Origin of the sequence: Pseudomonas sp. G11 (assembly GCF_029457515.1) — a bacterium.
Classification (GTDB): Bacteria; Pseudomonadota; Gammaproteobacteria; order Pseudomonadales; family Pseudomonadaceae; genus Aquipseudomonas; species Aquipseudomonas gorinensis.
Genome location: NZ_CP120377.1, coordinates 7,383,187 through 7,438,910 on the forward strand (window position 1 = coordinate 7,383,187; position 55,724 = coordinate 7,438,910).

The window sequence follows — 55,724 nt, forward strand, 5'->3', positions numbered from 1 at the left end:
TGTTCCCGCAGCAACTGGCGTACATGGCTGGAGGCCGCGCGATTAGTAGCACCGAGGCGCCCACTCAAATCACGGCTATCGATATCCTGGATCGCACTGACCAGGCAATCGCTGACTCGCGTCACATCGTCCTGCGTCGGCTGTTCAATCTGGCTGACCGACAAGGTTTCCCACAGCAGGCCGAGGCTGGCAAAACTGTCGATGTCATAGGCCATGGGCGGCACGCTGGCAGCCAGGGCGTCAAGCTCTTCGACACTGCGCAGGGTCACCCGCGCCGCCGATGCCTTACCCATGGCGTGCACCATCACGCCGGGGTCGCGCAGGGCAATCAGGCGGTTGGCCTGGTAACCGTGGGCGAGGAAGGCACCGGACATGGCCTTGCCCACCAGCAGCGCAATCACCGGGTGCCCGGCCAGGCGGGCACGGGCGTAACTGTCGGCGGCGGCGGCCAGGGCCTGGTGGATGCCGAGGGCTTCTTCGCGACGGCCATAGGCTTGGCTCGGGACATCGACGATGGCGATGATGGGACGCTTGTCGCCACGGGCGATGGCTTCATCCACGGCCTTGGCCAACCCCCAGCCTTCCAGCAGGCCGACTTCGCCGTTGCGTGCACGGGGGAAACGGTTTTGCGCGTCGGGGACCACGGCGATAAAGCGCACCGCGTGTTCCCCCAATACGCCGTCGGCAACTTTCAACGAGCCGGGCAAATCGGCCACAGGGGTGGCACCGGCGCTCAATGCGTTAAACCACTGCAAGCCTCTCATGAGCGTTCTCCCTGATACAGAGCGCGAACCGTCGCCGGGTCGATTTGCGGTGCAGCGTCCAATTCGGCCAGGCGCGCGAGGTAATAATCGGCCTGGCGGCTGCGCTGCTGCGCAGGCAAACCTTGCTGCAACAGCACGCTGACCGTCTCTTGAAGTTGCGCCACATCATCTGCCACATAACGGTCGACCAACCCGCTGTTGAAGCGTTGCTCGCCACCGGTGAGGCTCCAGATGAAAGGCCGGTCGCGGGAGTCGTACTCTTCAAGACCGGCTTCCTGCTCGATCACTTGCGGGCCATTCAGGCCAAGACGGGCTTCGCGGGTGACGACCAGGTAACTGCACAACCCGGCCGCGATGGACATGCCACCGAAGCAACCGACACTGCCCGCCACCACACCGATCACCGGTTGGTACTGGCGCAGATCGACAATGGCCGCATGAATGTCGGCAATCGCTGCCAAGCCCAGGTTGGCCTCCTGCAAGCGCACGCCACCGGTTTCCAGCAGCAGCACGGCACGGGTCGGAACCCCGTTGCGGTTGTCTTCGGCGGCCAGTTCGAGGGCGCCAGCGATTTTCGCGCCGCCCACTTCCCCCAGGCTGCCCCCCTGGAAATTGCCTTCGATCGCGGCGATCACCACGGGCACACCTTCAATGCTGCCCTTGGCGATCACCACGCCGTCATCGGCCTGGGGCACCACGCCCTGGCGACTGAGCCAGGGCGACATGACGCGCTGGAATGGGTCGATCAATTCTCGGTAAGTGCCGCTGTCCAGCAAGGCCTTGGCCCGCTGCCGCGCCCCCAGTTCAACGAAGCTGTGTTTGCTGAGCAAGTCAGTCATGGCCGATCTCCTCGAAACCCTGTTCCAGGCGCAAACGCACCACGCCGGGAGTCGCGCCGAAATCGTGGATATCAATCTTCAGGGCCGGCGGGGTTTGTTCCTGGAAGATCCGCTCGAACAGGTGTTGCCAGCGTTGTTCGGCGCCATTCACCGAGGTTTGCACCTGAATGGTCAGGGTGCCAGCCGTGCCCGGTTCCAGCAGCACTTCCAGGTCGCCCGAGCCGACACACCCCACCAGCGCACGGCCTTTGGGTGGCTGCCCGGCGGGGAATTCAAAGGATAAGGTTTCCATCACAACGCTCCATCGAGGCGGTCGATAAACAGGCAGGCGGCCAACAGGTCGGCGGCACCGCCGGGGGAGGCATTCAGGGCCAGCAATTGTTGGTCGAGTTCATGCAGTTGGCGGCGGCCGGCGAGGGTTGCGCTGCCGCCCGCCTCCAGCACGGCTTGGGCCCCGCGTTGCATGGCGTGTTGGCCTTCCAGGCCGGCACGGTAGAGCACGCAGGTGTCGGCCAGCTCGGTCATGATCGCGAGCAAGGCATCCAGGCGTGCGTTCTGTTCACCGGCATTTTGCCGGCGGCTTTTGTGCAGTTGCGGCAGGCCGCGTTGCAGCACCGAGGGGAAGCCCAGTTGCGCTTCTTCACGGGCGCCGCGTGCGCCGTAGCGCTGGGCGACGTGTGCGCCATGGCTCATTGGCTGGGGCGCGTAGCGGTCATTGAGCAGGGCCAGTTTGGCGGCTTTCAAGGTCACGGCGCTGGCATGGGCGGACTGCGGTTCCAGTGCCGCTGCGGCGGTCAGCAGGCCGAGGGCCCAGATCGCACCGCGGTGGGTGTTCACGCCGTTGGTGGTGGCGAGCATCGCCTGCTCACCTTCGCGGCCCAATCGGCCGAGGGCTTCGCGCAGGGGTAAGCCGACTTCACCGATGTCGAGCGCGGCATCAGCCATCTCCTTGAACATCGGCCACAGCGACAGCGCCGAGGCGTGCATCAGCCCCAGGTGCAAATCGCTATGGGCGCCGTTACCACGACGGTCAACCAGGGCAGGTTTGGGCGACAGGTCGGCTTCATCGATCAGCGCATCCACGGCCATATCCGCCAGGCGTTCGGCGAGGCTCAGTTCATGCAGTTTGAGGGCGCGCATTTACCAGCTCCTGAATTTGGCGGGCGGGTTGTACAAGCCACCGGACCACTCCACCAGGTCGGCGACGCTCTTGGCGGCCAACAGCTCACGGGTGGCGTCAGTGCGGCGAATCCCCAAGTCCTCGGGCAAGGCGATCAGCCCCTCGCGGCGCATGCGCGCGGTGTCCTTGGGGTTGTGGCGCATGCCGATGGCGGTCACCCCGGCGACGGCGGCGATCATCGCCTGGCGCTCTTCGAGGGAGCGCGCCTTGTACAGGTAGGCAATGCCTTCTTCGGTGAGCAAGTGAGTCACGTCGTCGCCATAGATCATGATCGGCGCCAGGGGCATGCCGCTTTTACGCGCCACTTCCACGGCGTCGAGCGTGTTGACGAAGGTGGGTTTGCCGCCTTCCTGGAAGGTTTCAACCATCTGCACCACGAGCTTTTTGCCGCGTTCCAGCAGGGCTTCGGGCGCATCATCGTGACGCATATCCAACCACGCCGGCGTGCCATGGCGGCGACCGCGCGGGTCGTGCCCCATGTTCGGCGCACCACCGAAACCGGCGAGGCGGCCACGGGTCACCGTTGAAGAGTGGCCATCGCCATCAACTTGCAGGGTGGCACCGATAAACAGGTCCACCGCGTATTGGCCAGCCAGTTGGCAGAACATACGGTTGGAACGCATCGAGCCGTCACGACCGGTGAAAAACACATCCGGGCGGGCGGCAATGTAGTTCTCCATGCCCAGCTCGGTGCCGAAACAATGCACGCTTTGCACCCAACCGCTTTCGATGGCCGGAATCAGCGTGGGGTGCGGGTTAAGGGTCCAGTTGCGGCAGATCTTGCCCTTCAGGCCGAGGGATTCGCCGTAGGTGGGCAAGATCAATTCAATGGCGGCGGTGTTGAAGCCAATGCCGTGGTTGAGCGACTGCACATTGTGTTTTTCGTAGATGCCACGGATCGCCATCATCGCCATCAGCACATGCACCGGCTTGATATGGCGCGGATCGCGGGTGAACAGCGGCTCGATGTAGAACGGCTTGTCGGCCACCACCACAAAGTCCACCCAACTGGCGGGGATGTCGACACGGGGCAAATCGGTGACGTCATCCACCAACTGGTTGACCTGCACGATCACGATGCCATCGCTGAACGCAGCGGGTTCGATCAGCGCGGGGGTGTCTTCGGTGCTGGCGCCAGTGTAGATATTGCCGGCGCGGTCGGCCATGAAACCCGCCGAGAGCACCACGTTGGGGATCAGGTCCACCACCAGCCGGGCATAGAGTTCGATGTAGGTGTGGATCGCGCCGATTTCCAGCAGGCCATCTTCGAGCAGTTGGCTGATGCGCAGGGATTGGGTGCCGGCGAAGGAAAAGTCCAGCTTGCGTGCGATGCCCTTTTCAAACAGGTCCAGGTGCTCGGACCGCCCGACGCTGGGCATGATCATGTGCAAATCGTGGAGCTTGGCCGGGTCGGCCTTGGCCAGCGAGCGCGAGAGGAAGTCGGCCTGCTTTTGGTTGTTGCCTTCCAGCACCACGCGGTCGCCGGGGAGGATCAGCGCTTCGAGGGCTTCGACGATTTTATCGCTGGGCAACACGGCCCCGTCTGCGTAGTGCTTGACCCGCTCGAGCCGCCGCTGCTTCTCGTCGCGCCGCCGCGTCCAGCGCGAGTCGGGGTTGATTATTGTTGTCATGGTCGCTCCACGGGTTTGCTGTCGTGGGCTGTACCTTAGGAGTGATTCAGGGGGGTATCAATCAAGCTCAGTGGCAGATCGTTACGGTTGGAGTAATGGAGCATCTGCAAACGCAGACCCGAGCCCAGTGAAGATCAAAAATGTGGGAGGGGCGGTACGACGATTCGACTTGCCCCCGATGAGGGTGGGTCAGCTAAGTGATGTACCAACTGTCAAATAAGCCATCGGGGGCAAGTCGAATCGTCGCACCGCCCCTCCCACATTTGCTCATTGGTGTCTGTTAGATAGCGGTCCCAAAAAGGGAATGATCAGTCCCTGTTTGGGACCTTTTCCAGCGAAGGGCTGACCTGCTCCAGCGCCCGATCCACCAACAACTGCCCAAACTCGGCCATTTGCTGGATCCCGAGCATGATGGCGCGCTGGGAAGTGTCCAGGTCGAAGGCCAGGTTGCAGGTGAGTGCGTTGAGGGAGGACAGGGTTTCGCTGGCGTTGACCAGCAGGGTTTCGGTGTTTTGGTGGGGGTTTACGGTGAAGAGAGGCGGATTAGGGGTAGGTTTGATCATGATGAAACTCCTAAACAGTCAGTAAGGAGCGCCACTGTTCGCTTGCACGCGAATGAGGGTGGCGACCGTGCGCAGGTGTGCAAGACCGGGCCTGTTTAGGACACCCAGCAGGTCCGAAGACCTCCTGCGCGCAGCCGCCATAAAGCAGCGAGCACAAAAAACGCCCGTTGGTTGGCAGGGCGTTTGTACGCCTAAACAGTTTCGTCGGACTTGCACGTCCGTGTCACCGTTTTTTGCGATGACGGGACGAAGACTAGGCGCGCGGGCTGCACGCGACAAGTTCATGCACGGCCCAAAATCTTGCAGGAAAAATCCGAAGGCTGGTCACACCTCTCAAGCGCAAAGCGCTTCCTGTGGCGAGCGGGCTTGCCACACAGAATATTCCGACAAGGTTTTCAGGTTGTTGCTCGGGACTCGCCTCTTATAGCCTTTTTCGTCCAAATCCCACCACGGGCAAACATGATGAGTCCGAACACTAAGCCCAATATAGCCATGCACACCCCACCTCACCCGGGCGAAATTCTGCTTGAAGATGTAGTCCCGGCCCTCGGTATTACTATCACCGAAATGGCACGACGCCTCGGCTTCGCCCGCGAAACTTTCTCAAGGATCTTGCATGGCCACGCCCCCGTCAGCCCGGACCTTGCCGTCCGGTTGGAGAGAGCCGGCGTAAGTACTGCGCAGCTATGGCTATCGATGCAAAGCGCCTACGACTTGTGGCAGGCCGAGCATCGGGAGCAGCCAATGATTGAACGGTTTGCGCGGATTGACTAAGGAAAAATCCGACCGGACGCTCAACGCGCCATGACGTTAACCACCACATGCAAAATGAACGCAGGCCCGTAACAAGGTTTCCCCTGCTCATCCTCGATTCTCCAGACTGAAGCCACCGTACAGGTCTCCTTGGGTGCTGCAAACTCCACACTGATATGCACCGGCTGGCCCGGCAGCGTATCGGCAATAGGGAGCTCGCTGTGCAGGCTACGCAAATGAATGTCCATCACTACCTCCAACTGGCCTTGTGGATCTGCGCGGCGGGCAATCACATATTCCCCATCAACACGCACCAGTCGTCGCCCGCGCCAGGGTCGTGTGCCCAGGTTCTGAATCTCCCAGGTTTTCTGAAAAACTTCCCCTGGCAACACGACGGTTTGATCAGGCGTCGTGACATCGGCATTGAACACCGCAACGTCCTCCGGATCATCAATACCTGCAGCCCGATTGGTGTTAGCCATTGAGCACGCATTAGCGGGCGCGCCTGTCAGGTCAGCGAAGTAGCGAAACAGCAGCAAGGGAGAAACCTGCAATGCCTTCGCCAGCTTGATCAGCGTGCGTACCGACGGGTCCCTGGACGCTCCAGCCGCTAGACCGTACAGGTAGGTTCTGGAAATTCCTGCTTCCTTGGCCAGCGCAGTCAGGGGCTTGCCCAACTCGCGGCTGCGCCGTGCAACCAGTGACCTGAGGGTATCTCGCGTTCTTATATTCATACGAAGTTTGCGGTTCCCGTTTTTAGGTGAACGTCATTTCTTTGTCCGCCAAAAAAGACAACCTGTCCGCCGCCACGTGTCTTGAACCATGCACACTCGCCACCTGCTGGCGATGTTGTGAAGGACATGGATGGCACCCTTTTAGCCGGTCATATCCAGTGTCGTAGTTTCTCGCATGCTTGCGAACCTAGTGTTTGTTGCATTCCTTTACATCTACCTTTGGATATAGCCATGACCCACATCAAAGCGTGCTGTGAATCCATTTCTCGAACAGGCTTTGGCACCCTGCAAATATCAGAAGCGATGCTGCTGGATTACAAAAAAATCGTTGATGGATACTCCGCAATATCACCAGCCACCAAGGCCTCGTTTTCCTTCGCGAAAGACACCGATGGATTTTTCCCCTTTGGCGAAGAGTACTCGAGCATTGAGGCTCAGCCTGATCTGTGTGAGCGCTTTTGCTACTGGCCTGCGCATTCATCAAAACGAAAATCCTTTGAGTTCACGCGAAGTGAGTTTTTTGTTGCCGTTGATGCTTTTGAGAGACAGATCAGCGAGCTTGCACAGGAACTGATGAACGGGGTTTGCGCGGAGTTTGGGGCCACTTCGTTGACCTCTTTGCGTGCGGCGTCCTATCTGCAACTGTGTGTCTATGGAGCTAATTACGGGCCTGATAAGCGCCAGTTTGCTCAGGATCCTCACGAGGATGGTCATTTGTTGTCGTTTATCAAACCTACTCGTGATGGCCTCGTTCTGGTTCGAGGCAGCTCGCTGGAGCCGGTACGACTCTTGGAGAATGAGATTGCAATCTTGGCTGGATCGCTACTGACTGAGCTCTCAGACTACGCGATTCCCGCTGCATACCACGCCGTTCTGGCTCCTAGAAGACCAGTGCCACGCAGCTCTCTTATTTACTTCGTCAACCCTGATGCGGGGCAGGAGCTGACAGGTTTTTTCCGCCACCAGCCGATCGACTTGAAAGCCGCCGCCAATGCCCGCCATACCGGTTTCGGTAATCACCCCCTTCAATTGACCTGATACTCAGGCGGCCGAGCACTTCATGATTCCTGACCTCAACGCCCTTTATCTCGAAGGTCTGCTCTTGGGCATCGGACTGTTCGCCGCTCCTGGGCCAAAGGACACCCTGGTCATTCGCCAGGGTGTCAGTCGAGGTCGTGTCTGGGGGGTGGTGGCGGTATGTGTGCTCGCCGATATCATTCTCATCAGTCTTGGGGTCATGGGGTTGGGTTCATTGCTCGGCAGCCAGCCAGGTCTAGTGGCGCTCCTGCTGCTATCGGGAGCGGTCTATCTGCTGTGGTTCGGTTGGCAGCGGTTACTGGCTTGCGTGCGTAACCAGTCGATGCCAGATACTCAAAGCAACCTCACCTCACAACAGGGTTTGATACGCACGGCAGTGATACTTGGATTTGCCAACCCATATGCCTGGCTTGATACCGTAGTGCTGATTGGCTCTATTGGCGCGGCAAAGCCCGTCAGCCAACAAGCATCCTTTGCCAGCGGAGCGATGACCGCGTCGCTGGTGTGGTTTGTGGTTTTGGCGTTGGGATGTCAAATGTTGACGGGGCTGTTTCGTTCGGCGAAGGTCTGGCGTTTATTGGACGCGGGTGTGGCGATTTTGATGGTGTATCTGGCGGGAATGCTGATTGCTGATTTTCTGGTGCTGCATCCTCTCTAAACGGAGCAAACCCGGTCTAACCTTCGGTGTGAACTGAAGGGGTGTTTTGGTGCGGGCGGCAAGCGACAAATTCATGCACAGCCCAAAATCTTGCAGGAAGAATCAGAAGGCTGGTCACACCTTTCAAGCGAAAAGCGCTTGCTGTGGCGAGCGGGCTTGCCCCGCGTTGGGCGGCGAAGCAGCCCCAGCAAGATAAATGCGCCGCTTCAGGCAAACCGAGTTGCCAGGTTTTGGGGCTGCTGCGCAGCCCAACGCGGGGCAAGCCCGCTCGCCACAACAAACCCGCTCGCCACCGTTACAGTGTTCCTCCTTAACTGACTGGCATTAGGGCAAGCCCCCTCTTCACATGGCTCAGGCCAACCCAGACTCCACCAGCAGCGCCTCAAGCCCCATCAAGTCCGGCACCTTCGCCACATGTTCTCCTACCTGCACCGCTGCCAGTTCCAATGGGCACAGCGGCACGTCCACATAGCTCAATTCGCTATCGAGCTTGTACGACCGCGGAATCCCCTGGATCACCAGCGCAATAAACTTCAACGTCGGCCGCCCGCCCAGCGCATTCAACACCACAATCCGCGAGCGTTCGCCCGTCACGCTCGCCTCGCCGCACACCGCTTCAAAGCTGATCAACGGTATTTGCCGATCCCGCCAGGTCACTTGCCGCAGATACCACGGCGGTGCATCACTGGCCGGTTCGCCACGCTGGAAGTCGATCAGCTCGGCAATGGCGACGTTAGGCAGCACCAGGTGACGGTCGGCCAGGGGCAACAGCAGGCCGGTGAGTTGGCTCGTGCGGTGGTCAAGCATGGGACTTGCTCCAATAGGCAATGCTTTCCAGCAGCACCGACTCCTGGTAAGGCTTGCCCAGGTAGTCGTTGACGCCGATGGCCATGGCGCGGTCGCGGTGTTTTTGGCCGGTGCGGGAGGTGATCATGATGATCGGCAGGCGCATCAGCCGAGGGTCGTTGCGCACCTGGATAGCCACTTCGAAACCATCCATGCGCGGCATTTCGATGTCGAGCAGCATCAGGTCCGGGGTGTGTTCTTCGAGCACGGCAAGGGCGTCGATACCGTCCTTGGCGGTGAGGACGTTCATGCCGTTACGCTCCAGCAGACGGCTGGTCACTTTGCGCACGGTGACCGAGTCGTCCACCACCAGCACCAGCAGCGGCCGCTTTTTCAGCGGATCGTTGAGGATCAGGGGCGCATCGACTGCCTGGGCCGGCAAGGCCGGTTGCCGGGCGCGAATATGCGCCAGCAAGTCAATGATCAGCACCACGCGGCCATCAGCGAGAATGGTCGCCCCGGAGACGCCCTTCACCCCCGCGAATTGCGGCCCCAGGCCCTTGACCACGATCTCCCGGGTCCCGGCCATGGCATCCACATGCACCGCCACGTGCCGCTCATTGCATTGCACCAACAGCACCGGCACCGGCTGGTACTGGCCCAGCAGTTTCGGGCGGCTGACGGTGTGCAGCAGATCACCGAGGTAGAACAGTTCATACCGCTGGCCGGCGTACTCATAACGCGGCGGGTCTTGCTGGTAGTGCCCGGCCAACTCGTGGGGCAGCACACGCACCAGGCCTTCGATGGTGTTGAGCGGGATCGCGTATTGGTCATCCGCGCACTGCACCATCAGCGCCCGGTTGACCGACACGGTGAACGGCAGGCGAATACGAAAATGCACGCCCGCGCCCGGTGTCGAGTCGATGAACATCGAACCGCCGAGCTGGCGCACTTCTTCATGCACCACATCCATGCCTACGCCGCGCCCGGAAATCTGCGTGATCTTTTCTGCCGTGGAGAAGCCCGGTTGCAGGATGAACTGCAACACGTCGCGGTCACTCATTTCTTGGTTGGGGTCGAGCAAACCGCGCTTGATCGCCTTGCGCCGCACCGCTTCCAAGGGCACGCCGGCGCCGTCGTCGCGCATGTCGAAGACGATATCGCCGCCTTCGTGGGTCAGGTCCAGGGTGATGCGCCCCTTCTCCGGTTTACCCGCCAACAACCGTGCATCGCGGGACTCCAGACCATGGTCGACGGCGTTGCGCAGCATATGTTCCAACGGTGCCACCATGCGTTCCAGCACGTTGCGGTCCATCTCGCCCTCGGCATTGCCGACCACAAACTCCACGTCCTTGCCCAACTCGCCGGCCACCTGGCGCACGATGCGCTTGAGGCGCGGCAGCATGCGTTCGAACGGCACCATGCGCGTACGCATCAAGCCTTCCTGCAACTCGGTGTTGATGCGGGCCTGTTGCTGCAACAGCTGTTGCGCATCCTGGTTACGGCGCTCGAGGGTTTCCTTGAGGTCCACCAGGTCCGAAGCCGATTCGAACAGCGCACGGGAGAGCTGCTGCAACTGCGAATGGCGGTCCATTTCCAGCGGGTCGAATTCTTCATAGCCCAGGCGCTCGGCCTCGGCCTGCTGGCGACTGAGGATGCGCCCCTGGGTTTCAGTGTCGAGCCGGCGCAGTTGGTCACGCATGCGCTCGATGGTGGTTTCCATTTCGTTGAGGGCGATCTGTGCGTCGCTGACCTGCTGCTCGATGCGGCCACGGAAGATCGACGTTTCGCCGGCCAGGTTGACCAGGTCATCCAGCAAATCAGCGGAAACCTTCACCATGTCGGCGGCCGGGTCAACCGCCGCTTCGGCCTTGCTCGCCGGCAAGGCCACCGGGGCTACCGGCTCTACGCCGGGGTGTACCAGGCTTTTGATGCGCTCGATCAGCTTGTCCACCGGGCCCACCGGCACGCCATCGGCCACTGCATCGATCATCTGCGCCAGGCGGTCATGGCAGCCTTGCAACAGCGCGAAGAGTTCAGGTGACGGGCCGAGCAAGCCGGCGGACAGGCCTTCGTAGAGAAACTCCAGCTCATGGGCCAGGTCGCCAATCGGGCCGATCTCGACCATGCGCGCGCCGCCCTTGAGGGTGTGCAGGTCGCGCAGCAGGGTTTCCACTTCCTGGCGATTGTTCGGCTCAGCCTGCCAGCGCAGCAATGCGCTGCCTGAACTGTCGAGAATGTCGGCGGCCTCTTCGAGGAAGATATCCAGCAGTTCAGGATCCGCAGCCGCGCCTTGCGGTGCCGCGGTCGGCGCGGCAGGCGTGCTGCTCTGGCGAAACTCGCGCAGACGCGCGATCAGCTCGCCGGAGTCGCTCAGGGGTTGGTGGTGTTGCAGTTCTTCAAGTTGCAACGCCAGCCGTTCGTGACTGGCCATCAGCACCTGGGACAGCTCGGTGGAGTAGCTGTAGCGGCGGTCCGCCAAGCCTTCGTAAAGACACTCCAGCTCATGGGCCAGGTCGCCCACCGGGCCGATTTCGGCCATGCGCGCCCCACCCTTGAGGGTGTGCAAATCTCGATGTAACGACGACAACGGTGCCACGCCATCAGGCTCCAGCAACCAGCGCTTGAGGGACTGCCCGGCGCTGTCGAGGATATCCACGGCCTCTTCGAGGAAGATCTCGACAATCTCATCGTCCGGTACCGCTTCCTGGTGCAGCCGCGCCGTGGCGGCCCCCAGTTCGGCGATGTTCAGGGCTCGGCTGCCGTCACTTTTGATCAGGCCGGTGGCAGAGGGGTCGAGGGCATCATCGAGCAGCTCGCGCAGGGCCTGTAACCGTGCCGGCACCGGGCTGATCTCCTGGCCGGCGGCCAGTTGGTCGAGCATGTTGATCAGCGCTTCATGGGCCTGTTCGGCTTCCTGGAAAAACCGCTCGCTGACCGCCAGGCTGCTCTCTTCCACAGCGCCATACAGGTCGAGCAAGGCTTCGCAGAGTTCGTCGATGGGGTGCAGGTCGGCGACGTGCGCGCCCTCCCCCAGGGTGGTCAATTCATCCAGCAATGCGGTGAGTTCCTGGCGCTCGCCGGGGTGTTGTTGCCAGCGGCGCAGCAGGCTTTCGGCGTCGAGCAGGATATCCATGCCCTGGGCCAGGAAGTCAGCGATCAGTTGTGGATCGCGCTTGATGCGCAGGCCGGTGCTGGGGGCGTCGAGCAGGGCTTCGAGCTGACGATCAAGCAGGCTCTGTGTGCGGCTGATCAGGTCCGCCGCGCCTTTGATCGGCACCAAGGGGTCGCTGTCCAGTTGCCGCAGCCCGCGTTGGAACAGGTCCTCGGCTTCCAGCAGCAACTCCACTTCATCCAGGTCCAACGGCAGGCGGTGAGCCTTGTACTCGCGGGTCAGGTGATCGAGTGGGCGCGCCAGTTCGGCGATCGGCAGCACTCCGGCCATGTAGGCGCTGCCCTTGAGCGTGTGCAGGGCGCGTTGCAGTTCATCGCTGACTTGCAGCGGCACATGCTCGGCGGCTTGTTGCAGGAAGTGATTGAGGCTGTCGAGGTGGGTCTGGGCCTCGTTGCGGAAAATCTCCAGCAACATCGGGTCATGGGCTTCGACGGCCGAGGCTTCAACCCCGCTGGCCAAGGCGTGGGCACGCGCGGCCAGGGTGTCGACCTCCTTGCGCTGGCGCTGGGCACCGGCGGCGAAGTCGGCGATCAGTTCCGGCAGCAGGGCGACCGCTTCATCCAGTACCTGTTGCACCTCGGGGCCGGGAGCCACGCTGCGCTCAAGCACGCGGTTAAGCAGGTTTTCCACGGCCCAGGCCAGCTCCGCCAGCACCAGGGCGCGGACCATGCGGCCGCTGCCCTTCAAGGTGTGGAAGGCACGGCGCATTTCGCCGAGGGCAGTTCTATCGGCACCGCTCGGCAGGTTGCGATGCAGCAGCTCAAGGACTTCTTCGGTTTCTTCGAGGAAGACGTCGCGCAGCTCCTCGTCAATCGGCTCTTCACCGGCCGGTGGCGGCAGCAGGCTACCGGGGCGTTGCTGGGCCGGCGGGTTCAGCCGCGAGGTGGGGCTGGCCAGGGCGTCGAATTGCGATTGGCTCGGTGAGGTCTCGGCCGACAATGCGCCCTCCGGCGCCACCAATGCCTGGCGCCAGGGTTTTTCCGCAGGCAGGTAACCCAGCGCCTCCAGGCTACGGGTGGCCAGCTCCAGCACGCGTTCGCCGGCGGCATCGGGGTCTTGGAGCATGCGTTCCAGGTAGTACTCCAGGCCGCTGATCACGTCGGCAAACTGCCCCAGCTGCGCCTCGGAGGGCACGGCGTCGTTGATCATCAGTTGTTCATCGACGTAAACGCTGCAACCGCGCATCAGGCTCGCTGCGCGTGGCAATGGGATCATCGCCAGGGCGCCGCGCACCTGGCTCAACAGTTCCGGCAAGGACTCCAGGCGCTGGCGCTGCCAATCGGCTTCGATGCAATCGATCACCAGCTCCTTGGCTTGTTGCAGGCACTGGCAGCACTCGCGGATCACCAGTTGGTGAATCTGGGTCAGGTCAGTGGTGGGCAGGCGGCTTTCTTCGCGGCTGTCCGGCTCGACGGTGCCGGCCATCCCCGCCAGCGTGGCTTCGACGTAGAGCAAGGCGCCGGCGACGTCCATCAGCACCGCATCGTTAGGTTCGCGCTGGCCCTGGGCCAGGCTCAGCACGACGGCAAGCTGGTCGATGATGACTTTACGCGGCTGACCAAACCCAAGCACCGCCAGGGTATCGGCGATCTGCCGCAGCGGCGCCAGCAGCGCCTCAAGGTCACGGGTGTGCTGACGGTCGCTGCGCACGAACAGGTCGAGACGTTCCTTGACCCGCACCAACTCCTCACACAAGGCACCGAGCACCGAGCCCATGGCATTGCGATCCGGCCCCGCCATGCGTGCGCGCTCGGCATCGACCAGGGCGCTATCGGGCAAGGCTTCATCCAGGCCGTAGCGTTCTTTCAGGCTTTGCATACGCGGTGTCGGCCGGGTGACTTTGGCGACGTAGAACAACAGGCTCTTGAGCAGTTCGTCCGGCGCCGCCTGGTTGATACCGCCAATGCCCTGGGCCAGCAGGCGCTTGAGTTGTTTGTCGCTGGCCTTGAGCAGGCTGCGCAGCGCCGGGCTGTTGGCGATCACGCCGGTGAGCATGCCCTCGACCAGCGCCGAGGTGACTTGCCACAGCGGCAACAGCGGCGCGCCCTGGCACAACGCTTCGAGCCGCGCGAACACCCGTGCCATGTCTTCCAGGTTGCTCGGGCCATGGTCTTCGCGCAGCAGGCCGGCCAGGGCTTGTTGCAGCAGGTGGTGCCACTGGCGCAGTTGCTCGGTCAGGTCCGGCGGCGCACGTTGGGCCAGTACTTCATCGGGCAAGGGCGCAATCGACAGCAGTTGCGGGCTGAACAGGCTGGTCTCCGACAACAGGCTTTCGCCGCGCGCACTGCGCAGGTCGTTGAGCAGCGGCAACACCACCAGGGGCAGGTCGCGGCGCGCGCTGTGGATACGGTCAAGGTACAGCGGCAATTGGCCCAGGGCCTGTTGCAGCAGGCGGATACTTTCTTCCCACTGGCTGACATGCCCGGTCTGGAGCGCCAGGGCCAGCTGTTCGATTTCTTCGGCGAGCAGGGCCGCGCCGTAGAACTCGACCATCTGCAGGGCACCGTGCACCTGGTGGATACCGGCCAGGCACTGGCTGATCACATCGCCGTCATGGGTTTCGACAAACGCGTCCAGCGCCGAACGGGCCTGTTTCAGGGTTTCGGCAATGTCGCCCTTGACCCATTCGAGGGCCACGTAGTCGTGCCGATCAACCATAACTGCTCCGCTTAGAATTCATGGGTTGCTGGTAGTGCGAGATCTCCAGACAGATGGAGATCAAATGTGGGAGGGGCGGTGCGACGATTCGACTTGCCTCCGATGGCGGTGTATCAGTCAGCAAGTGTGTTAACTGACCCACCGCTATCGGGGGCAAGTCGAATCGTCGCACCGCCCCTCCCACACTTGGATCGCATTTCAATCATCTGCCTGCTTGGCCACAGGCAAGGTGAAACCCGACACCGACCTGCGCAACTGGCTGGCCATCTTCGCCAAATTGCCGATGCTTTCGGCGGTGGCGGTGGACCCCGAGGACGTCTGAGTAGTGATCTGCTGGATCACGTTCATGGTCAGGGAGATCTGCCCCGCCGACGACGTCTGTTGCTGCGCCGCATTGGAGATGCTCTGGATCAGCGCCGCCAGGGTTTTCGACACGCCTTCGATCTCTTCCAGCGCGACGCCAGCGTCCTGGGCCAGCCGCGCGCCACGCACCACTTCGGTGGTGGTCTGCTCCATGGAGATCACGGCTTCGTTGGTGTCGGTCTGGATCGCTCGCACCAGGGTTTCGATTTGCCGGGTGGCCGCCGACGAGCGCTCGGCCAGGCGCTGCACTTCGTCGGCCACCACCGCAAAGCCGCGCCCGGCATCCCCGGCCATGCTCGCCTGGATCGCCGCGTTGAGGGCAAGGATGTTGGTCTGGTCGGCGATGTCGTCGATCAGGCTGACGATGTCGCCAATCTCCTGGGACGACTCGCCCAGGCGCTTGATGCGCTTGGCGGTGTCCTGGATCTGCTCGCGAATGTTGTCCATGCCGTGGATGGTGTTGTGCACCACCTCGTTGCCCTTGTTGGCGATTTCCACCGAACGTTCCGCCACCGCCGAGGACTCAGCGGCGTTGGCCGACACCTGGTCGATGGACTGGGCCATCTGTTCGATTGCGGTGGAGGCTTCGGCGATCTGCTGGGCTTGATGCTCAGAGGCTTGCGCCAGATGCATGGCCGTGGCCTGGGTCTCCTGCACCGCACCGGCAACCTGCCCGGCGGTGAGGTTGATGGTGGCGACCAGGTCACGCAGTTGGTCCACGGAGTAATTGATGGAATCGGCGATGGTGCCGGTGAAATCTTCGGTCACCGAGGCGGTGACGGTGAGGTCGCCATCGGCGAGGTCTTCGATTTCATCCAGCAGGCGCATGATCGCGTTCTGGTTGCGCTCGTTCTTCTCGGCGGTTTCATGCAGTTGGCGGTTGGTCTCGCGCACCATCACCAGGCCGATCAGGATGATCGACGCCAGCGCCAGCAGGCCCAGCACATAACCGCCAATGGTGTCGAAGCTGCGTCCGCTGGCCAGGTTTTCAAAGCCGGTGGCCAGGTGCGAGGCTTCATCGAGCAGGGTTTGCGAGAGGTTGAAGATATTGCTCGCCGAGGCGCGCACTTGGAACAACTGCGGCGAGGTCTCGAGGATTTCATCCACGGAGCCGGAAACAAACTCGAACAGCTCGGCAATTTCTGCCAGCCGCGCACGGGCATCACGGTCTTCAACCTGGGTGATACGCAGGCCAGGGTTGCCATTGAGCATGCCATTAAGGACTTGGCCGAAGCGGTTGGCATCGCGGCCAAAGGCATCGGCGGCCTGCACGGCGGTTTCATCGCCGGCGAGCACGGTGTTGACCGCACCGAGGATGCGTTCGGCCAGTAGCGACTGGCGCTGGGCCACGGCCACCTGGCTGGCGGGGGCGCCGCGTTGCAGGAGGATGTCGACGACCTTTTCCGATTCCATCTGTAATTGCGGCACGGTTTCGGCCAGGGTCGCGGCCACTTGGTGCAGGGACAGCACCGTTTGTTCGCTGGCCAGGATGACGTCGGTGTTTTTCAACAACGCTTCCCAGTCGGTCTGCACTGCGCGCATTTCGGTGCGCACCGCGCTGGGCGCCGCCGGCAGGCCGGTTTCCGGGTCGCCTTTCTTCAGGTACCCCCAGCGCTGGGCAAAATCATTGCGGGCCTCCCCCAGCAGCTTGAACGCGGCGGCCTTGCCGGCGGCGGCTTCCGTGGCGTTCTTGGCGATACGCTGGGACAGCACGCGCAACTCACCGGCGTGGCCGATGTACTGCTTATCGTAGGTAGATTGGGTATTGAGGTAGGCGAAGTTGGCGAACAACAACATGATGAACACGATCAGCGCGATAAACAGCACGATGATCTGGGAGCGGCTACGCGAGCCGGCCTGGGGTTTAGGCGTGGTGACAGTGGTCATGCGGCAACATCCATGAAGCCTGGGGCCTGGGCCAGGGCGAAGGGGCTGAAGACCTGCCACAGCGGGTCGCCATCAAACTGGCCTTGGATAAACGGCGCGCCTGGGGCGGCGTGTGCCTGCAACGCGTCTTGTGCGAAATGCTGCATACCCACCACCTCATCCACCAGCAGCCCGACAAATATGTCCTGGTACTCCACCACCAACACCCGCCGCTGCTTGCGCGCCTTGGACAACGCATGGCCGAGGAAGCCGCCGAGGTCCATCACCGGTAACAGGCGCCCACGCAGGTTAGCCACGCCCTTGATCCAGGTCTTGACCCCGGGCATTAATGTGCAGCGAGGCTCATGCAGCACTTCGGCCACTTCGCCCATGGGCGCCACATACCAATGCTCGCCCAGGCGAAAACCGATGCCGCTCCAGCTGTGCAGGCGGGCTTCCTGGGATGGCAGGTCAGCGGCCAACAGGCGGCAGCGGCGATCGATGTCCAGCAGCAACTCGAAGGCGGTTTGCGACTCGGTCATGATGGCGTGCCGTCAGCCGGCCAACACCTTGTTCAGTGTGGCGATCAGGGTTTCTTCATCCACCGGCTTGGTCAGGTAGTCCTTGGCGCCTTGGCGCGCGCCCCAGATCTTGTCGGTCTCCTGGTCCTTGGTGGTGATGATGATGATCGGAATACCGTTGGTTTCCGGCTCCTTGGACAGCTGGCGGGTCGCCTGGAAACCATTGAGGCCCGGCATCACGATGTCCATCAGGACCGCGTCGGGCTTTTCCTGGCGAGCCAGGGCCACACCGTCTGCGCCGTTTTCGGCCTTGAGGACCTGGTGGCCGTGCTTTTCCAGCATACCGGTCAGTTTGTACATTTCAGTCGGCGAATCGTCGACGATCAGAACGCGTGCCATGGTTTTCCCCACTACATTGGTCGGCGCCAGCCCTTGTGAGGTGACGTCAGTGTGCTTGTTCTACTGCGGCGAACCCAGGCACGTAGGCCTTGATCGCGCCCAGCAGTTCTTCCTTGCTGAAAGGCTTGGTCAAAAACTGATCAACTCCGACGATGCGCCCCTTGGCCTTGTCGAACAGGCCGTCCTTGGAGGAGAGCATGATCACCGGGATCGACTTGAACGCCGGGTTGTTCTTCACCAGGGCGCAGGTCTGATAGCCATCCAGGCGCGGCATCATGATGTCGACAAAGATAATGTGCGGGTGATGATCCACAATCCGAGCCAGGGCATCGAAACCGTCGATGGCCGTGATGACATCGCATCCCACATTCTTCAACAAGGTTTCGGCGGTGCGGCGGATCGTTTTCGAATCGTCGATCACCATCACTCTCAAGGCGTTGGAATGCTGTTCCATATCTGCTCTACCATCGCCACAGCGAATCGGTTTTCGGTGTGTACTGCCTGATGTTGCACAGGATGAGCGCCGCAAGCCTTGGAATTCAAGGGCTGCTGCGCCGTGGCAGTCTTTTTAGCACAGTCTCCGGGCGCAATCTATCGAGCAGCCTGCCAGGTGGTTTTTCCTTGACCCACAACAGCCGCAGCGCCACTCTGACGCCACTTTTATATGCCCTAATTTGCTAGAGGAAATCCCCCATGAGCGTTCGCGTCGGCATTGTCATGGACCCTATCGCCAGCATTTCCTATAAAAAGGACAGTTCGCTGGCCATGCTCCTGGCTGCCCAGGCCCGCGGCTGGAGCCTGTTCTATATGGAGCAGGGCGATCTGTATCAGGGCGACGGCGAGGCCCGCGCGCGCATGCGTCCGCTGCAAGTGTTCGCCAACCCTGATAGGTGGTTCGAGCTGCATGACGAAATCGATAGCCCCCTGAGCGATCTGGACGTGATCCTGATGCGCAAGGACCCGCCCTTCAATATGGAATTCGTCTATTCCACCTACCTGCTGGAGCAGGCCGAGCGCGCCGGCGTACTGATCGTCAACAAGCCGCAGAGCCTGCGCGACTGCAACGAAAAGCTGTTCGCCACGCTGTTCCCGCAGTGCACCCCGCCCACCGTCGTCAGCCGCCGCGCCGATGTGCTGCGTGAATTTGCCGACAAGCACGGTGATGTGATCTTCAAGCCGCTGGATGGCATGGGCGGCACGTCGATCTTCCGCCACAGCGCCGGCCACCCGAACCTGTCGGTGATTCTGGAAACCCTGACCGACCTGGGCACCCAGCAGATCATGGGCCAGGCCTACCTGCCCGCGATCAAGGATGGCGACAAGCGCATCCTGATGATCGACGGCGAGCCGGTCGATTACTGCCTGGCGCGTATCCCGGCGGCCGGCGAGACTCGCGGCAACCTGGCGGCCGGTGGTCGCGGTGAAGCGCGACCATTGTCGGACAAGGATCGCTGGATCGCTTCCCAGGTCGGCCCGACCCTGCGGGAAAAGGGCCTGCTGTTTGTAGGCCTAGACGTAATTGGTGAAAACCTCACCGAAATCAACGTCACCAGCCCAACCTGTATCCGCGAGATTGATAACGCATTTGGCACGAACATCGGCGAAATGTTGATGGCAGCGATTGAACGCAAGCTACAAGCCAAGTGACATAGAACAGCCGGACACCAACCAACATTGCGTTATCATGCGCCACCTGTGAAACGCGCGATGTTGGTTTTCTTGTCATGACACTCCCGTCCGAACTGCCCCCCGAACTCTCCCAACGCGGCGTGCGCCCGGCTGATCGGCTCGGATTTACCCTGTTTCTCGCGGCGTTGATCCACCTGGCCCTGATCCTGGGCGTGGGTTTCACCATGGTCGAGCCCAAGCAGATCAGTAAAACCCTGGAAATCACCCTCGCCACGTTCAAGAGCGAAAAGAAGCCCGAGAAGGCAGACTTTCTCGCCCAGGACAACCAGCAAGGCAGCGGCACCCTCGACAAGAAAGCCGTGCCGAAGACCACCGAGTTGGCGCCGTTCCAGGACAACCAGGTCAACAAAGTCACGCCGCCCCCGGCCCCCAAGCCCGAGGTCAAGCAGGCCGCGCCCAAGGCTGCCGTGACCACCGTCGCGCCAAAACCGCAGAAGGCTCCGACCCAACGCGAGAAAACCAAGACCGAGCCGCAGCCCGAACCGGTGAAACCGGCGCCCACCTTTGACAGCTCGCAACTCTCCGACCAGATTTCCAGCCTCGAAGCCGAACTGGCCAACGAACAACAGCTGTACGCCAAGCGCCCGCGCATCTACCGCCTGAACGCGGCCTCCACCATGCGCGACAAAGGTGCCTGGTATAAGGACGAATGGCGCAAGAAGGTCGAGCGCATCGGTAACCTCAATTACCCGGATGAAGCCCGGCGCCAGCAGATTTATGGCAATTTGCGCTTATTGGTGTCGATCAACCGCGACGGAACGTTATATGAGGTCCAGGTGCTGGAGTCGTCCGGCCAGCCGCTGCTGGACCAGGCCGCCCAGCGCATCGTGCGCCTGGCTGCGCCCTTTGCCCCGTTTACCGGGGACCTGAACGACGTCGACCGCCTGGAAATTATCCGCACCTGGAAGTTTGCCAAGGGCGATCGCCTCTCCAGCAACTGATAACACCCACCCTGCGGCGGGCTTGCCACAACAGGCAACTCCAGCTTGTCAGTTCGCCGCTCCAACGCCACACTAGCGGACATGAAAAATGTCGACCCGACCTACCTCAAGCACCAATTCCTGATCGCCATGCCCCATATGGCCGACCCGAACTTTGCGCAGACCTTGACCTACATCGTCGAGCACACGGCCAATGGTGCCATGGGGCTGGTGGTGAATCGCCCGCAAGAGCTCAACCTGGCCGATATCCTTGAGCAACTGCGCCCGGAGGTCGACCCACCGGCCCGCTGCCAAGGCGTGCCGATCTATACCGGCGGGCCGGTGCAGACCGATCGCGGCTTTGTATTGCACCCGAGCGGGCCGAAGTTCCAGGCCACGGTAGACCTCGAGGGGCTGTCGCTGTCGACGTCCCAGGACGTGCTGTTTGCCATTGCCGATGGCGTCGGCCCCGAGCAGAGCCTGATCACCCTCGGCTACGCCGGCTGGGAAGCCGGGCAACTGGAAGCCGAACTGGCCAGTAACGCCTGGCTGACCTGCCCGTACGACGCCGACATCCTGTTCAACACCGCCAGTGAGCTGCGCCTGGAAGCTGCCGCCGCCAAGCTGCGGGTCAACCTCAGCCTGCTCACCAGCCAGGCGGGGCACGCCTGATGGCCTTGCGTCTGATCCTCGGTTTTGACTACGGCACCAAACAGATCGGCGTTGCGGTCGGCCAGGTGATCACCGGCCAGGCCCGCGAGCTGTGCACCTTGAAAGCCCAGAATGGGGTGCCGGACTGGAACCAGGTCGAAGCCCTGATCAAGGAATGGAAACCCGACGCCGTCGTGGTTGGCCTGCCTTTGAACATGGACGGCACCCCCAGCGACATGTGCCTGCGCGCCGAGAAGTTCGCCCGCCGTCTTAACGGCCGCTACAACCTGCCTTTCTATACCCACGATGAACGCCTGACCACTTTCGAAGCCAAGGGTGAGCGACGTGACCGTGGCGGGCAAAAAGGCAGCTACCGCGACAACCCCGTGGACGCCATCGCCGCCGCCTTGCTGTTGCAGGGCTGGCTGGATGAAAACACCGCTTTATTTGAATCCTGACTGACGCGGCTTGCCGCGTCTTTTTACGTTTGAGCCCGGACCGCGCAGGCACCCCCGCCACGCAGGGCCTTGAAGGAGCCACCATGAGCCTGCCCAATCCCGCCGACCTGATCAGCCAGATGGCGATACGCCTCAAGGCCCATCTGGAACACCGTGCCATCAGCGAACCGCGCTTTATCGGCATTCGCACCGGCGGCGTATGGGTCGCCCAGGCACTGTTGAAGGAACTGGGCAGCGATTCGCCACTGGGCACCCTGGACGTGTCCTTCTACCGCGACGACTTCAGCCAGAACGGCCTGCACCCGCAGGTGCGTCCCTCGGCGCTGCCGTTCGAGATCGAAGGCCAGCATCTGGTGCTGATCGATGACGTACTGATGAGCGGCCGTACCATTCGCGCCGCCCTGAACGAACTGTTCGACTATGGCCGCCCGGCCAGTGTGACCCTGGTCTGCCTGCTCGACCTGGACGCCGGCGAATTGCCGATCAGCCCCGATGTGGTCGGCGCCACCCTGTCGCTTTCAGCCCACCAGCGGGTAAAATTGTCCGGTCCCACGCCGCTCGAACTCGAACTGCAAGACCTTGCCCTTTAAACCGCCTTGTAAAGAGTCCCCGCGATGACGCCTCTCGATGCCAAGCGCCCGCTGCAGCTCAATGCTCAGGGCCAGTTGCAACATTTCTTGTCCCTAGACGGTTTGCCCCGCGAACTGCTCACCGAAATCCTCGACACCGCCGACTCGTTCCTCGAGGTCGGTGGCCGCGCGGTGAAGAAGGTCCCGCTGCTACGCGGCAAGACCATCTGCAATGTGTTCTTCGAGAACTCCACCCGCACCCGCACCACCTTTGAACTGGCGGCCCAGCGACTGTCGGCCGACGTGATCACGTTGAACGTGTCCACCTCGTCGGCGAGCAAGGGCGAGACCCTGCTCGACACCCTGCGCAACCTGGAAGCCATGGCCGCCGATATGTTCGTCGTGCGCCACGGCGACTCCGGTGCCGCGCACTTCATCGCCGAACACGTGTGCCCGCAGGTAGCGATCATCAACGGTGGTGACGGCCGTCACGCCCACCCGACCCAGGGCATGCTCGACATGCTCACCATCCGTCGGCACAAGGGCAGCTTTGAAAACCTCTCGGTAGCCATCGTCGGCGACATCCTGCACTCGCGGGTGGCGCGCTCGAACATGCTGGCCCTGAAGACCCTGGGTTGCCCGGATATCCGCGTGATCGCGCCGAAAACCCTGCTGCCCGTGGGTATCGAGCAATATGGCGTGAAGGTCTACACCGACATGACCACCGGCCTCAAGGATGTGGACGTGGTGATCATGCTGCGCCTGCAACGCGAGCGCATGGCCGGTGGCCTGCTGCCCAGCGAAGGCGAGTTCTACCGCCTGTTCGGCCTGACCACCGCACGCCTGGCCGGCGCCAAGCCCGATGCGATCGTGATGCACCCGGGGCCGATCAACCGAGGGGTGGAGATTGAGTCGGCGGTGGCCGACGGTAACCAGTCGGTGATTCTCAACCAGGTCACCTATGGCATCGCCGTGCGCATGGCGGTGTTGTCCATGGCCATGAGCGGGCAAACCGCGCAACGTCAATTCGAGCAGGAGAAGGCCCAGTGAAGCTCAGCATTCTCGGCGCCCGAGTCATCGATCCAGCCAGTGGCCTGGATCAAGTTACCGATCTTCATCTGGAAGCCGGCAAGATCATCGCCATCGGTGCGGCACCCAGCGGGTTCACCGCGGTCGAGACCATCGATGCCAAAGGCTTGGTGGCCGCGCCTGGCCTGGTTGACCTGAACGTCGCCCTGCGCGAGCCGGGTTACAGCCGCAAGGGCAACATTACCAGCGAAACCCGCGCCGCCGCTGCCGGTGGCGTGACCAGCCTGTGTTGCCCGCCGCACACCAAGCCGGTACTGGACACCTCGGCCGTGACCGAACTGATCCTCGACCGCGCCCGTGAGGCCGGTAATTGCAAAGTGTTTCCCATCGGCGCCCTGAGCAAGGGCCTGGAAGGTGAACAACTCGCCGAGCTGATCGCCCTGCGTGACGCCGGTTGCGTGGCCTTCGGCAACGGGCTGGAGAGTTTTCGCAGCACTCGCACCTTGTGCCGCGCCCTGGAATACGCAGCGACCTTCGACCTGACCGTTATTTTCCACTCCCAGGACCGCGACCTGGCCGAAGGTGGACTGGCCCATGAGGGCGCCGTCGCCAGCTTCCTCGGCCTGCCGGGCATTCCGGAAACCGCTGAAACCGTCGCCCTGGCCCGCGACCTGTTGCTGGTGGAGCAAAGCGGTGTACGCGCGCACTTCAGCCAGCTGACCAGTGCTCGCGGCGTCGCCCTGATCGCCCAGGCCCAGGCCCGTGGCCTGCCAGTGACGGCGGATGTGGCGCTGTACCAGTTGATCCTGACGGACGAGGCGCTGATCGACTTCTCCAGCCTGTATCACGTGCAACCGCCGCTGCGTACCCGTGCCGACCGTGACGGTTTACGTGCCGCAGTGAAGTCTGGCGTGGTCTCGGCCATTTCCAGCCATCACCAACCCCACGAGCGCGATGCCAAGCTGGCGCCGTTTGGCGCAACAGAGCCGGGTATCAGCAGCGTAGAGTTGTTGCTGCCACTGGCGATGACCTTGGTGGAGGATGGCTTGCTGGACCTGCCGACACTGCTGGCACGCCTGAGCGCAGGCCCGGCCGAGGCCTTGCGCCTGCCGGCGGGTAAGTTGGCGGTAGGTGCTGCGGCAGACCTGGTGCTGTTTGATCCAGCCAGCTCGACGATTGCCGGCGAGCACTGGTTGTCCAAGGGTGAAAACTGCCCGTTCATCGGCCATAGCCTGCCGGCGACGGTACGCTACACCCTGGTGGATGGGCGGATCAGCTACCAGGCCTGAAGCAGGCACGGTCAATGTGGGAGGCAAGCCCCCTCCCACATTGAGTTCGCTATAAGGTCTGAGAAATCAGCGCCCGCCTCTCAGCTCGGCATTGCGGATCGAAATCTGCGTATTCAACGTCCAGAAGTCATACAGCACCCCCACCAGGAACAAACCTCCGGTCAGCAGGTAGATCAGGCCGGTGATCCATTTGCCCTGGTACATCCGGTGCACACCGAATACCCCGAGAAACGTCAACAGAATCCACGCCACGTTGTATTCGATCGGCCCGGCGGTAAAACGCAGGTCGGCCTCACGGTCCATGGCCGGGATGAGGAACAGGTCGATCAGCCAGCCAATACCGAGCAAGCCGAAGGTGAAAAACCAGATCGTGCCGGTCACCGGCTTGCCGTAATAGAAGCGGTGCGAGCCGGTAAACCCGAAAATCCAGAGCAGGTAACCGATCACCTTGCTGTGGGTGTCTTGCTGCGAACCAAGCTGTTGATAGGTGTTCATGGAGTACCTCTTTTGCCTTGATAGATAAATTTTTTCACTTTATTTGTGACTTTTTTACGGGCGCCCGACGTACGGCCAATGGTATCTTCCCTCCCCTGAAAGCCTTATGCCACCTGACTTGTGTAGGACAATTGCGGCGATTCGTCGCGTTTTTCCTGGATTTGACCCCAAGGTTCAGTCGACAAACGGCCTGAGAACGACACAAAAAGCTGTTATAAAGTTGCGCGCAAACCCATAAGAGCCACGCCTAATGCGACCATTTTTCAAGACATGGCTAACCATTTGCCTATTAATGCCACTGGCCGCCCACGCCACCAATCGTGAGCAACGACTTCCTAACGTAAACGGTTTCACCCCTAAAGTTCACAGCACACCAAGCACGGCCAAATCAGCCAAGCCTACTGTCAGCCGCCCGACTCAACTGAGCAAGGCCCACGGCAAAACCACCCCAGGCCTGATGGCAGCCAACACCAAACAAAGCAGCACCGTCCTCAGCCGCGCCGTCAACGTGCTCGGTACTCCTTATCGTTGGGGCGGCAGCAGCCCAAGTAAAGGGTTCGACTGCAGCGGTTTGGTGAAATATGCGTTTAACGACGTAGCGGCCGTGGATTTGCCGCGCACCTCCAACGCCATGGCCGCCGGCCACGGGCAAAAGGTTGAGCGCAAGGATTTGAAACCGGGCGACCTGTTGTTCTTCAAACTCAAGAGCCGCAAGGTCAACCACGTTGCCATCTACTTGGGCAACGACCGCTTTATCCACGCACCACGCCGTGGCAAGTCGGTCAGCATCGACACCCTGAAAAAGCCGTTCTGGGACAAGAACTACGTGATTGCCAAGCGGGTTCTGCCAAAAGAGCAGAACACCTTGCGGGTAGTCCAACGCTGATCCAAAGCTGGAATGCAGTAATAAATGTGGGAGGGGGCTTGCCCCCGATAGCAGAGTGTCAGTCGACATCAAAGTGACTGATCCACCGCTATCGGGGGCAAGCCCCCTCCCACATTTGATTTGTACTGTCCACAAGCCCTCAGATATCCCCAGGTACCCTCGCCTTCTCCCGCGCCTCTTCCCGACTGATCACGCCTTCCGTGACCAACGCCTTCAAACTCATATCCAAGGTTTTCATCCCCAACGCTGCACCGGTCTGAATCGCCGAGACCATCTGCGCCACCTTGTCTTCGCGGATCAAGTTACGGATGGCTGGCGTGCCCAACATGATTTCATGGGCGGCCACCCGCCCACCGCCGAGCTTCTTGACCAACACCTGTGACACCACCGCTTGCAGCGACTCAGACAGCATGGTGCGGACCATGGCCTTTTCCCCCGCCGGGAACACGTCCACCAGCCTGTCCACGGTCTTTGCCGCCGAGGTGGTGTGCAGGGTGCCAAAGACCAGGTGGCCGGTCTCAGCGGCCGTCAGCGCCAGGCGAATGGTTTCCAGGTCGCGCAATTCGCCCACAAGGATCACATCCGGGTCTTCCCGCAGGGCCGAACGCAGGGCGGTGGAAAAACTGTGGGTGTCGCGGTGGACCTGACGCTGGTTGATCAGGGCCATTTTCGGCGTATGGATAAACTCGATAGGGTCTTCGAGGGTGAGGATGTGCTGGCGCCGATGCTGATTGAGGTAGTCGATCATCGCCGCCAGGGTGGTGGACTTGCCGGAGCCGGTGGGCCCGGTCACCAGTACCAGGCCGCGCGGCAACTGGGCAATACGCTGGAACACCTCCCCCAGGCCAAGGGCTTCCAAGCTCTGGACCTCGGCTGCAAGCGTGCGAAACACCGCCCCCATACCGCGCGCCTGCTGAAATACATTGACCCGGAACCGCGCCACACCGGGCAGTTCGAAGGCAAAATCCGTTTCAAGAGATGTTTCGAAATCCTTTTGTTGGTATTGGTTGAGCAAAGGGCTCAATAAGTTAGCCACTTGGGCAGGTGCCAGTACCGGCCAATCCAACGGCCATACCTCACCGTCCACCCGCAGCATCGGCGCCAGGCCAGCCGACAGATGCAGGTCGGAGGCGCCCTGGCGTACGCTGTGCGCCAGTAATTCAGTGATATCCATAGGGCTTTCCATTTCCAGTAGAATGCCGCGGACTCCATATCCACGGGCGCATCTTGAATGTCGACGATAGCAGACAACATCGGCCTGGTTAGCGAGCGGATCCGCGCCGCAGCCAACGCCGTGCAACGTGACGCAAACAGCATCCACCTGCTGGCCGTGAGCAAGACCAAACCCGCGCAAGCCGTGCGCGAAGCCTATGCCGCCGGCATGCGCGACTTCGGTGAGAACTACCTGCAGGAAGCATTGGGCAAACAGGCCGAATTAACCGACCTGCCCTTGAGTTGGCACTTCATCGGCCCCATTCAATCGAACAAGACTCGTGCGATCGCCGAGAATTTCGCTTGGGTGCATTCCGTGGACCGCCTGAAAATCGCACAACGCCTCTCCGAACAACGCCCGGCTGACCTGCCGCCACTGAATATCTGCATCCAGGTCAACGTCAGTGGCGAGGCCAGCAAATCCGGCTGTACTCCCGCCGACCTGCCGGCCCTGGCCAACGCCATCAGCGCCCTGCCGCGCTTGAAGCTGCGCGGCCTGATGGCGATCCCCGAGCCGACGGAAGATCGAACCGCTCAAGATGCAGCGTTCGCCACCGTGCGTGACCTGCAAGCCAGCCTGAACCTGCCGCTGGACACACTTTCCATGGGCATGAGCCATGACCTTGAGTCGGCCATCGCCCAAGGTGCCACCTGGGTGCGGATCGGCACCGCCCTGTTTGGCGCCCGCGATTATGGCCAGCCGTGAAATGGCTGATCTCCCACTGAATAAGGACCTGTCATGAGCAACACGCGTATTGCCTTTATCGGCGCCGGTAACATGGCGGCCAGCCTGATTGGCGGCCTGCGGGCCAAGGGCCTGCAAGCCCAACAGATTCGCGCCAGCGACCCGGGCGCCGAGACCCGCGCCCGCGTCAGCGCCGAGCACGGTATCGACACGTTCGCCGACAACGCCGAGGCCATCCAGGGCGTCGACGTGGTCGTGCTGGCGGTCAAGCCGCAGGCCATGAAGGCCGTGTGCGAAAGCCTGCGCCCAAGCCTGCAACCCCATCAACTGGTGGTGTCCATCGCCGCCGGCATCACTTGCGCCAGCATGAACAACTGGCTCGGCGCCCAGCCGATCGTACGCTGCATGCCCAACACCCCGGCGCTGCTGCGCAAGGGTGTGAGCGGTTTGTACGCCACGTCCGAAGTGACCGCCCAACAGCGCGACCAGGCCCAGGAACTGCTGTCCGCCGTGGGCATCGCCTTGTGGCTGGAACAGGAACAGCAACTGGATGCGGTCACCGCCGTGTCCGGCAGCGGTCCGGCGTACTTTTTCCTGCTGATCGAAGCCATGACCGCCGCCGGCGTGAAATTGGGCCTGCCCCAGGAAGTCGCCGAGCAACTGGCCGAGCAAACCGCCCTGGGCGCCGCGCAGATGGCCGTGACCAGCGAAGTGGATGCCGCCGAGCTGCGCCGTCGCGTGACCTCCCCAGGCGGCACCACGCAAGCCGCTATCGAATCGTTGCAGGCCGGGGGGTTTGAAGCCCTGGTGGAAAAAGCTCTCGGCGCCGCTGCGCACCGTTCGGCTGAAATGGCCGAACAACTGGGCCAATAGTCGTCCCTTACAAAGGAATAAATGATGCTTGGACTCAATGACGCTGTGATCTTCATCATCCAGACCCTGGGCAGCCTGTACCTGCTGGTCGTGCTGATGCGTTTTATCCTGCAACTGGTGCGGGCGAACTTCTACAACCCGCTGTGCCAATTCGTGGTGAAGGCCACGCAACCACTGCTCAAGCCCCTGCGCCGGGTGGTCCCGAGCATGTTCGGCCTGGACATGTCCTCGTTGGTGCTGGCGCTGCTGCTGCAGATCCTGCTGTTTGCGGTCATCCTGATGCTCAAGGGCTACTTGCCCAAAACCTTGCTGTTGCTGCCGTGGGCACTGATTGGCGTGTTCTCGCTGTTCTTGAAGATCCTGTTCTGGTCGATGATCATCAGCGTGATTCTGTCGTGGGTGGCACCGGGCAGCCGCAGCCCGGGGGCTGAGCTGGTGGCGCAGATCACTGAGCCGGTGCTGGCGCCGTTCCGTCGTTTGATTCCCAACCTGGGTGGCCTGGATATCTCGCCGATTTTCGCGTTCATTGCGATCCAGCTCCTGCAAAGCTGGGCGATTCCATACTTGGCGGACTTCGTCGCCATGCCGCCGCTGTTGTTTGGCCTGATCTGATCCTCCCTCGGATGATCGTTCTCACGCCCTGCGCGAGAACGATCTCCCACTCCCCTCCGGCCTTTGCTTGCCGCTGGGTGCAGCGGTCTTTAGACTTACGCCTCATTTAAACGAGAGCAGGGTCGATGCCAACTGCCTTCCCCCCCGATTCTGTTGGACTGGTCGTGCCCCAAGTGGCGCACTTCAGCGAACCGCTGGCCCTGGCCTGCGGCCGTTCGCTGCCTGCCTATGACCTGATCTATGAAACCTACGGCCAACTGAACGCCACGGCGAGCAACGCCGTGCTGATTTGTCACGCCTTGTCCGGCCATCATCACGCCGCCGGTTTCCACAGTGCCGACGAGCGCAAGCCGGGCTGGTGGGACAGCTGCATCGGCCCCGGCAAGCCCATCGATACCAACAAGTTCTTCGTGGTCAGCCTGAATAACCTCGGCGGCTGCAACGGCTCCACCGGCCCCAGCAGCCTCAACCCGGAAACCGGCAAGCCGTTCGGCGCGGACTTCCCGGTGCTGACCGTGGAAGACTGGGTCCACAGCCAGGCCCGCCTGGCCGACCTGCTGGGCATCCAGCAATGGGCCGCCGTGATCGGCGGCAGCCTGGGCGGCATGCAGGCGCTGCAATGGACCATCACCTACCCGGATCGCGTGCGCCATTGCCTGGCGATCGCCTCGGCGCCCAAGTTGTCGGCGCAGAACATCGCCTTCAACGAAGTGGCCCGCCAGGCGATCCTGACCGACCCCGATTTTCACGGCGGTTCGTTCCAGGAAGCGGGCGTGATCCCCAAGCGTGGGCTGATGCTGGCGCGGATGGTCGGGCATATCACTTATCTGTCCGATGATTCCATGGGCGAAAAATTCGGCCGTGGCCTCAAGAGCGAGAAGCTCAACTACGACTTCCACAGCGTCGAATTCCAGGTGGAGAGCTACCTGCGTTATCAGGGCGAGGAGTTCTCCGGGCGTTTCGATGCCAACACCTACCTGCTGATGACCAAGGCCCTGGACTATTTCGACCCGGCGGCGAACTTCAACGATGACCTGGCGAAAACCTTCGAAGGTGCCAAGGCCAAATTCTGCGTGATGTCGTTCACCACCGACTGGCGCTTCTCGCCTGCCCGCTCGCGGGAACTGGTGGATGCCTTGATGGCAGCGAAGAAAGACGTCTGCTACCTGGAAATCGATGCTCCGCAAGGCCACGACGCCTTCCTGATCCCGATCCCTCGTTATCTGCAGGCGTTCAGGAACTACATGAACCGCATTACTCTGTGAGAACGCCATGAGAGCCGACCTGGAAATCATCCAAGACTGGATACCCGCCGGCAGCCGTGTGCTCGACCTTGGCTGCGGCGATGGCGAACTGCTGAGCTGGCTGCGCGACAACAAGCAGGTCACCGGCTACGGCCTGGAAAACGACCCGGACAACATCGCCCAGTGCGTGGCCAAGGGCATCAACGTGATCGAGCAGGACCTGGACAAGGGCCTGGGCAACTTTGCCAGCAACAGCTTCGACGTCGTCGTGATGACACAGGCCCTGCAAGCGGTGCATTACCCGGACCGCATCCTCGACGAGATGCTACGCGTCGGCCGCCAGTGCATCATCACCTTCCCCAACTTCGGGCACTGGCGCTGCCGCTGGTACCTGGCCACCAAGGGCCGCATGCCGGTATCGGATTTCCTGCCTTACACTTGGTACAACACGCCGAACATCCACTTCTGCACGTTCGAAGACTTCGAAGCGCTGTGCGGCGAACGCAAAGCCAAGGTGATCAACCGCCTTGCCGTCGATCAACAGCATCGCCACGGCTGGGCGAGTAAGCTATGGCCTAATTTGTTGGGTGAGATTGGGATTTACCGGGTCAGCAGTCCTGGTCTGACGGACCATAAGATTGCCGTCTAACTATTTTTAAGGAGGACGATCATGAGTCGCCTGGCTGTTTTTCTACTCACCGCGTGCCTGGGCGTCAGCGCCATGGCCGCCGACCCTATCGACAGTAAACGCCAGAAAGAATTTGGCGATATCACCGTACACTACAACACCTTCACCTCCAGCTTCCTGCAGCCCGACACGGCCCAGGCGGTTGGCGTGGTACGCAGCAAAAACAAGGGGCTGATCAACGTGACCGTGATCAAGGGCGTGACGCCCGTGGCCGCGCAAGTCACCGGCACGGTCAAAGACCTGAGCGGCAGGAGCGAAATCCTGACGTTCAAGCAGATTACCGAGAAAGGTGCGATCTATTACCTCGCGCCCTACAACGTGCCGCAACAAGAAATGCGGGTTTTCACCATCAATGTTGAAACCGGCGGCAAGGCCCATGGTTTCCAATTCAACCAGGAACTGTTTCCGGCGGACTGATGAACCTGACTCAACTCGTGCTGGCCAGCCATAACGCCGGCAAACTCAAAGAACTCCAGGCCATGCTCGGCGAATCCGTGCAACTGCGCTCGATCGGTGAGTTCAGCCAGGTGGAACCGGAAGAAACTGGCCTGTCGTTCGTCGAGAACGCCATCCTCAAGGCGCGCAATGCTGCACGCATCTCGGGCCTGCCGGCGTTGGCCGATGATTCGGGCCTGGCGGTGGACTTCCTCGGCGGCGCTCCGGGTATCTATTCCGCGCGCTATGCCGACGGCAAGGGTGACGCGGCCAACAACGCCAAGCTGCTGGACGCCCTCAAGGAAGTACCGGACGCCGAGCGCGGTGCGCAGTTCGTCTGCGTGCTGGCTCTGGTGCGACATGCCGACGACCCGCTGCCGATCCTTTGCGAAGGCCTGTGGCACGGGCGCATCCTGCATGCGGCCAGCGGCGAGCATGGGTTTGGTTACGACCCGCTGTTCTGGGTGCCGGAGCGCAATGTCTCCAGCGCCGAACTGAGCCCGGCCGACAAAAACCAGATCAGCCACCGCGCCCGCGCCATGGCTTTGCTGCGCCAGCGCCTGGGCTTGAAATGACCCAGAACACCTCCGCGCAGCCGCTGATCCACGGCGGCGCGCAAACACCAAGGGCGGCGTTGCCGGTGCTGCCGCCCCTGGCGCTGTATATCCACATCCCGTGGTGCGTGCGCAAATGCCCTTATTGCGACTTCAACTCCCACACCGCCAGCCCCGTGTTGCCGGAAGAAGAGTACGTCGACGCGCTGCTGGCCGACCTCGATCAGGACCTGCACGCGGTGTACGGCCGTGAACTGAGTTCGATCTTCTTCGGCGGTGGCACCCCGAGCCTGTTCAGCGCCGCCGCGCTGGGTCGCCTGCTCAAGGGGGTTGAAGCACGCATCCCGTTTGCCGACGACATCGAGATCACCCTGGAAGCCAACCCCGGAACGTTCGAGCAAGAGAAGTTCGTGGCTTACCGCAAGCTGGGGATCAATCGCCTGTCCATCGGCATCCAGAGCTTCCAGCAGGAAAAACTCGCAGCCCTGGGCCGCATCCACAACGGCGATGAAGCCATGCGCGCCGCCGGCATGGCGCGCCAGGCCGGGTTCGACAACTTCAACCTGGACCTGATGCACGGTTTGCCCGATCAGTCCCTGGATGACGCCTTGGGCGACCTGCGCCAGGCCATCGCGCTCAAGCCGACCCATTTGTCGTGGTACCAGCTGACCCTGGAGCCCAACACCGTCTTCTGGAACCAGCCGCCGACGCTACCGGAAGACGATACCTTGTGGGATATCCAGGAAGCCGGCCAGGCGCTGCTGGCCGAACACGGTTACGCGCAATATGAAGTCTCAGCCTATGCGCAACCGGGGCGTGCGGCGCGACATAACCTCAACTACTGGAGCTTTGGTGACTTTATCGGCATCGGTGCCGGCGCCCACGGCAAGCTCAGCCACCCGAATGGACGCATCGTGCGTACCTGGAAGACCCGCGCGCCGAAGGACTACCTCAACCCGGCCAAAAGCTTTCAGGCTGGCGCGAAGGAACTGACCAACGAAGAATTGCCGTTCGAGTTCCTGATGAACGCCCTGCGCCTCACCGAAGGCGTCGAGGCCAAGCTCTATGCCGAGCGCACCGGCCTCGACCTGGCCAGCCTCGATGAGGCCCGGCGCGAGGCAGAACAAAGTGGCTTAATGCAGGTCGAACCGTCACGCCTGGTGGCCACCGACCGCGGGCAACTCTTTCTCAATGACCTGTTGCAGAAGTTTTTGAGCTGATCGCTCTTAAGGAAATCGAATGGATTTGGTACTCGACCTGCTCGCCACCGTATCCCGCTGGAGCCGCAGCAACCTGTCGGAAATATCCCTGGCCCTCGTCGGCTGCCTGTTGGTGCTGTTCGGCGCGGACATCAAGGGCTGGGTTGAAGCCCGCCTGGGCAGCATCGCCGGCGCGTTGCGCGTACCGTTGATGGCCCTGCTGTGCATGATCGGCAGCGGCGCGGCGCTGATCTACGCCACGCCGTGGATTGTGCGAGGGTTGAGCCAGTTCAATAACTACAGCCTGGCGCCGGTGCTGGTGGTGGTGCTGGTGTTGATTGGCGTCGTCGCTGATCGCCGCTGATTCCATACCCAACACAGATACAAATGTGGGAGGGGGCTTGCCCCCGATAGCAGAATATCAGTCAACCACTCTATGACTGACCCACCGCTATCGGGGGCAAGCCCCCTCCCACATTTTGACCGCATTCCAAGTGACCGGCTGATCAGTCCACTTTCTCGAACTTCAAATCCCAAACCCCATGCCCCAGCCGCTCGCCGCGGCGTTCGAACTTGGTGATCGGGCGTTCGGCCGGGCGCGGTACGCATTTGCCGTCTTCGGCCAGGTTGCGGTAGCCGGGGGCGACGTTCATCACTTCCAGCATGTATTCCGCGTAGGGTTCCCAGTCGGTGGCCATGTGCAGGATGCCGCCGACTTTCAACTTGCTACGCACCAACTCGGCGAAGGAGGCCTGGACGATACGGCGCTTGTGGTGACGGCTTTTGTGCCACGGATCAGGGAAAAACAGCATCAGGCGGTCAAGGCTGTTGTCGGCGATGCAGCGGTTGAGCACCTCGATCGCGTCGCAGTCATACACCCGCAGGTTGGTCAGGCCCTGGGTGAGCACGCCGTTGAGCAGCGCGCCGACACCGGGCCGGTGCACTTCCACACCAATGAAATCCTGTTCGGGCGAGGCCGCGGCCATTTCCAACAGGGAGTGGCCCATGCCGAAACCGATTTCCAGGGAACGTGGGGCCGAGCGACCGAACACCTGGTCGTAATCCACCGGCGCGTCGGCCAGAGGCAGGACGAACAGCGGCGTGCCCTGTTCCAGCCCCTTTTGCTGGCCTTCGGTCATGCGACCGGCGCGCATCACAAAACTCTTGATACGGCGGTGCTTGGACTCGTCGCCTGCGTCCACGGTGTTCGGCGTTTCGTTTGATTCAGTCATCAATGGCTCTTACTTGATCAGACCATCCAGCGGCGAGGAGGCGCTGGCGTAGAGTTTTTTCGGCATGCGCCCGGCAAGGTAGGCCAGGCGGCCCGCGACGATCGCGTGTTTCATGGCTTCTGCCATCATGATCGGTTGCTGGGCATTGGCGATGGCAGAGTTCATCAGCACCGCTTCGCAGCCCAGTTCCATGGCGATGGTGGCGTCGGAGGCAGTGCCTACACCCGCGTCCACCAGCACCGGAATCTTGGCTTCTTCGAGGATGATCTGCAGGTTATACGGGTTGCAGATCCCCAGGCCCGTGCCTATCAGGCCAGCCAGTGGCATCACGGCGATGCAGCCGATTTCGGCCAGTTGGCGGGCGATGATCGGGTCGTCGCTGGTGTAGACCATCACGTCGAAACCTTCCTTGACCAGGGTTTCGGCGGCCTTGAGGGTTTCGATCACGTTGGGGAACAGGGTTTTCTGGTCGGCAAGTACTTCCAGCTTCACCAGATTGTGACCGTCGAGCAGCTCACGAGCCAGGCGGCAGGTGCGCACGGCTTCGATGGCGTCGTAGCAACCGGCGGTATTCGGCAGGATGGTGTAGCGGTCTGGCGGCAGGATATCCAGCAGGTTCGGTTCGCCCGGGTTCTGGCCGATGTTGGTGCGTCGCACGGCCACGGTCACGATCTCGGCGCCCGAGGCTTCGATGGCCAGGCGGGTTTCTTCCATGTCGCGGTACTTGCCGGTGCCGACCAGCAGACGGGACTGGTAGGTGCGGCCGGCCAGGACGAAGGGCTTGTCGCTACGAACGATGCTCATGGGAAATCCTCGAAATGGGGTGAGGTTCTGCAGAATCCGGGGTGGCGCGCCTGGACGCCGGACGACTAGCCGCCGCCGATGGCGTGCACCACTTCGACCTGGTCACCTTCGGTGAGCGCGGTCTCGGCGTGCTGGCTACGCGGGACGATATCCTGGTTGAGCTCCACTGCGACGCGACGCCCGGTCAGGTCCAGGCGGGTCAGCAGGGCCGCAACGGATTCCCCGTCGGGCAGTTCAAAAGATTCGCCGTTCAACTGAATGCGCATGCCACGGGCCGCCATCGTTTTTAGGGGCCAGCATTCTAGCCCGATTGAGGTTGCTGGCCCAAGTCCTCCGGTCAGCGAAAGCTTTAATCAGCCTGCAGGCGCCATGCCGCCAGGCCGAGGAAGAACCAGCCCAGCAGGAACGCGAGCCCGCCAAATGGCGTGATGATGCCCAGCTTGCTGATGCCAGTCAGGGTCAGCACATACAGGCTGCCGGAGAACAGCAGAATACCGACGGTAAACGAGAGACCCGCCCAGTTGACCAGCCGGCCAGGCATGTGCGCGGCCAGCAGCGCGACGCCGAACAGCGCCAGGGCGTGCACCAACTGGTAGGTGACGCCGGTGTGGAAGATTGCCAGGTACTCGGCGCTCAGGCGGTTTTTCAGGCCATGGGCGGCGAATGCACCGAGGGCGACGCCGGTGAAGCCGAAAAAGGCAGCCAACATCAGAAAGCCACGCAGCATGAGGAACTCCAGTCAGACTCATTGGGCAGGGTCTGTATAATGGCCCGCTCAACGGGTTCGGCCAAGCCATCTCTATGCTGCGTGTCCTCTTCAATCGTTTTCTCAAAGTCGTGAAATGGTTTGCCATCGGCAGCGTTTTGCTGGTGCTGCTATTCCGTTTCGTGCCGCCACCGTTCACGGCGTTGATGGTGGAACGCAAGGTTGAATCCTGGTTCGACGGCGAACCCATTGACCTGCAGCGCACCTGGGTGCCCTGGGACCAGATCTCCGATGACCTCAAGGTCGCGGTGATGGCCGGTGAAGACCAGCGCTTCCCGCAGCATTGGGGCTTTGATTTCGGCGCGATCCAGGCGGCGCTCCTGCACAACGAGCGCGGCGGTTCGATTCGCGGCGCCAGTACGCTGAGCCAGCAGGTGTCGAAAAACCTGTTCCTGTGGGCAGGCCGCAGTTATTTGCGCAAGGGCCTGGAGGCCTGGTTTACCGGGCTGATCGAGGTGCTGTGGCCCAAGGAGCGGATTCTTGAGGTGTACCTCAACAGCGTGGAGTGGGATGAGGGCGTGTTTGGCGCGGAAGCGGCGGCGCAGCATCACTTCGGCGTAAGTGCCAAGGGGCTGTCCCGGCAACAAGCCAGCTATCTGGCGGCGGTACTGCCTAACCCACGGGTGTGGAGCGCAAGCCATCCGACCGCCTATGTGGCGCGACGGGCCGCATGGATTCGCCAGCAGATGAGCCAGTTGGGTGGGGATGGTTATCTGGTGGAGTTGAACAATTCGCGCAAGGCGCCTTGGTCCGACTGAGACAACACAAAACAAATGTGGGAGGGGGCAAGCCCCCTCCCACATTTTTAAGCCGCGATCGACAGCTTCAGCTTATTCATCGCGCTTTTCTCAAGCTGACGAATCCGCTCGGCCGACACGTTGTACTTCTGCGCCAGGTCGTGCAGCGTGGCTTTTTCTTCCGCCAGCCAGCGCTGGTAGAGGATGTCACGGCTGCGGTCGTCCAGCACTTCCAGCGCTTCGTGCAGGTTGTGGTTGGAATTGTCGCTCCAATCAGCGTCTTCCAGTTGACGCGCCGGGTCGTACCGGTGGTCTTCCAGGTAGTTGGCTGGCGATTGGAACGCGCTGTCGTCGTCCGCTTCGGCGGCCGGGTCGAAGGCCATGTCATGGCCGGTCAGGCGGCTTTCCATCTCACGTACTTCACGGGGCTCCACGCCAAGGCTTTCGGCCACGCGGTGGACTTCCTCGTTGTTCAGCCACGCCAGGCGTTTCTTCTGGCTGCGCAGGTTGAAGAACAGCTTGCGCTGGGCCTTGGTGGTCGCGACTTTCACGATGCGCCAGTTGCGCAGGATGAATTCGTGGATTTCCGCCTTGATCCAGTGCACGGCAAACGACACCAGGCGCACACCCATCTCCGGGTTGAAGCGCTTTACAGCCTTCATCAAGCCGACGTTGCCTTCCTGGATCAGGTCAGCCTGGGCCAGGCCGTAGCCACTGTAGCTACGGGCGATATGTACGACAAAACGCAGGTGGGCGAGCACCATCTGCCGAGCCGCCCCCAAATCCTGCTCATAGTAGAGACTCTCGGCCAGTTCACGCTCCTGCTCCGGTGTCAGCAATGGAATGCTGTTCACCGTGTGCACATAAGCCTCCAGGTTCGCACCTGGGACCAAAGCATAAGCAGGTTGCAAAGAAGTGGTCATACGAAAAAACCTCCGACTCACATAACTCGTGCAGTTCAGCACTGCGAAAATTGACCGGGAACCGTAGGACAAGTTCCCTAAACTACTGATACGGCCAATACAAACGAAACCACATTACCCTGACATTAACTACTTCGGTGCCAGCTCACGTAAATGCCGTGCGACCGCAATCCACGCACCGATATACCCCAACAATACCGCGCCAAGCAAGAGCGACAGACCGTCGGCAACCGGCACGCCCGCCAGGGCGAAATCACTGCCGTACAAGCCGGCAAGCCCGACCACCGCGTCATTCAGCCAGTCAAGGCCAAACGCCAGGACGCCCCAGGACAAGATCCCCGCACCAAAGCCATAAAGCGCGCCCATGTACAGAAAGGGACGACGCACATAGCTGTCCGTGCCGCCGACCAGTTTAATCACTTCTATCTCGGTGCGACGGTTTTCAATATGAAGACGAATGGTATTACCTATCACCAAAAGTAATGCAGACACCAACAGCACCGTCAGGCCGAACACAAAGCGGTCGCCCAGCTTGAGAATCGCGGCCAGGCGCTCTACCCAGACTAGATCAAGTTGCGCCTGTTGCACCTTGGGCATCTCTGCGAGTTTTTGTCGCAGCGCTTCAAGGGCAGGCTTGTCGACTTCATTCGGCGTCACCAGCACCACGCCCGGCAGCGGGTTCTGCGGCAGCTCTTTGAGCGCCTCACCTAATCCGGACTGCTGCTGGAACTCTTCAAGGGCCTGATCGCGACTGATGTACTCGGCATCCGCCACGCCCGGCAGGTTCTTGATGTCATCACGCAGAGCCTCGCCCTCCTTGGCGCTGGCATCCAGGTTCAGGTACAGCGAAATCTGCGCCGCACGCTGCCAGGAACCGCCCAGGCGCTCCACATTATTGAGCAACAGCGACAAGCCCATCGGCAGGCTCAAGGCCACGGCCATCACCAAACAGGTGAAAAAGCTGCCGATGGGCTGCTTGCCCAGACGACGCAGGCTGTCCAGCAGGCTGGCGCGATGGCTTTCGATCCAGGCGCGCAACAGGGTGCTGAAGTCCGGGCCGTCGTCTTCGTCGTGTTTTTTCTTTTTCGGCTGCGGGTCGGCTGCCTTTGGCGCCACACGCTCGGAAACCTTGGGGCTGCGGGTCGCACTCATACGCCAGCCTCCCCGTCGCCGATCAGGCGCCCGCGTTGCAGCGTGAGCATGCGATGGCGCATGCGCGCGATCAACGCCAGGTCGTGACTGGCGATCAATACGCTGGTGCCCAGGCGATTAATGTCTTCAAACACCCCCATGATCTCGGCGGCCAGGCGCGGGTCGAGGTTACCGGTGGGTTCGTCCGCCAACAGCAGGGCCGGGCGATGGACGATGGCGCGGGCGATGCCGACGCGCTGTTGCTGGCCTGTGGACAGGTCACCCGGGTAGAGGTCGGTCTTGTCGGACAGCGCCACGCGCTCCAGGGCCGAATCCACGCGCTTGACGATCTCGGCCTTGGACAACCCGAGTATCTGCAATGGCAAGGCAATGTTATTGAACACCGTGCGATCGAACAGTAACTGGTGGTTCTGGAATACCACGCCGATCTGGCGGCGCAGGAACGGAATCTGCGCATTGCTGATGGTGGCCAGGTCCTGCCCGGCCAGCAGCAGCTTGCCGGTAGTCGGGCGCTCCATGGCCAGCAGCAGGCGCAACAATGTACTTTTACCGGCGCCCGAATGGCCGGTCACAAACAAGAATTCGCCGCGACGCACTCGAAAGCTCAGCTCATGCAAGCCGACATGCCCGTTGGCATAGCGTTTACCGACCTGTTCGAATCGAATCATGAACGCTCCCGCTCGGCAAACAGTGCCTGGACAAAGGGTTCGGCTTCAAAGGTGCGTAGGTCGTCGATGCCTTCACCAACGCCGATGTAACGAATCGGTAACCCGAACTGCTTGGCCAGGGCGAAGATCACCCCCCCCTTGGCCGTGCCGTCGAGCTTAGTCAATGCCAGGCCGGTCAGTTGTACCGTCTGGTTGAATTGTTTGGCCTGACTGATGGCGTTCTGCCCAGTGCCGGCGTCCAACACCAGCAACACCTCATGCGGCGCGTCGGCATCGAGCTTGCCGATCACACGGCGGACTTTCTTCAGCTCTTCCATCAAATTGTCTTTGGTGTGCAAGCGACCGGCGGTGTCGGCGATCAGCACGTCAATATTGCGCGCCTTGGCAGCTTGCACGGCATCGAAGATCACCGAGGCCGAATCGGCACCGGTGTGCTGGGCGATCACCGGGATCTTGTTGCGCTCACCCCAGACCTGCAATTGCTCCACAGCAGCGGCGCGGAAGGTGTCGCCAGCGGCGAGCATGACTTTCTTGCCTTCCAGTTGCAGCTTCTTGGCCAGCTTACCGATGGTAGTGGTCTTGCCGGCGCCGTTGACGCCCACGACCAGGATCACGAAAGGTTTCTTCGGGGTAATCACCAGCGGCGCTTCCACCGGCTTGAGCATCGCGGCCAGCTCGGCTTGCAGGGACTTGTACAGTGCGTCCGCGTCGGTCAACTGCTTGCGCGCGACCTTCTGGGTCAGGCTCTGGATGATCACGGCGGTGGCTTCAACGCCCACGTCCGCCGTCAGCAGGCGAGTCTCGATATCTTCGAGCAGTTCGTCATCGATGGTCTTCCTGCCCAGGAACAGGCTGGCCATGCCTTCGCCGATGCTGGCGCTGGTCTTGCTCAGGCCTTGCTTGAGGCGGGCGAAGAAACCGGTCTTGCTGGTTTCGACGGCAGCGGCGGGCTCGGGCTCGACGGGACCCGGCTCAACCACGGGCGCGACAACCGCAACGGGCGTCGGCTCGCTCACAGCCACAGGCGCAGGGGCTTCGAACACAACAGGAGCCGGCTCGATAACCACCGGAATCGGCGGCGTCACATGCTCGGCCTGCACATCGTCAACCAACGCCACGGGCTCCTCGGCCACCGGCAGCTCCGGCCACGGCTTATGCTCGGGCTCAGGTTCCGGCACCACTTCGGCCACTGGCTGCAACACCGGTTCAGCCATCGGCAGCACCACCGGCGCCGGCGCTTGGGCAACCGGTTCGGCTTCTACTATAGGAGCGGGGATCGGCTCAGCTTGAACCTGTGGCTGTTCGACGACGGTTTCCTGCGGCTTTTTGCGCAGCCATCCGAACAGGCCTTTTTTCTCGCCAGCCGCAGCTGGGGTCTTCTTGTCGTCGTTGGAACCAAACATGGAGACGGCTATCTCAAGGTAGCGACGCGCCAAGGGGCACATCGGTAAATAAAATTCGATGCGTAACAGACTGTTTTTTAGCCAGCTCGTTCATGCGCAACATTTTGTAAGGCCTAAATAGGGCCTCAACAAGACAGCCATAGTGGCCGTCCCTAGGTCGGATCAGTATCCTAGGGCGTGTCATTCATCATTACCAGTGCCGCGTTGTCGCCTAAAAGCCAGCCAGGCAAGGCGCAGGCCGCAGGGAATGTGCTTTCCTTGCCAAGGCCTGCAACGCAGCCTGGCTGGCTTTTAGGCACAACCCGGAGGGCCGGGCCTGCTAGTGTGCAGGGCTGCGTTACTCGGAGCTTATTTGAAACGACCAAACTGCGCTCCTCGCGCCTTGCCCTGCACACTAGCAGGCTCCGGCGCGGCACTGGTAATGATGAATGACACGCCCTAACCTCCTCGCCCGCCGACGCTAAGACCAAGCGGGCAGCCCAACAGGTTTAAAAACGAATGAATGCTCTAGCCCGCCGCGCTGCAGGCCTGCTGCTCAGCACAGTTTGTCTGCCCCTCTCAGCCTTGGCTGCCGACCCACAACCCACCCATGAATTCACCTTGGATAACGGCCTCAAGGTCGTGGTGCGCGAAGACCATCGCGCGCCGGTGGTGGTTTCGCAGGTCTGGTACAAGGTCGGTTCGAGCTACGAAACCCCAGGCCAGACCGGTTTGTCCCACGCTCTGGAACACATGATGTTCAAAGGCAGCGCCAAGGTCGGCCCCGGCGAAGCCTCGCTGATCCTGCGCGACCTGGGCGCCGAAGAAAATGCCTTCACCAGCGATGACTACACCGCTTATTACCAGGTACTGGCCCGCGACCGCCTGGGCGTCGCTTTCGAGCTGGAAGCCGACCGCATGGCCAGCCTGCGCCTGCCGGCCGACGAGTTCAGCCGCGAAATCGAGGTCATCAAGGAAGAGCGCCGCCTGCGCACTGACGATAACCCGATGTCCAAGGCCTTCGAGCGCTTCAAGGCCATGGCCTACCCCGCCAGTGGCTACCACACGCCGACCATCGGCTGGATGGCCGACCTCGACCGCATGAAGGTCGAGGAACTGCGCCACTGGTACCAGTCCTGGTATGTGCCGAACAACGCCACGCTGGTAGTGGTGGGCGATGTAACCCCGGATGAGGTAAAAAACCTGGCCCAGCGCTACTTCGGCCCTATCCCCAAGCGTGACGTACCGCCCGCCAAGATCCCGATGGAACTGGCCGAGCCCGGCGAGCGCCTGTTGACGATGCACGTGCAGACCCAATTGCCGAGTGTGATCCTGGGCTTCAACGTACCCGGCCTGGCCACCGCCGAAGACAAGCGCTCGGTCCAAGCCCTGCGCCTGATCTCGGCCCTGCTGGACGGTGGCTACAGTGCACGGATCTCCGAGCAACTGGAGCGTGGTGAAGAGCTGGTATCCGCCGCATCCACCAACTACGACGCCTACACCCGGGGTGACAGCCTGTTCACCCTCTCGGCCACCCCGAACCAGCAAAAGAAAAAGACCGTTGCCCAAGCCGAAGCCGGCCTGTGGCGCCTGCTGGAAGAGTTGAAGGCCAAGCCACCGACCGCCGAAGAACTGGAGCGCATCCGTGCCCAGGTCATCGCCGGCCTGGTATACCAACGTGATTCCATCACCAGCCAGGCAACGGCCATCGGCTCCCTGGAAACCGTCGGCCTGTCCTGGAAACTCATGGACACCGAGCTGGCCGACCTGCAAAGCGTGACCCCGGAAGACATCCAGAAGGCCGCACACACCTATTTCACCCGCGAACGTCTCAGCGTCGCCCATGTTCTGCCTCAGGAGACCGCTCATGAGTGATCGCAAAAGCAGCCGCCTGATCCTGCCCGGCCTGATCGCCGTCACCTTGATCGCAGCAAGCGCCGTGTATTTCCTGCGCCCCAGCGAGTCCGTCGCCAGCCAGGCCCTGGACAAGGCCCAATCGGCCAACAAGCTGCAATCTCTGGCAGAGCTGAACGGCAAGGCGCCGACCAATCGCAAGCTCGATGTGCAAACCTGGACCACCGCCGAAGGCGCCAAGGTGCTGTTCGTCGAGGCCCATGAACTGCCGATGTTCGACATGCGTATCCTGTTCGCCGCTGGCAGCAGCCAGGACGGCAACGTCCCGGGCCTCGCGCTGATGACCAATGCCATGCTCAACGAAGGCGTGCCGGGCAAGGATGTCAGCCAGATCGCCAGCGGTTTTGAAAGCCTGGGCGCCGACTTTGGCAATGGCGCTTACCGCGACATGGCGCTGGTCTCCCTGCGCAGCCTGAGCGACAGCACCAAGCGCGACGCCGCCCTGACGCTGTTTGACCAGGTGATTGGCAAGCCGACCTTCCCCGCCGACTCCCTGGCACGGATCAAGAACCAGATCCTCGCCGGCTTTGAATACCAGAAGCAGAACCCCGGCAAACTGGCCAGCCTTGAACTGTTCAAGCGCCTGTACGGCGATCACCCTTACGCTCACCCAAGCGAAGGCACGCCAGAAAGCGTTCCGAAGATTACCCTCGCGCAGTTGCAGGCGTTCCACGCCAAGGCTTATGCGGCGGGTAATGCCGTGATTGCCGTGGTCGGTGATTTGACTCGCGCCGAAGCCGAAGCGATGACGGCCAAAGTGTCGGCCTCGCTGCCCAAGGGCCCGGCCCTGGCGAAGATCGCCCAGCCGACCGAGCCCAAGGCTGGCCTGAGCCATATCGAGTTTCCGTCCAAGCAGACCCACCTGTTGTTCGCCCAACTGGGTATCGACCGAGCCGACCCGGACTACGCGGCCCTCTCCCTGGGCAACCAGATCCTCGGCGGCGGTGGTTTCGGCACCCGGTTGATGAGTGAAGTGCGCGAGAAGCGCGGCCTGACCTACGGCGTGTACTCCGGTTTCTCGCCGATGCAGGCACGCGGCCCGTTCATGATCAACCTGCAGACCCGCGCGGAAATGAGCGGTGGCACCCTGCGCCTGGTCGAGGATGTGCTCGCCGACTACCTCAAGACCGGCCCGACGCAAAAGGAGCTGGATGACGCCAAGCGCGAGCTGGCCGGCAGCTTCCCGCTGTCGACCGCGAGCAACGCCGATATCGTCGGGCAACTGGGCGCCATGGGTTTCTACAACCTGCCGCTGAGCTACCTGGAAGATTTCATGAAACAATCCCAGGCCCTGACCGTAGAGCAGGTCAAGGCTGCCTTGAACAAACACTTGAGCGCCGGCAAGATGGTCATCGTGACCGCCGGCCCGACCACTGCGCAAAAGCCACTACCGCCCCCCACTGATAAACCTGCCGAGCAGCCGCTCGGGGTTCCGGAGCATTAATGGCCAGTTCATCTCGCCCGAAAAAACCTGTCCACAACGTGCATAACGGTGTGGGCCAACTGCGCATCATTGGCGGCGAATGGGGCAGCCGCAAGCTGAGCTTCCCCGACGTCGTGGGCCTGCGCCCAACGCCGGATCGCGTGCGCGAAACCCTGTTCAACTGGCTGGCCCCGTACATCGCCGGGGCGAAGGTGCTGGACCCGTTTGCCGGCAGCGGCGCCCTGTTCCTGGAGGCGCTGTCCCGTGGCGCGGCCCAGGCACAGGCGCTGGATGCCAGCAATGTGGCGGTGTCCAGCCTCAAGGAGCACCTGGGCACCCTGCGCTGCACCAACGGCCAGGTGCAGACCGCTGACGCGCTGCGCTACCTGGAAACCCAGGCGGCGAGCGAATACGACGTGGTGTTCCTCGACCCGCCATTCAACCAGAACCTGTTGCCGACGGTGTGCGCATTGCTTGAAGAGCGCCAATGGCTGGCACCGGACTCATGGATCTACACTGAAAGCGAGACGGCACCGTCTACCTTGGGTTTGCCGGGCGCCTGGCGCCTGCACCGGGAGCAAAAATCCGGGCGGGTGTATTACGCGCTGTGGCATCGGTTGGTCGAAAGCGCCGTCTGACCTTTCAGACTGGCGTCAAGTGTGGCGAGCGGGCTTGCCCCGCGTTGGGCTGCGAAGCAGCCCTAAAACCTGCGACGGCACTCTGACTGAATAAATGCGGTGTTCTTGATGGGGCTGCTTCGAAGCCCAACGCGGGGCAAGCCCTAATGCCGTTCAGTTAAGGCTTTTTTGTAGGAGCGAGCTTGCTCGCGAAAAACTCACAGGCGCCGCGTTGATTCAGGAAACACGCGTTATCGTTGACGTTTTTCGCGAGCAAGCTCGCTCCTACAGAAGGCGATGTACGCTTAACTGAACGGCATTAGGGCAAGCCCGTTCGCCACAGACAGTGAGTTAGCTCAAAACCGAGAGTTTCATGACACCGTCCTCCGACCTGTTCACCCCCGCCTTCGGCCTCGGCAACCCTCACCTGCAAACCCTGTGGGGGCCGCTGTGGCGCCCTACCACCCACCTCGAACGCCAACGTGAACGGCTATGGCTGGAAGATGGCGACTTTCTCGACCTCGACTGGCACGGCCCGCACGACGCGCAAGCACCGTTGGTACTGGTGCTGCACGGGCTCACCGGCTCATCCAACTCGCCTTACGTGGCCGGCCTGCAAAAAGCCCTCGCCGTACAAGGCTGGGCCAGCGCAGCCCTGAACTGGCGCGGCTGCTCGGGCGAGCCGAACCTGTTGGCGCGCAGCTATCACTCCGGGGCCAGTGAAGACCTGGCAGCCACGATTACCCACCTGCGCACCAAACGACCATTGGCACCGCTGTATGCAGTGGGTTATTCGCTGGGCGGTAATGTGCTGCTCAAGCATTTGGGCGAAACCGGCGACGCTTCGGGGCTGCAAGGCGCAGCAGCGGTGTCGGTGCCGTTTCGCCTGGACCAGTGCGCAGATCGCATCGGGCTGGGCTTTTCGCGGATCTATCAAAAGCACTTCATGCGCGAAATGCTCGCGTATATCCGCGCCAAACAAAGCCGCTTTTTACAGGATGGTCGTGCGGACGGGCTGAAAACCCTGGAAGCCCTCGGTTCACTGGAGAAGATGCGCACGTTCTGGGACTTCGATGGCCGGGTGACCGCGCCGCTGCATGGTTTCTTGAGTGCCGAGGACTATTACCGGCGCGCGTCGAGCCGCTACTACTTGGGCGCTATCCGCACACCGACGTTGATTATCCAAGCTGCCGACGACCCGTTCGTATTCGCCCACAGCTTGCCCGAAGCCAGCGAGCTGTCGGCATGCACCGAGTTTGAGCTGACGACCAAAGGTGGGCACGTGGGCTTCGTCGATGGCTCACTGAAACGCCCCAGCTACTACCTGGAGCGGCGCATCCCCCAATGGCTGCTGGCCCAACACGGTTGAAGTAAAACCGTAGACATCGTTTACATCTGAAACCGGGGACATCGTTTACACATTTGAGGCAGGGAACTCAGTCACCCGTAGCGATTGCCCGCGCGGGATCGGTAATCCACTCGCTCCACGACCCCGCATACAACTTGCCCAACGGGTAACCCGCCAGGCTCAGGGCGAACAGGTTGTGGCACGCCGTCACGCCCGAGCCGCAGTACGCCACCAGATCTTCGGGCGAGCGGCCCTGCAACTGCGCGGCGAAGCGTTGCTTGAGTTGGTCGGCCGGCAGGAAACGCCCATCACTGCCCAGGTTTTCGCTAAACGCTGCACATTGAGCACCGGGGATATGCCCGGCAATCGGGTCAATAGGCTCAACTTCACCGCGAAAACGCGCTTGGGCACGGGCATCGATCAAGGTCAGGCCGGGCTGGCCCAGGCGTTTTTGCAGCTGTTCGGCGTCCAGCAGCAGGTGATTGTCCGGCGCCCCCACAAAGGTGCCAGGCGCAATTACCGGCGCATCCAGGCTCAACGGGAAACCCGCGGAGTGCCAGGCCTTGAGGCCACCGTCCAGGATAAACACGCCGTCACGCTTGCCCAGCCAGGCCAACAGCCACCAGGCGCGAGCGGCATAGGCGCCGGGGCCGTCGTCATAAAGCACCACGTCGGTGTCGGCATTGATGCCCCAGGCCTGGAGCTGTTCGACGAATCTTTTCGCCTCTGGCAAGGGATGACGCCCGGTCACCCCCTTGGTCACCGGCCCGCTCAAATGGCGCTCCAGGTCAGCATATTGCGCGCCTTCGATATGCCCTTCGGCGTAGCTGCAACGCCCGTAATCCGGGTCTTCCAGGGCAAAACGGCAATCCAGGATCACCAGCCCCGCCGACTTTTGGCGCTCGGCTAATTGCTGGGGGCTGATCAATTGGGCAAGTGGCATGACGGACTCCTACAAATACAGGTGGGAAAGGTCTACTTCACTTCTTCCAGTGCCTGGTTCAACGGCACGTAAAACTCTTTGAACAATGCATCCACCGCCTCTTTGGCCTGGGGCGTGACAAACCCCGCCTCCAGCACCAGCACCTGGTACACACCGCGCTTGATTGCCTCGGCGCTCAAATGCGTGGAATTTTCGTTGGTGGTGCACAAGAAACGCACCCAAGAGGTGAGGATGATCCAGGCATTGAGGGTCAGGGCTTCGGTCTGCACCGGGTTCATATTAAGGATGCCGGCGTCGACAAACCCCTGGTAGATGGCGCCGCCCTGGATCAGGCAACGCTGGGAAAACCGCCGGTAGCCGGTGGCCAGTTCCGGGTCGCTTTCCAGCAAGTGTTCAAGGTCGCGATGCAAGAAGCGGTAGTGCCACATCCCGGCTAATACGGCCTGCAGGTAGAAACGCTTATCCTCCACGACCATTGCACGCCCCTGGGGCGGGCGCAGGAAGCTGTCGACCAACGCTTCATATTCGCGAAACAGCACGGCGATGATCGCTTGCTTGTTGGGGAAGTGGTAGTACAGGTTGCCCGGCGAAATTTCCATATGGGCGGCGATATGGTTGGTGCTGACACTACGCTCGCCCTGCTGGTTAAAAAGCTCCAGGCTGGTTTGCACAATGCGCTCGCTGGTCTTTACTCGTGGTGCCATAGGGGATCAGCTTCTGTACACGTGATCGGGCATCTTACGGCCTATCCTGATTGGGATAAATCCGGATGTTACTGCAATGTTATTTGACAATTTAGAGTAATGACTCTAAAAATCCAGGCAGACCTATAACAATCGGGAACTGCGCCATGTCTGCCAACGTTGCCTACCTCCAGGATTCCCAGGCACTGGACCAACTCCAGGGCTTGTTCGATGCCCAGCGTCGCGCCTATGTGGCCAACCCGATGCCGCCGGCCGCGCAACGCCAGCAATGGCTCAAGGCCCTGCGCGAGTTGCTCAGCGACGAACGTCAGGCGCTGATCAACGCGATCAGCCAGGACTTCAGCCACCGCAGCGCAGACGAAACCCTGTTCGCCGAGCTGATGCCCAGCCTGCATGGCATTCACTACGCCAGTAAACACCTCAAGGGCTGGATGAAACCTTCCCGCCGCGCTGTAGGTATAGCCTTCCAACCCGCGTCAGCCAAAGTTATCTACCAACCGCTGGGCGTGGTCGGGGTGATTGTGCCCTGGAACTACCCGCTGTACCTGGCCATCGGCCCGCTGGTCGGCGCCCTGGCGGCCGGTAACCGGGTAATGCTCAAGCTGAGCGAGTCCACCCCCGCTACCGGCGCGCTGCTCAAGACCCTGCTGGCGAAGATCTTCCCTGAAGACCTGGTGTGTGTGGTGCTGGGCGAGGCCGACGTGGGCATGGCGTTTTCCAGGCTGCGCTTCGACCACCTGCTGTTCACGGGTGCCACCAGCATTGGCAAGCATGTGATGCGCGCCGCAGCCGAACACCTAACGCCGGTGACGCTGGAGCTGGGCGGCAAGTCCCCGGCCATCGTCTCGGCGGATGTGCCGCTCAAGGACGCCGCCGAACGTATCGCGTTCGGCAAGGCCCTGAATGCCGGGCAAACCTGTGTGGCACCGGACTACGTGCTGGTTCCGGAAGATCGCGTCGAGGGTTTTGTCGAGGCTTACAGCCAGGCGATTCGCGGGTTTTATCCGACCTTGGCCGACAACCCGGACTACACCGCCATCATCAACGAGCGGCAATTGGCCCGGCTGAATGCTTACGTAAAGGACGCCACCGACAAGGGGGCCACCCTGATCCCGCTGTACGAGCAGAACCAGGCACGGCGCATGGCCCACAGCCTGCTGTTGAATGTCAGTGACGACATGACCGTGATGCAGGATGAAATCTTCGGCCCTGTGCTGCCGATCGTGCCTTATCGCGGCCTCGACCAGGCGTTTGCCTACATCAACCAACGCCCTCGCCCACTGGCCCTGTATTACTTCGGCTACAACAAGCGCGAACAGAACCGCGTGCTCCACGAAACCCACTCCGGTGGCGTGTGCCTGAACGACACCCTGCTGCACGTCGCCCAGGACGACATGCCCTTTGGCGGGATCGGCCCTTCAGGCATGGGCCATTACCATGGCCATGAAGGTTTTCTCACGTTCAGCAAGGCCAAGGGGGTACTGGTGAAACAGCGCCTCAATGCGGCAAAGCTGATCTACCCGCCCTACGGCAAATCGATCCAGAAGTTGATCCAGAAGCTGTTCGTTCGCTGATACCGCCACCCTCGGGATAACAATAACAATGAACCCTAGCCTGACTGATTCACCCGCGCTGTCGCGGCGCGGCGTCTTGAAAATCGGCCTGTGCGCCAGTGCCTTCCTGGCCACCGCCGGGCTGGGCGCCAGCCTCAGCGGCTGCTCCAGCAGCACCCCGGCCAGCGGCTTCGCCATGCTGCGTGCCAGTGATTTGCCATTTCTGCGCGCGGTGATCCCGGTCCTGCTGGAAGGCGTGGCCAGCGCCCAGGAAGTAGCCAACGGGATTGAAGACACGCTGAAAAAGCTCGACTACAGCCTGCAACACCTGTCGCCGGAGATGTTCAAGCTGACCGAGCAGTTGTTCGACGTGCTCGGCATGGGCATCACCCGTGGCCCACTGACCGGCATCTGGGGCAGTTGGGAAAACGCCAGCAGCGAGCAAATCCGCAACTTCCTGCACCGCTGGGAAAACAGCTACCTGAACCTGCTGCGCATGGGCCAGGGCTCGCTGCTCAAGCTGGTGATCATGGCCTGGTACTTCCGACCGGCGTCCTGGGCACATTGCGGTTACCCCGGGCCACCGAAGATCTAGCCGTGCTCTCCGGCGCCCACATTGACGGCAACGTCCTAGCCTTTAACGCATAAAAACAAGAGTGCCCCTCTATGCCCGTACCCGATTTGTTTCGCGACGGCCTGGCCCGTGGCTGGAAAACCCACAACGGCGCCGCCCTGGACAACGACCTGACCCTGGACGCCGACGTCGCAATCATCGGCAGCGGTGCCGGTGGCGGCACCACCGCTGAGATCCTCAGCGCCGCCGGCTACAAAGTGCTGCTGATCGAAGAAGGCCCGCTCAAGACCAGCAGCGATTTCAAGCTGCTCGAAGATGAGGCTTACGCCAGCCTGTACCAAGAGGGCATCGGTCGCATGAGTAAGGATGGCGCCATTACCATCCTGCAAGGCCGGGCAGTGGGCGGCACGACGTTGATCAACTGGACCTCGAGTTTTCGCACCCCGGACGCCACCCTCGCCCACTGGGCCAGCGAATACGCGGTCAGGGGCCACAGCAGTGCCGAGATGGCGCCGTGGTTCGAAAAGATGGAGCAGCGCCTGGGCATCGCACCCTGGGCCATGCCGCCCAACGCCAATAACGATGTGATCCGCAAAGGTTGCGAGAAGCTCGGCTACAGCTGGCATGTGATCCCGCGCAACGTGCGCGGCTGTTTCAACCTGGGGTATTGCGGCATGGGCTGCCCGGTCAATGCCAAGCAGTCGATGCTGGTGACCACCATTCCCTCCACCCTGGAGAAAGGTGGTGAACTGCTCTACCTGGCCCGCGCCGAGCGCCTGAGATACAGCGGCGATACGATCAGCAGCCTGGAATGCGTGGCCATGGACGAACGCTGCGTGGCCCCCACCGGGCGCAAGATCACGGTCAAGGCCAAGCATTACGTACTCGCGGGTGGCGGCATCAATAGTCCGGCACTGCTGATGCGCTCGAACGCCCCTGACCCGCATTCACGGCTGGGCAAGCGTACGTTTTTGCACTTGGTGAATTTCTCTGCGGGGCTGTTCGATGAGGTGATCAACCCCTTCTACGGTGCGCCACAGTCGATCTATTCCGACCACTTCCAATGGCAGGACGGCACCACCGGCAAAATGTCCTACAAACTGGAAGCACCGCCGCTGCACCCGGCGCTGGCCAGCACCCTGCTCGGCGGCTACGGCACCCAGAACGCCCTGGACATGAGCCAATTGCCCCACACTCACGCCATGCTCGCCTTGCTGCGCGACGGTTTCCATCCCGATAGCCCCGGTGGCAGCGTGGAATTGCGCGGTGACGGTACGCCGGTGCTCGACTATCAGGTGTCGGACTACGCCTGGGACGGCCTGCGCCGCGCCTTCCACAGCATGGCCGAGATCCAGTTCGCGGCAGGTGCCAAGTCGGTCAAGCCGCTGCATCACGATGCGCAGTATGTGAAGACCCTGGCCGAAGCCCGTAGCCTGATCGACGGCCTTAACCTGGAATTGCACCGCACCTGCCTGGGCAGCGCCCATGTGATGGGCGGTTGCGCCATGGGCGAAGACCCGAAAAATGCCGTGGCCGACAGCCTCGGTCGCCATCACCAGTTGCGCAATCTGTCGATCCACGATGGCTCGCTGTTCCCCACCAGCATTGGCGCCAACCCGCAGTTGTCGGTGTATGGATTGACCGCGCAACTGGCGTCGGCATTGGCCGAACGTCTGAAAACAGCATGAAAAAAGCCGGTATTCGGGGTGTCTATAGTGCTTTCTTCTGCATAAGTTGACTTGGCCGACCGGGATGGCTGCGATACCATCCGGTTCCCCAACGGACTCCGCCAGGACGACGCGATGAACCGAGTGTTGTACCCAGGTACCTTCGACCCGATTACCAAAGGCCATGGCGATCTGGTCGAACGTGCCTCACGCTTGTTCGACCACGTGATCATCGCGGTCGCGGCCAGCCCCAAGAAAAACCCGCTGTTTCCCCTGGAACAGCGCGTGGAGCTGGCGCGTGAGGTCACCAAGCACCTGCCTAACGTTGAAGTGGTGGGCTTCTCGACGTTGCTGGCGCACTTCGCCAAGGAGCAGAACGCCAATGTGTTCCTGCGCGGCTTGCGTGCGGTGTCGGACTTCGAATACGAATTCCAGCTGGCCAACATGAATCGCCAACTGGCGCCGGACGTGGAAAGCCTGTTCCTCACGCCGTCGGAACGTTATTCGTTCATTTCCTCGACGCTGGTCCGTGAAATCGCCGCATTGGGCGGGGATATCACCAAGTTCGTCCACCCGGCCGTGGCGGATGCACTGACGCTGCGCTTCAAGAAGTAATGCTCTTATTGGCAAGCCGGGTTTGACTGTGGCGAGCGGGCTTGCCCCGCGTTGGGCTGCGCAGCGGCCCTAAAACCAGGCGACCAGATTCTGCCTGAAACTACGCAGTGCCTTTATTGGGGCCGCTACGCAGCCCAACGCGGGGCAAGCCCGCTCGCCACAGCAACAAGTAGTCCTCTACACGACATGCCGGACGGCCACAGGTCATGTGCACTCGCACTGCGGGCGCCAATGCGGCACAATTGCGCGCATTCGTTTTCAGATGCCTTGGCTGACAGCCCTGGCAGGAGTTTCCATGTCCCTGATCATCACCGACGATTGCATCAACTGCGACGTCTGCGAACCTGAGTGCCCGAACGCTGCGATTTCACAAGGCGAAGAGATCTATGTGATCGACCCCAACCTGTGCACCCAGTGCGTCGGCCACTACGACGAACCCCAGTGCCAGCAGGTGTGCCCGGTGGATTGCATTCCGCTGGATGAGGCACACCCCGAGACTGAAGCGCAGTTGATGGAGAAGTACCGGAAGATTACCGGTAAGGCTTGAGCTTCTTTAGTGCCTGTAAGGACCTCATCGGGGGCAAGCCCCCTCCCACACTTTGATTTGTGAATACCCTCAAAATGTGGGAGGGGGCTTGCCCCCGATAGCGATATCAGCCTTTACACCGCAATCAACTCTGGCACTTGGGGCAAAACACACTCGCCCGTTGCCCCAGCACCACGTTGCGCAATTCGCTCCCACAGACCTTGCATGCCTCGCCACCCCGGCCGTAGACGAACAATTCCTGCTGGAAATACCCCGGCTGCCCGTCACCGCCGATAAAGTCGCGCAACGTGGTGCCGCCACGCTCGATCGCCGCCGCCAGAATGCGCTTGATCTCGATCGCCAGCTTCAAATAACGCCCGCGTGAAATGCCGCCGGCGGCGCGACGCGGATCAATCCCCGCCGCAAACAACGCCTCAGTCGCATAGATATTGCCCACGCCGACCACCACCGCGTTGTCCATGATGAACGGTTTCACCGCCATCGACTTGCCGCGAGACAGTTGAAACAAACGCTCACCGTCGAACAGCTCGGTCAACGGCTCCGGCCCCAGGCGCAGCAGCAGTTCGTGGTTATGCGGGTCCTGGCTCCAGAGCATTGCGCCGAAACGCCGAGGGTCGGTGTAACGCAGGGCCAGGCCGGATTCAAGCTCGATGTCCACATGCTCATGCTTGGCCGCCGGCATGCCGACCTCCACCAAGCGCAGGTTACCGGACATGCCCAGGTGGCTGATCAAGGTGCCCACTTCGGCGTTGATCAACAGGTACTTGGCCCGTCGTTCCACCAGCACGATGCGCTGCCCGGACAGGCGCACATCCAGGTCTTCCGGGATCGGCCAGCGCAGGCGCCGCTCGCGCACCACGACGCGGCTGACCCGCTGGCCTTCCAGGTGCGGCGCGATCCCGCGCCGGGTGGTTTCGACTTCAGGTAACTCGGGCATGTGGACCTCTTGAAGGGGGGATCAGTGCGCGCCCAGCTCGCGGATCGACAGCTTCATGCTTTCGAAGTCGTAGTCCGACAGGCCCACGTAGTCCAGCACCAGGTGGCCAATGGCGTTCCACTCATGGTCCTCCGCCTGGTTGCCCAACACGCGGTAGGACGAGCAGATGTGCTCGGCCATTTTCAGGATCGCCAGCAGGTTTTTCAGCTGCGGATTGCGCGACGACTCATCGCTGAAGATCGCCAGGGCATTGTGGTGGTTGGCGATGGCATCGGTCACATGTTCCGGCAGGCGCCAGGACTTGGCCGTGTAGTAGCCGACCACGGCGTGGTTGGTGTTGAACGCATTGTTCTCGGTGTCGACTACCCGGCAATCGGCGCCAGCGTTGGCGTAGGCCTCTTCGAGCACCGCCATGTAGTCGGGGAAGCGCTTGAGCATCAACGGCACGCCGCAGTCGTGGAACAGGCCCAAGGCATAAGCCTCGTCGACTGCCTGGGAACCGGTGCGCTTGGCCAGGGTCAGGCAGGTCATCGCCACATCCTGGGCGGTGTCCCAAAAACGGTTGAGCGTAACGATGGTGTCGTCGCTCATCTCGCCTTTGATCGACAATGCGTTGATCAGGTTGATGATCGAACGGCTCCCCAACAGGTTAACCGCGCGCTGGATCGAAGCGATCTTGTTGCTCAAGCCGTAATACGACGAGTTGACGATCTTCAACAGCGCACCGGAAAGGCCTGGATCCTGGGAAATCAGCCGCGCAATCACTTCCAGGTCCGGATCGGGCATGTACTGCTCCATCTGCAAATCCACCATGATTTGCGGCTGAGGCGGTACGCTGATGCCTTGCAAGGCCTGTTGGATCTGTTCGGCGGAAAGCTCTGGGGACATAAGTGCATACTCTGGGCTAGGCGGAGATTCTAACCCTTATCCACGGCGCGCCGACACCTTCCCGCACATCCGGCAGCCCGGCCATTTCCTACACAACACGGTATACTCCCGCTCTTTTTTCCGGAGCGACGTCATGTCCCTGCCAAGCCTGCGTCTCAAAGCCAACGCCGATCGTCGTTTGCGCAACGGCCACCTGTGGGTCTACAGCAACGAAATCGACGTGGCCGCCACACCTCTTCACGGCTTCCAGGCAGGCGACCAGGCCATCCTGGAAGCGGCCGGCGGCAAGACCCTGGGCATCGTGGCCATGAGCCCGAACAACCTGATCTGCGCACGCCTGCTGTCGCGTGACATCAAGTTGCCCCTGGACAAGTCGCTGCTGGTGCACCGCCTCAACGTCGCCCTGTCCCTGCGCGACCGCCTGTTCGACAAGCCGTTCTACCGCCTGGTCTACGGCGATTCCGACCTGTTGCCAGGCCTGGTGGTCGACCGTTTCGGCGACATCCTGGTGGTACAGATCGCCTCGGCGACCATGGAAGCCCATAAAGAAGACGTGATCGCCGCCTTGACCCAAGTGCTCAAGCCGAGCGGCATCCTGTTCAAGAATGACTCCGCCGCGCGCGATGCCGAAGGCCTCAACCGCTACGTCGAGACCGTATTCGGCCTGGTGCCGGAGTGGGTGGCACTGGAAGAAAACGGCGTGAAATTCGAAGCCCCGGTGATCCAGGGCCAGAAAACCGGCTGGTTCTACGACCACCGCATGAACCGCGCGCGCCTGGCGCCGTATGCCAAAGGCAAACGTGTACTCGACCTGTACAGCTACATCGGTGGCTGGGGCGTGCAAGCGGCAGCCTTCGGCGCCAGTGAAGTATTCTGCGTCGACGCCTCGGCCTTCGCCCTCGACGGCGTCGAGC

At 61.6% G+C, this 55,724-nt stretch carries 58 protein-coding genes (2 of these 58 only partly in view); 31 read left to right on the top strand and 27 right to left on the bottom strand.

The window, feature by feature from the left end; genetic code table 11:
• From mdcE to P2T68_RS34075, 6 genes are all read right to left on the bottom strand, one after another.
• On the bottom strand, positions 1-764 hold the 5' portion of the coding sequence (gene mdcE / locus P2T68_RS34050) for a biotin-independent malonate decarboxylase subunit gamma (protein ID WP_277378857.1). The gene continues 7 nt to the left of window position 1, outside the view; the window shows 764 of its 771 coding nt (coding positions 1-764); it begins with the start codon at positions 762-764; its stop codon lies off the left edge, out of view.
• Positions 761-1,603 carry a biotin-independent malonate decarboxylase subunit beta gene (locus tag P2T68_RS34055; protein WP_277378858.1) on the bottom strand — a complete coding sequence of 281 codons (843 nt, stop codon included), beginning with the start codon at positions 1,601-1,603 and terminating at the stop codon, positions 761-763. Before P2T68_RS34055 ends, mdcE begins: the two co-directional genes overlap by 4 nt.
• A complete protein-coding gene (locus P2T68_RS34060; RefSeq protein WP_024077886.1) occupies positions 1,596-1,895 on the bottom strand; it encodes a malonate decarboxylase subunit delta in 300 nt (99 codons plus the stop codon). Before P2T68_RS34060 ends, P2T68_RS34055 begins: the two co-directional genes overlap by 8 nt.
• Entirely contained in the window at positions 1,895-2,743 is an 849-nt protein-coding gene (locus P2T68_RS34065; protein WP_024077887.1) for a triphosphoribosyl-dephospho-CoA synthase, read from the bottom strand. The genes P2T68_RS34060 and P2T68_RS34065 overlap by 1 nt, the downstream gene beginning before the upstream one ends.
• Positions 2,744-4,414, bottom strand: a complete 1,671-nt coding sequence (gene mdcA, locus P2T68_RS34070; RefSeq protein WP_024077888.1) for a malonate decarboxylase subunit alpha — start codon at positions 4,412-4,414, stop codon at positions 2,744-2,746. It lies immediately after the preceding gene.
• A gap of 308 nt (positions 4,415-4,722) precedes the next feature.
• Positions 4,723-4,977 carry a DUF6124 family protein gene (locus P2T68_RS34075; RefSeq protein ID WP_069077206.1) on the bottom strand — a complete coding sequence of 85 codons (255 nt, stop codon included), beginning with the start codon at positions 4,975-4,977 and terminating at the stop codon, positions 4,723-4,725.
• A 486-nt stretch (positions 4,978-5,463) separates the two neighbouring features.
• Between P2T68_RS34075 and P2T68_RS34080 the strand changes: the two genes are divergently transcribed.
• Complete coding sequence (locus tag P2T68_RS34080; protein WP_277379787.1) at positions 5,464-5,751, top strand: HigA family addiction module antitoxin; 288 nt, start codon at positions 5,464-5,466, stop codon at positions 5,749-5,751.
• A gap of 20 nt (positions 5,752-5,771) precedes the next feature.
• Here the strand turns inward: P2T68_RS34080 and P2T68_RS34085 are convergent, their stop codons facing one another.
• Positions 5,772-6,407: an NBR1-Ig-like domain-containing protein gene (locus P2T68_RS34085; protein ID WP_236645997.1), complete on the bottom strand. Its 636-nt coding sequence runs from the start codon at positions 6,405-6,407 to the stop codon at positions 5,772-5,774.
• A 288-nt stretch (positions 6,408-6,695) separates the two neighbouring features.
• Here P2T68_RS34085 and P2T68_RS34090 point away from each other — a divergent pair, with 288 nt between their 5' ends.
• Both P2T68_RS34090 and P2T68_RS34095 read left to right on the top strand, forming a co-directional pair.
• Positions 6,696-7,502 (top strand): 2OG-Fe(II) oxygenase family protein, encoded by an 807-nt coding sequence (locus P2T68_RS34090; protein ID WP_024077892.1) that lies wholly within the window; start codon positions 6,696-6,698, stop codon positions 7,500-7,502.
• A gap of 22 nt (positions 7,503-7,524) precedes the next feature.
• Entirely contained in the window at positions 7,525-8,160 is a 636-nt protein-coding gene (locus P2T68_RS34095; protein ID WP_168232805.1) for a LysE family transporter, read from the top strand.
• A gap of 351 nt (positions 8,161-8,511) precedes the next feature.
• On the opposite strand, the gene P2T68_RS34100 is transcribed toward P2T68_RS34095, so the two are convergent.
• The 6 genes from P2T68_RS34100 to pilG form a co-directional block, all read right to left on the bottom strand.
• Complete coding sequence (locus P2T68_RS34100; protein ID WP_010207210.1) at positions 8,512-8,967, bottom strand: chemotaxis protein CheW; 456 nt, start codon at positions 8,965-8,967, stop codon at positions 8,512-8,514.
• Positions 8,960-14,779: an Hpt domain-containing protein gene (locus tag P2T68_RS34105; protein ID WP_277378859.1), complete on the bottom strand. Its 5,820-nt coding sequence runs from the start codon at positions 14,777-14,779 to the stop codon at positions 8,960-8,962. The genes P2T68_RS34100 and P2T68_RS34105 overlap by 8 nt, the downstream gene beginning before the upstream one ends.
• Positions 14,780-14,977: 198 nt before the next feature.
• Positions 14,978-17,029, bottom strand: a complete 2,052-nt coding sequence (locus tag P2T68_RS34110) for a methyl-accepting chemotaxis protein (protein ID WP_024077895.1) — start codon at positions 17,027-17,029, stop codon at positions 14,978-14,980.
• Positions 17,026-17,550, bottom strand: a complete 525-nt coding sequence (locus tag P2T68_RS34115; RefSeq protein ID WP_024077896.1) for a chemotaxis protein CheW — start codon at positions 17,548-17,550, stop codon at positions 17,026-17,028. The genes P2T68_RS34110 and P2T68_RS34115 overlap by 4 nt, the downstream gene beginning before the upstream one ends.
• Before the next feature lie 12 nt (positions 17,551-17,562).
• Complete coding sequence (pilH, locus tag P2T68_RS34120) at positions 17,563-17,928, bottom strand: twitching motility response regulator PilH (protein WP_014720320.1); 366 nt, start codon at positions 17,926-17,928, stop codon at positions 17,563-17,565.
• Between the two features lie 46 nt (positions 17,929-17,974).
• The gene (pilG, locus tag P2T68_RS34125; RefSeq protein ID WP_010564379.1) at positions 17,975-18,382 is read right to left on the bottom strand and encodes a twitching motility response regulator PilG; all 408 of its coding nucleotides are present in this window, start codon (positions 18,380-18,382) and stop codon (positions 17,975-17,977) included.
• 239 nt (positions 18,383-18,621) lie between these two features.
• On the opposite strand from pilG, the gene gshB reads away from it, so the two are divergent.
• The 7 genes from gshB (at position 18,622) to P2T68_RS34160 (ending at position 24,533) form a co-directional block, all read left to right on the top strand.
• On the top strand, positions 18,622-19,575 hold the full coding sequence (gene gshB / locus P2T68_RS34130) for a glutathione synthase (protein WP_069077201.1): 954 nt from the start codon (positions 18,622-18,624) through the stop codon (positions 19,573-19,575).
• 77 nt (positions 19,576-19,652) lie between these two features.
• Positions 19,653-20,558, top strand: coding sequence for an energy transducer TonB (locus tag P2T68_RS34135; protein ID WP_024077898.1), 906 nt, complete (start codon positions 19,653-19,655; stop codon positions 20,556-20,558).
• An 81-nt stretch (positions 20,559-20,639) separates the two neighbouring features.
• A complete protein-coding gene (locus P2T68_RS34140) occupies positions 20,640-21,209 on the top strand; it encodes a YqgE/AlgH family protein (RefSeq protein WP_069077200.1) in 570 nt (189 codons plus the stop codon).
• Complete coding sequence (gene ruvX, locus P2T68_RS34145) at positions 21,209-21,646, top strand: Holliday junction resolvase RuvX (RefSeq protein ID WP_003195067.1); 438 nt, start codon at positions 21,209-21,211, stop codon at positions 21,644-21,646. Before P2T68_RS34140 ends, ruvX begins: the two co-directional genes overlap by 1 nt.
• An 83-nt stretch (positions 21,647-21,729) precedes the next feature.
• Entirely contained in the window at positions 21,730-22,236 is a 507-nt protein-coding gene (gene pyrR, locus P2T68_RS34150) for a bifunctional pyr operon transcriptional regulator/uracil phosphoribosyltransferase PyrR (RefSeq protein ID WP_024077900.1), read from the top strand.
• A gap of 24 nt (positions 22,237-22,260) precedes the next feature.
• Positions 22,261-23,265, top strand: coding sequence for an aspartate carbamoyltransferase catalytic subunit (locus P2T68_RS34155; RefSeq protein ID WP_024077901.1), 1,005 nt, complete (start codon positions 22,261-22,263; stop codon positions 23,263-23,265).
• The gene (locus P2T68_RS34160) at positions 23,262-24,533 is read left to right on the top strand and encodes a dihydroorotase (RefSeq protein ID WP_024077902.1); all 1,272 of its coding nucleotides are present in this window, start codon (positions 23,262-23,264) and stop codon (positions 24,531-24,533) included. Before P2T68_RS34155 ends, P2T68_RS34160 begins: the two co-directional genes overlap by 4 nt.
• 66 nt (positions 24,534-24,599) lie before the next feature.
• Here P2T68_RS34160 and P2T68_RS34165 read toward each other — a convergent pair whose 3' ends face one another.
• On the bottom strand, positions 24,600-25,028 hold the full coding sequence (locus tag P2T68_RS34165) for a TM2 domain-containing protein (protein ID WP_024077903.1): 429 nt from the start codon (positions 25,026-25,028) through the stop codon (positions 24,600-24,602).
• A 250-nt stretch (positions 25,029-25,278) separates the two neighbouring features.
• On the opposite strand from P2T68_RS34165, the gene P2T68_RS34170 reads away from it, so the two are divergent.
• On the top strand, positions 25,279-25,914 hold the full coding sequence (locus P2T68_RS34170; protein ID WP_024077904.1) for a C40 family peptidase: 636 nt from the start codon (positions 25,279-25,281) through the stop codon (positions 25,912-25,914).
• A 139-nt stretch (positions 25,915-26,053) separates the two neighbouring features.
• Here P2T68_RS34170 and P2T68_RS34175 read toward each other — a convergent pair whose 3' ends face one another.
• Positions 26,054-27,088 carry a type IV pilus twitching motility protein PilT gene (locus tag P2T68_RS34175; protein WP_069077198.1) on the bottom strand — a complete coding sequence of 345 codons (1,035 nt, stop codon included), beginning with the start codon at positions 27,086-27,088 and terminating at the stop codon, positions 26,054-26,056.
• 57 nt (positions 27,089-27,145) lie between these two features.
• On the opposite strand from P2T68_RS34175, the gene P2T68_RS34180 reads away from it, so the two are divergent.
• The 9 genes from P2T68_RS34180 to P2T68_RS34220 all read left to right on the top strand — a co-directional run bounded on the left by P2T68_RS34180 (position 27,146) and on the right by P2T68_RS34220 (position 33,780).
• Positions 27,146-27,832: a YggS family pyridoxal phosphate-dependent enzyme gene (locus P2T68_RS34180; protein ID WP_024077906.1), complete on the top strand. Its 687-nt coding sequence runs from the start codon at positions 27,146-27,148 to the stop codon at positions 27,830-27,832.
• Positions 27,833-27,865: 33 nt separating this feature from the next.
• Positions 27,866-28,684 (top strand): pyrroline-5-carboxylate reductase, encoded by an 819-nt coding sequence (gene proC / locus P2T68_RS34185; RefSeq protein ID WP_277378860.1) that lies wholly within the window; start codon positions 27,866-27,868, stop codon positions 28,682-28,684.
• A gap of 24 nt (positions 28,685-28,708) precedes the next feature.
• Entirely contained in the window at positions 28,709-29,296 is a 588-nt protein-coding gene (locus tag P2T68_RS34190) for a YggT family protein (RefSeq protein WP_024077908.1), read from the top strand.
• Between the two features lie 125 nt (positions 29,297-29,421).
• The gene (locus P2T68_RS34195; RefSeq protein ID WP_024077909.1) at positions 29,422-30,561 is read left to right on the top strand and encodes a homoserine O-acetyltransferase; all 1,140 of its coding nucleotides are present in this window, start codon (positions 29,422-29,424) and stop codon (positions 30,559-30,561) included.
• Between the two features lie 7 nt (positions 30,562-30,568).
• A complete protein-coding gene (metW, locus tag P2T68_RS34200; RefSeq protein WP_024077910.1) occupies positions 30,569-31,189 on the top strand; it encodes a methionine biosynthesis protein MetW in 621 nt (206 codons plus the stop codon).
• A 21-nt stretch (positions 31,190-31,210) separates the two neighbouring features.
• Positions 31,211-31,645, top strand: a complete 435-nt coding sequence (locus tag P2T68_RS34205; protein WP_024077911.1) for a DUF4426 domain-containing protein — start codon at positions 31,211-31,213, stop codon at positions 31,643-31,645.
• The gene (gene rdgB, locus P2T68_RS34210; RefSeq protein ID WP_162163625.1) at positions 31,642-32,238 is read left to right on the top strand and encodes an RdgB/HAM1 family non-canonical purine NTP pyrophosphatase; all 597 of its coding nucleotides are present in this window, start codon (positions 31,642-31,644) and stop codon (positions 32,236-32,238) included. Before P2T68_RS34205 ends, rdgB begins: the two co-directional genes overlap by 4 nt.
• Complete coding sequence (hemW, locus tag P2T68_RS34215; RefSeq protein ID WP_069077197.1) at positions 32,235-33,437, top strand: radical SAM family heme chaperone HemW; 1,203 nt, start codon at positions 32,235-32,237, stop codon at positions 33,435-33,437. Before rdgB ends, hemW begins: the two co-directional genes overlap by 4 nt.
• Positions 33,438-33,456: 19 nt before the next feature.
• Positions 33,457-33,780, top strand: coding sequence for a DUF3392 domain-containing protein (locus tag P2T68_RS34220; RefSeq protein ID WP_003176691.1), 324 nt, complete (start codon positions 33,457-33,459; stop codon positions 33,778-33,780).
• Positions 33,781-33,922: 142 nt separating this feature from the next.
• Here P2T68_RS34220 and trmB read toward each other — a convergent pair whose 3' ends face one another.
• The 4 genes from trmB to P2T68_RS34240 all read right to left on the bottom strand — a co-directional run bounded on the left by trmB (position 33,923) and on the right by P2T68_RS34240 (position 36,179).
• Complete coding sequence (gene trmB / locus P2T68_RS34225; RefSeq protein WP_024077914.1) at positions 33,923-34,648, bottom strand: tRNA (guanosine(46)-N7)-methyltransferase TrmB; 726 nt, start codon at positions 34,646-34,648, stop codon at positions 33,923-33,925.
• Positions 34,649-34,657: 9 nt separating this feature from the next.
• Positions 34,658-35,452, bottom strand: coding sequence for a thiazole synthase (locus P2T68_RS34230; RefSeq protein WP_017845016.1), 795 nt, complete (start codon positions 35,450-35,452; stop codon positions 34,658-34,660).
• 65 nt (positions 35,453-35,517) lie between these two features.
• Positions 35,518-35,718: a sulfur carrier protein ThiS gene (gene thiS, locus P2T68_RS34235; RefSeq protein WP_069077196.1), complete on the bottom strand. Its 201-nt coding sequence runs from the start codon at positions 35,716-35,718 to the stop codon at positions 35,518-35,520.
• A gap of 83 nt (positions 35,719-35,801) precedes the next feature.
• Positions 35,802-36,179 carry a DUF423 domain-containing protein gene (locus P2T68_RS34240; protein WP_024077916.1) on the bottom strand — a complete coding sequence of 126 codons (378 nt, stop codon included), beginning with the start codon at positions 36,177-36,179 and terminating at the stop codon, positions 35,802-35,804.
• Between the two features lie 74 nt (positions 36,180-36,253).
• Here P2T68_RS34240 and mtgA point away from each other — a divergent pair, with 74 nt between their 5' ends.
• On the top strand, positions 36,254-36,976 hold the full coding sequence (mtgA, locus tag P2T68_RS34245) for a monofunctional biosynthetic peptidoglycan transglycosylase (protein WP_024077917.1): 723 nt from the start codon (positions 36,254-36,256) through the stop codon (positions 36,974-36,976).
• 47 nt (positions 36,977-37,023) lie between these two features.
• On the opposite strand, the gene rpoH is transcribed toward mtgA, so the two are convergent.
• From rpoH to ftsY, 4 genes are all read right to left on the bottom strand, one after another.
• On the bottom strand, positions 37,024-37,878 hold the full coding sequence (gene rpoH / locus P2T68_RS34250; RefSeq protein ID WP_003176698.1) for an RNA polymerase sigma factor RpoH: 855 nt from the start codon (positions 37,876-37,878) through the stop codon (positions 37,024-37,026).
• Between the two features lie 129 nt (positions 37,879-38,007).
• Positions 38,008-39,030 (bottom strand): permease-like cell division protein FtsX, encoded by a 1,023-nt coding sequence (ftsX, locus tag P2T68_RS34255; RefSeq protein WP_024077918.1) that lies wholly within the window; start codon positions 39,028-39,030, stop codon positions 38,008-38,010.
• Positions 39,027-39,698 carry a cell division ATP-binding protein FtsE gene (gene ftsE / locus P2T68_RS34260; RefSeq protein WP_003213784.1) on the bottom strand — a complete coding sequence of 224 codons (672 nt, stop codon included), beginning with the start codon at positions 39,696-39,698 and terminating at the stop codon, positions 39,027-39,029. Before ftsE ends, ftsX begins: the two co-directional genes overlap by 4 nt.
• Positions 39,695-41,101 (bottom strand): signal recognition particle-docking protein FtsY, encoded by a 1,407-nt coding sequence (ftsY, locus tag P2T68_RS34265; RefSeq protein WP_024077919.1) that lies wholly within the window; start codon positions 41,099-41,101, stop codon positions 39,695-39,697. The genes ftsE and ftsY overlap by 4 nt, the downstream gene beginning before the upstream one ends.
• A gap of 498 nt (positions 41,102-41,599) precedes the next feature.
• Here ftsY and P2T68_RS34270 point away from each other — a divergent pair, with 498 nt between their 5' ends.
• The 4 genes from P2T68_RS34270 to P2T68_RS34285 all read left to right on the top strand — a co-directional run bounded on the left by P2T68_RS34270 (position 41,600) and on the right by P2T68_RS34285 (position 46,403).
• On the top strand, positions 41,600-42,955 hold the full coding sequence (locus P2T68_RS34270; protein WP_024077920.1) for a pitrilysin family protein: 1,356 nt from the start codon (positions 41,600-41,602) through the stop codon (positions 42,953-42,955).
• Complete coding sequence (locus P2T68_RS34275; protein WP_277378861.1) at positions 42,948-44,438, top strand: pitrilysin family protein; 1,491 nt, start codon at positions 42,948-42,950, stop codon at positions 44,436-44,438. Before P2T68_RS34270 ends, P2T68_RS34275 begins: the two co-directional genes overlap by 8 nt.
• On the top strand, positions 44,438-45,055 hold the full coding sequence (gene rsmD, locus P2T68_RS34280) for a 16S rRNA (guanine(966)-N(2))-methyltransferase RsmD (protein WP_024077922.1): 618 nt from the start codon (positions 44,438-44,440) through the stop codon (positions 45,053-45,055). The genes P2T68_RS34275 and rsmD overlap by 1 nt, the downstream gene beginning before the upstream one ends.
• 352 nt (positions 45,056-45,407) lie before the next feature.
• Complete coding sequence (locus P2T68_RS34285) at positions 45,408-46,403, top strand: hydrolase (RefSeq protein ID WP_024077923.1); 996 nt, start codon at positions 45,408-45,410, stop codon at positions 46,401-46,403.
• A gap of 67 nt (positions 46,404-46,470) precedes the next feature.
• Here the strand turns inward: P2T68_RS34285 and P2T68_RS34290 are convergent, their stop codons facing one another.
• Both P2T68_RS34290 and P2T68_RS34295 read right to left on the bottom strand, forming a co-directional pair.
• Positions 46,471-47,325, bottom strand: coding sequence for a sulfurtransferase (locus P2T68_RS34290; RefSeq protein WP_024077924.1), 855 nt, complete (start codon positions 47,323-47,325; stop codon positions 46,471-46,473).
• A gap of 32 nt (positions 47,326-47,357) precedes the next feature.
• A complete protein-coding gene (locus P2T68_RS34295) occupies positions 47,358-48,029 on the bottom strand; it encodes a TetR/AcrR family transcriptional regulator (RefSeq protein ID WP_024077925.1) in 672 nt (223 codons plus the stop codon).
• Between the two features lie 146 nt (positions 48,030-48,175).
• On the opposite strand from P2T68_RS34295, the gene P2T68_RS34300 reads away from it, so the two are divergent.
• The 5 genes from P2T68_RS34300 (at position 48,176) to P2T68_RS34320 (ending at position 52,985) form a co-directional block, all read left to right on the top strand.
• Complete coding sequence (locus P2T68_RS34300; protein WP_102624176.1) at positions 48,176-49,603, top strand: coniferyl aldehyde dehydrogenase; 1,428 nt, start codon at positions 48,176-48,178, stop codon at positions 49,601-49,603.
• A gap of 28 nt (positions 49,604-49,631) precedes the next feature.
• A complete protein-coding gene (locus P2T68_RS34305; RefSeq protein ID WP_024077927.1) occupies positions 49,632-50,177 on the top strand; it encodes a hypothetical protein in 546 nt (181 codons plus the stop codon).
• Positions 50,178-50,248: 71 nt separating this feature from the next.
• Positions 50,249-51,844, top strand: a complete 1,596-nt coding sequence (locus P2T68_RS34310) for a GMC family oxidoreductase (protein WP_069077220.1) — start codon at positions 50,249-50,251, stop codon at positions 51,842-51,844.
• Positions 51,845-51,958: 114 nt separating this feature from the next.
• Complete coding sequence (gene coaD / locus P2T68_RS34315) at positions 51,959-52,438, top strand: pantetheine-phosphate adenylyltransferase (RefSeq protein WP_003176711.1); 480 nt, start codon at positions 51,959-51,961, stop codon at positions 52,436-52,438.
• Between the two features lie 295 nt (positions 52,439-52,733).
• Positions 52,734-52,985: a YfhL family 4Fe-4S dicluster ferredoxin gene (locus tag P2T68_RS34320; RefSeq protein WP_010564414.1), complete on the top strand. Its 252-nt coding sequence runs from the start codon at positions 52,734-52,736 to the stop codon at positions 52,983-52,985.
• 124 nt (positions 52,986-53,109) lie between these two features.
• On the opposite strand, the gene mutM is transcribed toward P2T68_RS34320, so the two are convergent.
• Both mutM and P2T68_RS34330 read right to left on the bottom strand, forming a co-directional pair.
• A complete protein-coding gene (mutM, locus tag P2T68_RS34325) occupies positions 53,110-53,922 on the bottom strand; it encodes a bifunctional DNA-formamidopyrimidine glycosylase/DNA-(apurinic or apyrimidinic site) lyase (RefSeq protein WP_024077929.1) in 813 nt (270 codons plus the stop codon).
• A 21-nt stretch (positions 53,923-53,943) separates the two neighbouring features.
• Positions 53,944-54,810, bottom strand: a complete 867-nt coding sequence (locus P2T68_RS34330) for an HDOD domain-containing protein (protein ID WP_024077930.1) — start codon at positions 54,808-54,810, stop codon at positions 53,944-53,946.
• A gap of 133 nt (positions 54,811-54,943) precedes the next feature.
• Here P2T68_RS34330 and P2T68_RS34335 point away from each other — a divergent pair, with 133 nt between their 5' ends.
• Positions 54,944-55,724, top strand: partial view of a class I SAM-dependent rRNA methyltransferase gene (locus tag P2T68_RS34335; protein WP_015886370.1) — the 5' portion only. 416 nt of this gene lie beyond the right edge of the window; 781 of the gene's 1,197 nt are visible here — the first part of the coding sequence; the start codon lies at positions 54,944-54,946; the stop codon falls past the right edge of the window.

Coding starts and splice junctions, on each gene's coding strand:
- thiS (WP_069077196.1), bottom strand. CDS start 35,718: ATGCGCATTCAGTTGAACGGCGAATCTTTTGAACTGCCCGACGGGGAA.
- P2T68_RS34230 (WP_017845016.1), bottom strand. CDS start 35,452: ATGAGCATCGTTCGTAGCGACAAGCCCTTCGTCCTGGCCGGCCGCACC.
- P2T68_RS34320 (WP_010564414.1), top strand. CDS start 52,734: ATGTCCCTGATCATCACCGACGATTGCATCAACTGCGACGTCTGCGAA.
- P2T68_RS34095 (WP_168232805.1), top strand. CDS start 7,525: ATGATTCCTGACCTCAACGCCCTTTATCTCGAAGGTCTGCTCTTGGGC.
- P2T68_RS34195 (WP_024077909.1), top strand. CDS start 29,422: ATGCCAACTGCCTTCCCCCCCGATTCTGTTGGACTGGTCGTGCCCCAA.
- P2T68_RS34220 (WP_003176691.1), top strand. CDS start 33,457: ATGGATTTGGTACTCGACCTGCTCGCCACCGTATCCCGCTGGAGCCGC.
- P2T68_RS34155 (WP_024077901.1), top strand. CDS start 22,261: ATGACGCCTCTCGATGCCAAGCGCCCGCTGCAGCTCAATGCTCAGGGC.
- P2T68_RS34295 (WP_024077925.1), bottom strand. CDS start 48,029: ATGGCACCACGAGTAAAGACCAGCGAGCGCATTGTGCAAACCAGCCTG.
- ftsX (WP_024077918.1), bottom strand. CDS start 39,030: ATGAGTGCGACCCGCAGCCCCAAGGTTTCCGAGCGTGTGGCGCCAAAG.
- P2T68_RS34275 (WP_277378861.1), top strand. CDS start 42,948: ATGAGTGATCGCAAAAGCAGCCGCCTGATCCTGCCCGGCCTGATCGCC.
- P2T68_RS34135 (WP_024077898.1), top strand. CDS start 19,653: ATGACACTCCCGTCCGAACTGCCCCCCGAACTCTCCCAACGCGGCGTG.
- rsmD (WP_024077922.1), top strand. CDS start 44,438: ATGGCCAGTTCATCTCGCCCGAAAAAACCTGTCCACAACGTGCATAAC.
- pilG (WP_010564379.1), bottom strand. CDS start 18,382: ATGGAACAGCATTCCAACGCCTTGAGAGTGATGGTGATCGACGATTCG.
- mtgA (WP_024077917.1), top strand. CDS start 36,254: ATGCTGCGTGTCCTCTTCAATCGTTTTCTCAAAGTCGTGAAATGGTTT.
- P2T68_RS34240 (WP_024077916.1), bottom strand. CDS start 36,179: ATGCTGCGTGGCTTTCTGATGTTGGCTGCCTTTTTCGGCTTCACCGGC.
- P2T68_RS34205 (WP_024077911.1), top strand. CDS start 31,211: ATGAGTCGCCTGGCTGTTTTTCTACTCACCGCGTGCCTGGGCGTCAGC.
- proC (WP_277378860.1), top strand. CDS start 27,866: ATGAGCAACACGCGTATTGCCTTTATCGGCGCCGGTAACATGGCGGCC.
- P2T68_RS34165 (WP_024077903.1), bottom strand. CDS start 25,028: ATGAACACCTATCAACAGCTTGGTTCGCAGCAAGACACCCACAGCAAG.
- P2T68_RS34285 (WP_024077923.1), top strand. CDS start 45,408: ATGACACCGTCCTCCGACCTGTTCACCCCCGCCTTCGGCCTCGGCAAC.
- rpoH (WP_003176698.1), bottom strand. CDS start 37,878: ATGACCACTTCTTTGCAACCTGCTTATGCTTTGGTCCCAGGTGCGAAC.
- P2T68_RS34305 (WP_024077927.1), top strand. CDS start 49,632: ATGAACCCTAGCCTGACTGATTCACCCGCGCTGTCGCGGCGCGGCGTC.
- coaD (WP_003176711.1), top strand. CDS start 51,959: ATGAACCGAGTGTTGTACCCAGGTACCTTCGACCCGATTACCAAAGGC.
- pilH (WP_014720320.1), bottom strand. CDS start 17,928: ATGGCACGCGTTCTGATCGTCGACGATTCGCCGACTGAAATGTACAAA.
- P2T68_RS34060 (WP_024077886.1), bottom strand. CDS start 1,895: ATGGAAACCTTATCCTTTGAATTCCCCGCCGGGCAGCCACCCAAAGGC.
- P2T68_RS34100 (WP_010207210.1), bottom strand. CDS start 8,967: ATGCTTGACCACCGCACGAGCCAACTCACCGGCCTGCTGTTGCCCCTG.
- P2T68_RS34300 (WP_102624176.1), top strand. CDS start 48,176: ATGTCTGCCAACGTTGCCTACCTCCAGGATTCCCAGGCACTGGACCAA.
- P2T68_RS34310 (WP_069077220.1), top strand. CDS start 50,249: ATGCCCGTACCCGATTTGTTTCGCGACGGCCTGGCCCGTGGCTGGAAA.
- gshB (WP_069077201.1), top strand. CDS start 18,622: ATGAGCGTTCGCGTCGGCATTGTCATGGACCCTATCGCCAGCATTTCC.
- metW (WP_024077910.1), top strand. CDS start 30,569: ATGAGAGCCGACCTGGAAATCATCCAAGACTGGATACCCGCCGGCAGC.
- P2T68_RS34140 (WP_069077200.1), top strand. CDS start 20,640: ATGAAAAATGTCGACCCGACCTACCTCAAGCACCAATTCCTGATCGCC.
- mutM (WP_024077929.1), bottom strand. CDS start 53,922: ATGCCCGAGTTACCTGAAGTCGAAACCACCCGGCGCGGGATCGCGCCG.
- P2T68_RS34175 (WP_069077198.1), bottom strand. CDS start 27,088: ATGGATATCACTGAATTACTGGCGCACAGCGTACGCCAGGGCGCCTCC.
- P2T68_RS34330 (WP_024077930.1), bottom strand. CDS start 54,810: ATGTCCCCAGAGCTTTCCGCCGAACAGATCCAACAGGCCTTGCAAGGC.
- P2T68_RS34170 (WP_024077904.1), top strand. CDS start 25,279: ATGCGACCATTTTTCAAGACATGGCTAACCATTTGCCTATTAATGCCA.
- P2T68_RS34090 (WP_024077892.1), top strand. CDS start 6,696: ATGACCCACATCAAAGCGTGCTGTGAATCCATTTCTCGAACAGGCTTT.
- ruvX (WP_003195067.1), top strand. CDS start 21,209: ATGGCCTTGCGTCTGATCCTCGGTTTTGACTACGGCACCAAACAGATC.
- P2T68_RS34115 (WP_024077896.1), bottom strand. CDS start 17,550: ATGACCGAGTCGCAAACCGCCTTCGAGTTGCTGCTGGACATCGATCGC.
- P2T68_RS34180 (WP_024077906.1), top strand. CDS start 27,146: ATGTCGACGATAGCAGACAACATCGGCCTGGTTAGCGAGCGGATCCGC.
- P2T68_RS34290 (WP_024077924.1), bottom strand. CDS start 47,325: ATGCCACTTGCCCAATTGATCAGCCCCCAGCAATTAGCCGAGCGCCAA.
- P2T68_RS34110 (WP_024077895.1), bottom strand. CDS start 17,029: ATGACCACTGTCACCACGCCTAAACCCCAGGCCGGCTCGCGTAGCCGC.
- P2T68_RS34065 (WP_024077887.1), bottom strand. CDS start 2,743: ATGCGCGCCCTCAAACTGCATGAACTGAGCCTCGCCGAACGCCTGGCG.
- hemW (WP_069077197.1), top strand. CDS start 32,235: ATGACCCAGAACACCTCCGCGCAGCCGCTGATCCACGGCGGCGCGCAA.
- P2T68_RS34105 (WP_277378859.1), bottom strand. CDS start 14,779: ATGGTTGATCGGCACGACTACGTGGCCCTCGAATGGGTCAAGGGCGAC.
- ftsY (WP_024077919.1), bottom strand. CDS start 41,101: ATGTTTGGTTCCAACGACGACAAGAAGACCCCAGCTGCGGCTGGCGAG.
- P2T68_RS34190 (WP_024077908.1), top strand. CDS start 28,709: ATGCTTGGACTCAATGACGCTGTGATCTTCATCATCCAGACCCTGGGC.
- ftsE (WP_003213784.1), bottom strand. CDS start 39,698: ATGATTCGATTCGAACAGGTCGGTAAACGCTATGCCAACGGGCATGTC.
- P2T68_RS34075 (WP_069077206.1), bottom strand. CDS start 4,977: ATGATCAAACCTACCCCTAATCCGCCTCTCTTCACCGTAAACCCCCAC.
- trmB (WP_024077914.1), bottom strand. CDS start 34,648: ATGACTGAATCAAACGAAACGCCGAACACCGTGGACGCAGGCGACGAG.
- P2T68_RS34270 (WP_024077920.1), top strand. CDS start 41,600: ATGAATGCTCTAGCCCGCCGCGCTGCAGGCCTGCTGCTCAGCACAGTT.
- P2T68_RS34055 (WP_277378858.1), bottom strand. CDS start 1,603: ATGACTGACTTGCTCAGCAAACACAGCTTCGTTGAACTGGGGGCGCGG.
- mdcA (WP_024077888.1), bottom strand. CDS start 4,414: ATGACAACAATAATCAACCCCGACTCGCGCTGGACGCGGCGGCGCGAC.
- pyrR (WP_024077900.1), top strand. CDS start 21,730: ATGAGCCTGCCCAATCCCGCCGACCTGATCAGCCAGATGGCGATACGC.